We start from the raw sequence: 57,671 nt of genomic DNA, 5'->3' as shown, positions 1-57,671 counted from the left end.
GGCGCTTCTTCACGGAGGTGGATTCAGCAATCCTGCTGCACAACGCATCGACGCAATTTGCCGATGGCGGTGAGTTCGGCATGGGCGCGGAAATCGGCATTGCCACCGGAAAGATGCATGCGCGCGGACCTGTCGGCGTCGAACAACTGACGTCTTTCAAATACCGGGTGCGCGGCAGCGGACAGATACGGCCCTGATGTGACAGCAGACCGGATCGACGCGCCCTATCTGCGAATGCCCCATGCCGAGCGTGGAATGGTCGTCGGCCTTTTCGGCGGATCCTTCAATCCGCCGCACCCGGGACATGTGCTCGTTGCCGAGATTGCCATCCGTCGGCTTGGCCTTGATCAGCTGTGGTGGATGGTGACGCCGGGCAACCCGCTTAAAAACACCAACCACCTCGCCCCCTTGGCAGAACGCATTGCCCTCAGCGAGAAGATCGCCGTCGATCCGCGCATCAAGGTGACCGGCTTCGAGCAGGCGCTCAACATGCGCTATACGGCGGATACGCTGGCCCGCGTCAAGGCACTGAACAGCCACGTGCATTTCATCTGGATCATGGGCGCCGATAGCCTGAACACGTTCCACAAATGGCAGAAGTGGCAGACCATCGCCAAAACCTTCCCGATTGCCGTGATCGATCGTCCGGGTTCGACGCTGTCGCACCTGTCGGCCAAGATGGCGAAGACGTTTCACTACGCCCGCGTCGATGAAGACGACGCAAGGGTGCTGTGGAAGAAGCGTGCACCGGCCTGGACATTCATCCACGGTCCGCGTTCGACGCTGAGCTCGACCGCACTGCGCGAAGAGCAGCAGAAAACCTGAATTTCCGAAATTTGAAATCCTCCAAAATGAAAAGCCCGACGGGGGAGGAGATCCGTCGGGCCTATCAAAACTGATCGACAACCGGGAGGAGGAGTGTCATCGATCCAAAATCGAATGGCGCTGGGAGGAGGAGTGCGCTGTTCGATGAGTTAAATCTAGCACAGCTGTCGAGAAGTAAAATCGTTGATATCGCAACGCAGCCATGCATTTTACACATGACAGAAAAGTGCAAATGCACAAAATTAAATCTTTCGTAAGCTTTCGCGCGAGATCACACCGACCACCTACGCTGTTGACGACGCCCTGCCCCCAAAAGACGCTGGGGCGCCATGTTGCAGCCCGATGGATGTCACAGGGGCCTACAGAGCCATGCGAAATCGACCAAGTCAGTAGGGAATAGCAATCGGCGAAATCTCTGAAATCATTGTCGATTAATCGTGTTGACGAAACCGACGCTGGTCAAATCGCGCGAAGCGATATATTCCTGAAAATACTTCGCCAATTTGGAGATTGCCATGCCGACCCGCCGTTCCTGGATGAAACTTGCCGCTGTAGCCATTGTCGCCGGCTGGCTCGGATTGACCACCGGCGTCTCTCCCTCGGCAGCGGCGGAAAAAATAACCGTGTTCGCTGCCGCCAGCATGAAGAACGCCCTCGACAGCGCAAACGCCGCTTACACCGCCCAGAGCGGCAAGCAGATCACCGTGTCCTATGCCGCGAGTTCGGCGCTGGCAAAGCAGATCGAGAGCGGCGCACCTGCAGATATCTTCATTTCGGCCGACACCGACTGGATGGCATACCTCGGCAACAAGAACCTGCTGAAGCCGGATACGCAGGTAAACCTATTGGGCAACCAGATCGTGCTCGTTGCCCCCCGCGACAAAGCGAAGCCGGTTGATATCAAGGCCGGCATGGATTTCTCCGCCCTCCTCGGCGACGGTCGCCTGGCGATGGGCCAGGTCGATTCCGTGCCAGCCGGTAAATACGGCAAGGCAGCCCTCGAAAAACTGGGGATCTGGCCGTCGGTCGAAAGCAAGGTTGCCGGTGCCGAAAGCGTGCGCGCTGCGCTGGCGCTGGTATCGCGCGGCGAAGCCCCCTACGGAATTGTCTATCAGACGGATGCCGCCTCCGACCCGGGCGTCGCCATCGTCGGCACTTTTCCAGCAGACAGCCACCCGCCCATCATCTATCCGCTCGCCATCACTGCCAGCAGCAGGAACAAGGATGTCGATGCCTATTACGACTTCCTCAAGTCGTCCAAGGCGGAGCCTTTCTTCGAGCACGAAGGTTTCACCATCCTGAACTGAACATCGCCTGCCTGCTGCATGACCGGCGGACCAACAGGGAAAGAGAGCGGTTTTGGAGGGATGGCATTTAAGCAGTGACGAGTGGACGGCGATTCTGCTTAGCCTGCGCGTCGCTAGCGTGGCCATGCTGGTGAGCCTGCCATTCGGGGTCGCCGCAGCGCTGCTTCTCGCTCGCGGCCGGTTCTTTGGAAAATCGCTGCTGAACGGCATCATCCATATGCCGCTGATCCTGCCGCCGGTCGTCACCGGTTTTCTGCTGCTGATCCTGTTCGGTCGCCGCGGCGTCATCGGCGCCTTCCTCGACAACCATTTCGGCATCGTCTTTTCTTTTAGATGGACCGGTGCCGCGCTCGCCTGCGGAATCATGGGGTTCCCCCTGATGGTACGCAGCATCCGGCTGTCGCTGGAAGCCGTCGACCGCAAGCTGGAGGAGGCTGCAGGAACGCTGGGTGCCAGTCCTGTGTGGATATTCCTCACCGTCACCTTGCCGCTCACGCTCCCCGGTATCATTGCCGGCATGATCCTCTCATTTGCCAAGGCGATGGGGGAATTCGGCGCCACCATCACCTTCGTCTCCAACATTCCTGGCGAAACCCAGACGCTTTCGTCGGCAATCTATACCTTCACTCAGCTCCCCGGCGGCGATGCGGGCGCGCTGAGGCTCACCGTCGTCGCGGTGCTGATTTCCATGACCGCACTGCTGGCGTCCGAGTTTCTTGCCCGTTGGGTCGGCCGCAGGGTGGACGTCTGATGACGCTGACGGTGAACATCCGCCACAGGCTCGGCGCTTTTGCGCTGGACGCTGCCTTTACCGCAGAGGGCGGGGTTACGGCCCTGTTCGGCCGCTCCGGCTCTGGGAAGACCTCGCTCATCCGCAGCATTGCCGGGCTGATCCACCCCGACCACGGCCACGTTGCGCTCGATGGCAGGGTGCTGACGGACACGGACCAAAATATCTTCGTGCCCCGCCATCGCCGCCGTTTCGGCTACGTCTTTCAGGAGGCACGGCTGTTTCCGCATCTGTCGGTTCGCCACAACCTCGGCTATGGCCGCTGGTTCGCGCCGAAAACGACCGACCGCGACGATTTCGACAGCGTCGTCGATCTACTCGGGCTCGGCCCGCTTCTGGAGCGCCGACCCGGCAAGCTGTCGGGCGGCGAAAAGCAGCGGGTGGCAATCGGCCGTGCCCTGCTCTCCAACCCGCGCCTGTTGCTGATGGACGAGCCGCTGGCGGCACTCGACGAGGAGCGCAAGGCAGAGATCCTGCCCTATCTTGAACGGCTGCGCGACGAGACGAAAATCCCGATCGTCTATGTCAGCCACGCGATTGCAGAGGTCGCGAGGCTCGCAAGTCGCGTCGTCCTTTTGCGCGACGGCCATGTGGAAGCGGTCGGCAGCGCCGTCGAGGTTTTGAGCCTGCCATCGACGGCGGAGGGCGCCGAGCGCCGCGAGGCCGGCGTGCTGCTGGAAGGCCGCATCGACAGCATCTCGCAGACCCATCTCCTATCGACCGTCGCCCTGAAGACCGCGAAACTGCAGGTGCCGGGGACAGGATTTCCGGTCGGCAGGATGGTGCGGATCCACGTCCCCGCCCGCGATGTGATGCTGGCGACCGTGCGCCCGGAAGGCCTCAGCGCGCTCAATATTCTCGAAGGAACGATCACCTGGATCGGCGTGGTCGCCAACGGTGCGCTCGAAGTCCGCCTCAACTGTGGCGGCGACCCGATCCTGTCGCGGATTACCCAGCTGTCAGGCGAAAGACTGCGCTTGGCAGTGGGCATGACCGTTTTTGCAGTCATCAAGACAGTCGCCCTGCAAAACGGATGACCGGTGTTATCACGCTTCCGGCAACCCCTGCGGACGGTAGTGCTCCTGCAGCCACAGCAGATCGTCGGCGAGAACGAGGGCGACCGCCCGCTCCATCGCCCGGAACCGCTCGAGCAGCGCCTCGCCGAAGGGTGTCAGCACCGCACCGCCACCCTTCTGGCCGCCCCGCTGCGATTCGACCGAGGGCACGTCGAACATGCGGTTGAGGTCGCTGACCAGAAGCCATGCGCGGCGGTAGGACATATCCATGGCTCGCCCCGCCGCCGAAATCGAGCCCGTCCTGCGGATGTGCTCAAGCAGCTCCACCTTGCCCCGGCCAAGCCGATCCTGTCCCGTGAAACGGATGCGCAGGATGGCGTCTATCGTGTCGTTGGAATGTCTGGTCATGGCCCGCAGCTTTTGAGCGTTGTTTCCCTATACGCGCAGCACTCTTGGCTGTATACGGCCGTACCCGAGGCATCGATATGGGCCAATGGGAAGGCCGACGGGCAAAAATTCGCAGATCGGTGCCGAAAACGCATCGCTGGCCGAGAAACTGAGCCCCGACCGCCGATGCCGAGCTGCACGCGTCTTGAAACCTTAGTGCTTTGATGCCTATCTTGAGAACTGATTTGAACGACAGTTCGAATCAATCGCGTGCATGTTCTGTTACTCCTGAAAGGAAAAGCACTGACAACAGTACACGCCAAGGGACGAACGCTAGCCGTTGCCCCGAAGAGCCCGGAACGTGGCGTTGATGCCGCCGCCCGCGCCCTGCAAGCCGTCCTCAACAGCCTTGAGGACTCCAAAGCTGAAGACATCGTCACCATCAACATTGCGGGCAAATCCGCGCTGGGCGACTACATGGTTGTGGTCTCCGGGCGCTCAAACCGCCATGTCCTGGCGATCTCCGATCACCTCACGTCCGATATCAAGGGCGAAGGTCTCGGCAACCCGCGCGTCGAAGGTCTCGACGCAGGCGACTGGGTTCTGATCGACACTGGTGACATCATCGTCCACGTCTTCCGTCCGGAAATCCGCGAGTTCTACAACATCGAAAAGATGTGGGCCGCGCCGGATCTCGACGAGGGCACGATACACTAGCAGATCCGGTTTCCCCGGCTGCTGCGCAGGTTTGACTGGCCGCAACGGCATCTGTCGCGCGGCTAAGAAATATGTGCGGCCGTGCTGGCCATCGTCTCTGGAGTGAACATGCGGATTGGATTGTTTGCCGTTGGCCGGCTGAAGACCGGCCCGGAGAAGGATCTCGCGGCCCGCTATTTCGACCGGTTCGCCAAGACGGGCCCAGCCATCGGGCTGGATTTCTCGCGCGTCACCGAAGTCGCGGAAAGTCGTGCCTCGAACGGCGAAACGCGCAAGCGCGAGGAGGCGGCCATGCTGCTGAAATCGCTGCCGGACGCCAGTATCCTCATGCTGCTCGACGAGCGCGGCAAAGCGATGGACAGCGAGGCATTTGCTGCGCTCCTTGGCCAGTACCGGGACCAGGGCAAGCGCGACCTGACGATCGCCATCGGCGGCGCGGATGGCCTCGATCCTTCGCTCTACGACAGGGCAGACAGCACGATCTGTCTCGGCAAGATGACCTGGCCACACCAGCTTGTGCGGATTCTTATTGCCGAACAGCTCTACAGGGCGGTCACCATTCTCTCCGGCCACCCCTACCATCGCGTCTGAAAGTGGCGGATCGCTCACACAGCCGTGTTTTGATTTCGTCACCGAACTGGCGATATGTCTTGGCCATCGGCGGCAAATCAGCTTACGCCTTGCGCGATAGAGAAATCCTAAGCCATCCGCGATGAAACGATCCGCCGCCCCTCTGCCGCGTCTGCTCCCGCCGCCTCTCGCGGCAGGTACCCGTGCGGCCTTTTTGTGTGCAGCCGTAATGCTCGCGGCAGCTCCGGTGATCCAGGGATATCAGGCGCGCGCCGAGGATGGCGCTGCCGATCCGACGTCGTCGCGGTTGCCACCGGACCAGCAAACCGCCCCCGATACAGCCACCGCAAACCCGCCGGCGCCCGATCCGGCAGCCGACCTTGCCGAAAAACGCGACCAGACACGAGCCGAACTCGATAGCCTGTCGAAGACGATCACCCTCTCTGCCGAAAAGCAGAAGCAGCTTCAGGAAAGTGTAGCGGCGCTCGACAAGAGCAATGCCAGCCTGCGCCAGGCGCTGATCGATTCGGCATCGCGCCGCAAGACGATGGATCGCAAGATCGAAGACAGCGAAAGGGCGCTGACCGATCTGAAGGTCAAGGAGGGCGGCGTCCGTCGCTCGCTTCACGAACGGCGCGGTCTCCTGGCCGAGGTTTTGGCAGCGCTGGAGCGCATGGGCCGCGACCCGCCTCCGGCCCTGCTCGTCAGCCCCGACGACGCCCTCAATTCGGTGCGAAGCGCCATCCTGCTCGGCGCCGTGGTGCCCGGCATGCGCAAAGCGACTGAAAAGCTGCTTGCAGACCTCGGCGAACTGTCGACGCTGGAAGCCTCCACGGCCAAGGAAAAGGCAAACCTTTCCGCAACGCTCACGTCCAGTCTGGAGGAAGAGCGGCGTATGGATCTGCTGATCGCCGAGAACGACCGGCAGAGCAGGGAAAGCGCCGCTCAGATAGAGGACGAGCGCAAGCGTGCCGAGCAACTGGCAGGTAAGGCAACCAGCCTGGAAGGCCTTGTAGCCTCTCTCGAAAGCCAGATCGGCTCGGTGCGCAGCGCGGCAACGGCTGCCCGCGAGGAAGAACAACGCCGGCAAATGATGACCGACGAGCAGCGTGCCGAAGCCAAGGCCCTGGCCGAAAGCGGGGTGCCCGATAAAAACCGCATTGCCCCCGCATATCGATTTTCAGACCTAAAGCAGAAGCTCGAGCTGCCTGTGGCCGGTGATATTCTTCGGCACTTTGGAGACGACGACGGAACGGGACACACGGCCGCTGGCATGACGCTCGCAACCGGCCCCGGCGCGCTCGTCACGGCGCCCGCCGATGGCCTGGTGGTGTATGCCGGCGCTTTCCGCAGCTACGGCCAGATGATCATCCTCGATACCGGCGACGGCTTCCACATGGTTCTGTCCGGAATGGACGCCATCAAGACGCGCCAGGGAAAATTTGTTTTCGCCGGAGAACCGGTTGCGGTGATGGGCGAGAAAAGAGTGGCAAGTGCGACAGCATTGGCGCTGGAAACAAACAAGCCAACGCTTTACATTGAATTGAGAAAAGACGGAAAACCGGTTGATTCCCAACCCTGGTGGACCGCAAAGGATACTGGAAAGGCACGCAATGATTCGTAGGGCTTCTCTTGTCGTCATCGGCGCATTGATGGGTGCGACCGCCATGGGCGTCATTTACTCAGCGGGAGTCCCGGCGGAAGCTGCGAGCGGTTCCACGTATAAGGAATTGTCGGTATTCGGCGATGTCTTCGAGAGGGTTCGGGCGCAATACGTTACGCCTCCCCAGGAAGACAAGCTCATCGAGGCGGCCATCAATGGCATGCTTGCCTCGCTCGATCCGCATTCGAGCTACATGAATGCCAAGGATGCCCAGGACATGCGCACCCAGACCAAGGGTGAGTTTGGCGGTCTCGGCATCGAGGTAACGATGGAGAAGGACCAGATCAAGGTCGGCTCCACGATCGAGAATACCCCCGCCGACAAGGCCGGCGTCAAGGCTGGCGACTTCATCACCGCAATCGACGGATCGCCTGTAAAGGGCCTGAAACTCGAAGATGCCGTGCTGAAGATGCGCGGCGAGGTCAAGACGCCGATCAAGCTGACACTGCAGCGCGTCGGTGTCGATAAGCCGATCGAACTGACGATTGTCCGCGACATCATCCCGGTCGCCGCCGTCCGCTCGCATGTCGAAAACGATGTCGGCTACATCCGGATCCTGCAGTTTACCGAGAAGACCACACCGGATCTCGAAGCTGCCATCCAGAAGATCAAGCAGACCGTGCCAGCCGACAAGCTCAAGGGCTATGTCCTCGACCTGCGCCTCAACCCGGGCGGCTTGCTCGACCAGGCGATCAACGTCTGCGACGACGTCCTGGAGCGTGGCGAAGTGGTCTCGACCCGCGGCCGTAACCCGGACGAAACCCGCCGCTACAACGCCGGTCCGGGCGATCTGACAGACGGCAAGCCGATCATCGTGCTGATCAATGGCGGCTCCGCCTCCGCATCGGAAATCGTTGCAGGCGCCCTGCAAGACCTGCGCCGTGCCACGATCCTCGGCACGCGCTCCTTCGGCAAGGGGTCGGTCCAGACGATCATCCCGCTCGGTGAGAACGGTGCCTTGCGCCTGACCACGGCGCTCTATTACACGCCATCGGGCCGCTCGATCCAGGGCACCGGCATCACGCCTGACATCAAGGTCGACGAGCCGCTGCCGGACGATCTCAAGGGCAAGATGGTCTCCGAAGGCGAATCCACCCTGCGCGGTCACATCAAGGGCCAGTCTGAAACCGACGAAGGATCGGGCTCGGAAGCCTATGTGCCACCGGAGGTCAAGGACGACGTTCAGCTGAACTACGCGCTCGACCTGCTACGTGGCGTCAAGAAAGACCCCGCCTTCCCGCCAAATCCGGACAAGGCTGTAGTCGCCAAGTAAGACGTCGTATAGTAGGACGTCGCCAAGACAGAAAATGGCGCCGGGCTGGAAACAGACCCGGCGCCTTCACGACGCGGAACGACGATTTCCGATGTGGGGCGGACAAGGAAATTGGGAACGGACCTACACGCACCGCTGGGACAGAACCGCCCGCCTCGCCGCAATAGGCGCCTGCCGCCGGTGGGCCGTATGCTGGCAGCCCTCTGCCTGATCGCAATCGCCGGCTTCTCCCTCTACACCGCGCTGATCCGCGATCCCTTCCAAAAATCTCCCCCCGTCGAAACCGCCGCCAAGGCACCGCCACCGGCTGAAACCGGGGATACGCCGTCGGAGGATGCGGCAGCCGTGTCGACGGGCATGCCGCAGGCAGACCCGCAATCCGGCGCCAACGTCGAGCGCAACCTCACCGGCGACGGTTCTGTTGTGACAACCTACACGCCAAAGCCGCGGGACGGCTCAGGGCCGGTCCTCGTCAGGGCCAACCAGATCGGCCAGGATCCCCGCATGGCGGCAACGCCCAATGATGCGTTGCTGGAAAACTCACCGTTCGGCCGGCTCCCCATCACCTCTCCCGCCGGCCTGCGGCCGATGGATCAATATGCGCGGCCCTGGTCCGGCGCCCACGGCACGCGCATCGCCATCGTCGTTGGCGGCCTCGGCCTCAGCCAGACCGGTACGCAGCGGGCCATAAAGCAGCTGCCGGAGGAAGTAACCCTTGCCTTTGCGGCCAGCGGCAACAGCCTGCAGCGCTGGATGCAGGACGCCCGTCGCAGCGGCCACGAAATCCTGCTGCAGGTACCGCTGGAGCCCTTCGATTATCCGGCCAACAACCCCGGTGCCGATACGTTGTTGACATCGCAGCCAGCGGCGAAAAACGTCGAAAACCTGCACAAGGCGATGGCTGAAATCACCAATTACACCGGCATCATGAATTATCTCGGCGGCCGCTTTCTGTCGAACCCGACCGCTTTGGAACCGGTTCTGCGCGATGTCGGCAAACGCGGCCTGCTATTCCTTGACGATGGCTCATCTGCGCAATCGAAATCCGGCACGATCGCCAAGGCGCTCGCCGTGCCGCATGCCTTTGCCGACGTACAGCTGGACAGCGAACTGAATGGCGACGCGATCACCCGGAAACTGGACGAGCTTGAGCGTATCGCCCGCCGCAACGGCTCGGCAATCGGCGTCGCATCCGCATTCGACGAAAGTGTCGACGCAATTTCCGCCTGGAGCGAGAATGCCGCAACGCGTGGCATCGAGATCGTCTCCGTCTCGGCGCTCGCCAACGATCCTAAACATCCCTGACCGGAGGATATGATGAGCAAGAACCCCAATCCCGTAAAAGCCGAGGACCTGCCTTATCGCCCCTGCGTCGGGGTGATGATCCTCAGCGCCGAGGGCCTCGTCTGGGCCGGCCGGCGCATTCCCATCGGCAATTCCGAATATGATGGCTCGGAAAATCTCTGGCAGATGCCGCAAGGCGGCATCGACGAGGGCGAGGATCCGCTGGAAGCGGCCTATCGCGAACTCTACGAGGAGACAGGGATGAAAACCGTCACCCTGCTTGCCGAAGCCAGCGACTGGATCAACTACGATCTGCCACCCGAACTGATCGGCATCGGCCTGAGGGGGAAGTTTCGCGGCCAGACACAGCGCTGGTTTGCCTTTCGCTTCGATGGCGACGAAAGCGAGATCGCCATCAACCCGCCACCCGGCGGCCACGAGCCGGAATTCGACCAGTGGGAATGGAAGCCTATGGAGGAATTGCCGGAACTGATCGTCACCTTCAAGCGCGGCGTCTACGAGCGCGTCGTTGCCGAATTCCGCCATCTGGCCACCCTTGGCAAGAGCAGCGACTGATCGTCGTTGCCAGAAGCGCAATCGGGATAGCTCTGTCCCTAAACGTCAAACCCCGGCAAAAGCCGGGGTCTGGTAGATGCAAAAGTTAATAAGACCTCAGTACTGGTCTTCGTCCTCGTCCTTCGGGGCGCGCAGCGACTTGAGCTTGGCAAAGACGGCATCGGCGTCGATGGTCTTTTCTTTTTCTTCGCGCTCGTAGGAGAATGGCAGCTTTTCGGTTTCCTGCGACGGCTGCAGGGTTGCGCCGAGTTCGGCAGCTGTCGGCAGCGGACGGCCCTTGGCAGCCTTCTCGACTTCCATGTCGAGGTCGATCTGGCTGCAGAGACCGAGCGTCACCGGATCCATTGGCGCAAGGTTGGTCGAATTCCAGTGGGTGCGGTCACGGATCTGCTCGATCGTCGACTTGGTGGTGCCGACCAGGCGCGAGATCTGCGCGTCCTTCAGTTCCGGATGATTGCGCACCAGCCAGAGGATCGCATTGGGGCGGTCCTGGCGCTTCGACACCGGCGTATAACGCGGGCCGCGACGCTTGGATTCCGGAACGCGCACTTTCGGTTCGGAAAGCTTCAGCTTGTAATCCGGCTTGCCTTCGGCGCGGGCGATTTCCTCGCGCGACAGCTGGCCGGTGGAAATCGGGTCGAGGCCCTTGATGCCCTGCGAGGCTTCGCCATCGGCAATGGCTTTGACTTCCAGCGGGTGAAGCTTGCAAAACTGCGCGATCTGTTCGAACGACAAGGCGGTGTTGTCGACAAGCCAGATGGCCGTAGCTTTCGGCATAAGCAGTTGTTGAGCCATGGGTATAGTCCTTCTGTCCGTCCGCGCCGGGGTCGCGGTCCGTGGGTGTTTTCACCACTGATGTCCGGGAAATGACGCCCTGTATATCCTCAGTGCCGCATAATTGCAATTCTTTGCGGATGAAATGCTCTTTGTCCAATGGACGCCGTATCTTAAGGTGCTATCTGTGAGGACAAAGACCGCAGTTTTTGTGAAAAAACGCGGGCCTAGCCGGACATTTCGAGGAGGAATCATGTCTGAAAAAATTTATCCGGTCACAAAGCCGGCCAGGCAGAATGCGCTGATCACCAAGGAAAAATACGAAACCTGGTACGCAGACAGCATCGCCGATCCCGACGCCTTCTGGGGCGAGCACGGCAAGCGCATCGATTGGTTCAAGCCCTACACCAAGGTCAAGAACACATCGTTCACCGGCAAGGTGTCGATCAAGTGGTTCGAGGACGGGCTGACCAACGTCGCCTATAACTGCATCGATCGCCATCTCGAAAAGCGCGGCAACCAGGTTGCCTTCATCTGGGAGGGCGACAATCCTTACATCGACAAGAAGATCACCTATAACGAACTCTACGATCGGGTTTGCCGGCTTGCCAACGTGCTGAAGAAGCATGGCGTCAAGAAGGGCGACCGGGTCACCATCTACATGCCGATGATACCGGAAACGGCCTATGCGATGCTCGCCTGCGCCCGCATAGGCGCTGTGCACTCCGTCGTCTTCGGCGGCTTTTCGCCGGACGCGCTGGCAGGCAGAATCGTCGATTGCCAATCGACGTTCATCATCACTTCCGACGAGGGCGTACGCGCCGGCAAGCCAGTGCCGCTGAAGGATAACACCGATACCGCGATTCATATCGCTGCCCGCCAGCAGGTCATGGTCGACAAGGTGCTGGTCGTGCGCCGCACCGGCGGCAAGACCGGCTGGGCGCCCGGTCGCGACCTCTGGTATCACCAGGAAATGGCTACGGTGACGGCGGACTGCCCGCCGGCGAAAATGAAGGCCGAGGACCCGCTGTTCATCCTCTACACCTCCGGCTCGACCGGCAAGCCGAAGGGTGTGCTTCATACCACGGGCGGCTACCTCGTCTATGCGGCCATGACGCACGAATACACCTTCGATTACCATGACGGCGATATTTACTGGTGCACCGCCGATGTTGGCTGGGTCACAGGCCATTCCTATATCGTCTACGGCCCACTCGCCAACGGCGCGACATCTGTCATGTTCGAGGGCGTGCCCAATTTCCCAGACCAGGGCCGTTTCTGGGAGATCGTCGACAAGCACAAGGTCAACATTTTCTACACTGCGCCAACCGCAATCCGCTCGCTGATGGGGGCAGGCGACGAGTTCGTTACTCGCGCCTCACGCGCCAGCCTGAGGCTGCTCGGCACAGTCGGCGAACCCATCAACCCGGAAGCCTGGAACTGGTATTACAATGTCGTCGGCGATGGCAGATGTCCGGTGGTCGACACCTGGTGGCAGACCGAGACCGGCGGACACATGATCACGCCGCTGCCCGGCGCTACGGACCTGAAACCGGGCTCGGCCACCAAGCCGTTCTTCGGCGTCATTCCCGAGCTGGTCGATGCCGAGGGCAGGGTGCTCGAGGGCGCCGCAGACGGCAATCTCTGCATCGCCGACAGCTGGCCCGGCCAGATGCGCACGCTCTACGGCGACCACAAGCGTTTCATCGAGGCCTATTTCTCGACCTACAAAGGCAAATATTTCACCGGCGACGGCTGCCGGCGCGACGCCGATGGCTACTACTGGATCACCGGACGCGTCGACGACGTACTCAACGTCTCCGGCCACCGGCTTGGAACGGCGGAGGTCGAATCGGCGCTGGTGTCGCACAACCTTATCTCGGAAGCCGCTGTCGTCGGTTACCCGCATGCAATCAAGGGGCAGGGGATCTACTGCTACGTGACGCTGATGTCCGGCCACGAAGGCACCGATGCGCTGAGGGCCGAACTCATCAAGCATGTGCGGACCGAGATCGGTCCGATCGCGACGCCAGACAAGATCCAGTTCTCGCCGGGACTTCCGAAAACGCGCTCGGGAAAGATCATGCGCCGTATCCTGCGCAAGATCGCCGAGGACGATTTCGCGGCGCTGGGAGATACCTCCACCCTTGCCGATCCCGCCGTCGTCGACGACCTCATCGCCAACCGCCAGAACAAGGCAGAGGCAGCCTGACGACAGTGGTCTTACCTGTTGCGCTTCCGGACGCTGGCGGAACCAATCCTGTGCCGGTTCGTTAGCTGATTGGAAGTTCAAAGGAGAAGTCACATGGGTAGCACATCAGACAAGGCCTCGGGTCTCGCCAATGAAGCCGTCGGCAACTTCAAGCAGGGCGTTGGCAAGCTTGTCGGCAACGAAAAGCTTCAGGCTGAAGGTAAACTTCAGGAAATCAAGGGCGAAGGCCAGCAGGCACTTGGCGACGCCAAGAACACCGTCAAGGACGGCGCTGCGGCAGCTTCGGACTACGCCAACAAGAAGCTCTGATCTTTTCCGAGACACCGCATTTGAAAGGACGGGGATCGCATCTCCGTCCTTTTTGCATTCGGGGCGGAAGTGGCATGACCGCCGATGCATGAACGAAGCAGGCTTCCTTTTACAAACCTGCATATATGTCAACCTTTGATGCAACCTTTTTTGCACTGGCGCATTGTATAGGCAGGAAAACAAGGAAGATCACAATGACCGATTATGATGTAAACCAGCTCAAGTCCTCTTGCTTCACAGCCATCGTATTCATGAGCGTTGCTGCTGTTGCTCTCGGCCTGATGTTCCACCTCGTCAACGCCTGATTACGGAAGTCGCTATACTCGGCGGCTGACAACGTTTACTTCGCCACCAATACTGGCGATTAGCATTCCATAGGTCGGCGCGGCTCACCGCTGCGATTTGACGATAGAAATGCAAGAAGACACACAATTACATTATTTATGCGACCCGCCGCGATAACGAGTGTGCAACTATTGCACTTCGATGCAGGAAATCCGTTGCGTCAGCATCTCATGCGGCTTGGTGGGCATTGACCCTGGTTCACGGCTGAACTCTTGACTCTTTCGCAAAACATTTTATTACCTGCGACGGAATAGGAAGACGGTCCATGGTTCGTTCAGAACAGATCCGCGACTGCGACCGCCTGGCAGCCCCTGCCGGGTCGCATAGCCGTTTTCCGACATATTCCAACACCAAGGCCAAAACCACGACGAAAACCGTCTGACGTTTCCTGGCCTGCCGCTCTCTCCCCGGCTCGGCTGGGGACAGGGAACCGCGGATCGCGGCTCCCCCTCACCGGATAGCGGAGAGATGAGAAAGAGAGCATAAAATGGGTTTCAAAGTCGCAATCGCAGGCGCTACCGGCAATGTCGGTCGTGAAATGCTCAACATCCTCTCCGAACGCGGCTTTCCCGCCGACGAAGTCGTGGCGCTGGCCTCGGCCCGCAGCCAGGGAACGGAAGTGTCGTTCGGCGACCGGACGCTGAAGGTCCAGAACCTCGAAAACTACAATTTTGCCGATACCGACATCTGCCTGATGTCGGCCGGCGGCGAAATCTCCAAGAAGTGGTCGCCGAAGATCGGTGCGCAGGGCTGCGTCGTCATCGATAACTCGTCGGCCTGGCGCTACGACCAGGACGTGCCGCTGATCGTGCCGGAAGTGAATGCCGACGCTATCGACATGTTCACCCGCCGCAACATCATTGCCAATCCGAATTGCTCGACGGCACAACTGGTCGTCGCCCTGAAGCCGCTGCATGATTTTGCCAAGATCAAGCGCATCGTCGTATCGACCTACCAGTCGGTATCGGGCGCCGGCAAGGATGGCATGGACGAACTGTTCAACCAGACACGCGCTGTCTTCGTTGCCGATCCGATGGCCAACAAGAAGTTTCCCAAGCGCATCGCCTTCAACGTCATCCCGCACATCGATGTGTTCATGGAAGACGGTTATACAAAGGAAGAGTGGAAGGTGCTGGCCGAAACCAAGAAGATCCTCGATCCGAAGATAAGGGTGACCTGCACAGCCGTGCGCGTTCCCGTATTCATCGGCCACTCGGAATCGGTCAATATCGAGTTCGAGAACGAGATCAGTGCCGACCAGGCCCGCGACATCCTGCGCGAAGCGCCCGGCTGCATCGTCATCGACAAGCACGAGGACGGCGGCTACATGACGCCATACGAATCGGCCGGCGAGGACGCGACCTATATCTCGCGCATCCGCGAGGACGCGACAGTCGAGAATGGCCTCAACATCTGGGTTGTCTCCGACAACCTTCGCAAGGGTGCCGCCCTGAACGCTATCCAGATCGCCGAGCTGCTGATCAATCGCGGGCTCATCAAGCCTCGCAAGCAGGCCGCCTGAGAGGACTACTTTTTATAAAGGTCTAGCCTATATAACCCTGCGGTTCGCATGCGAACGGCGGGGTTTTTCACGGATACCGGAGGTCGGGCGGCAGCGTCCACGCCCGAGGGATGGTTTTGGACGGATCAAAAGGACATCGGACGTTGGCGGGGCCGACGCGGATGTCGAAACACAGGGACGAGGAATGCGCATGAAGAAGTCTGGTTGGGCGGCGCTCGCAGCCGTGCTCATGATAACGGCGCCGGTGGCAGCCGAGGCTGCGCAGTGCGGCAACACGGCAGCCGGATTTCCGGCCTGGGTCGGTGAGTTCAAGCAGGAAGCGGCAGCCAAGGGCATCAGCCCCCAGGTTCTCGACCGCGCCTTTGCCGATGTCCACTACAACCAGCCGACGATCCGTGCCGACCGTGGCCAGAAGAGCTTCAAGCTGTCGTTCGAAGAGTTCATGAAGAAGCGCGGCGGCCAGACGGTCATCAATCGTGGCCGCGGCATGAAGCAGGCGAACGCCGCATTGTTTGCCAACATCGAGCGCAAATACGGGGTGCCGGCCGGCCCCCTGATCGCAATCTGGGGCATGGAAACTGGCTTTGGCAGCTATATGGGCAATGAGCACACGATGTCCGCCGTCTCGACGCTGTCCTACGATTGCCGCCGCAGCGACTATTTCACCGATCAGCTTTATGCAGCGCTGAAACTGGTTGGCGAAGGCTATCTCAGCCCGTCGGCACGTGGCGCAGCCCATGGCGAAATCGGCCAGACGCAATTCCTGCCACGCAATGTCGTCAATTTCGGCGTTGACGGCGACGGCAACGGCCGGATCGACATGGTCGGCTCGAAAGCCGATGCACTCGCATCGACTGCCAACTTCCTGCGCGGCCACGGCTGGCGTCCAGGCGAAGGCTACCAGCCAGGCGAACCGAATTTCAATGCCATTGCCGGCTGGAATGCTGCCGTCGTCTATCAGCAGTCGATCGCCTATATCGGCAAGCAGATCGACGGAAAGTAAGTTTCACATTTCGTGTGAATGGTGGGCTCCGGGAAACCGGGGCCCTTTTTCGTTTCGTTTCCGCGCTTTACGGAAATGCAGGGTGTTCCGTCGCTTTGACGGAGTTCGACAAACATGCGCGCGACGGCGTTAGGCCGGGCTGCGGCGGCGTCTCTCGACGATGCCTGAGGTGGCGACGTAGTTCCGGCCGCTGGCCTTGGCTGCGTAGAGCGCCATGTCGGCTTTCTTGATCAGGTCCTCGAAATGATCGCCGTGCGCCGAATAGGTCCGGGCAGCGCAGCCAAAGCTGGCGGTGACATCGACGACGCCGCCGTCGGGCAGCGGGATGCGGGCGTCCTGCACCGCGCGCCGCACCCGCTCGGCAACCGATGCAGCTTCATCCTTGCTGGTGTCGGGCAGCAGGGCTAGAAACTCTTCGCCGCCGTGGCGCACCAGCAGGTCGACGCCGCGAAAATTACGCTTGGCGATGGCCGCTACCTGCCGCAGCACATCGTCTCCCACATCGTGGCCATGCTGGTCGTTGATCTTCTTGAAATGATCGAGATCGAAAAGCACGACAGCAACCGGTCGGGCGCGATCCTTGCCAAGCAAGGCCTCTGCAGCAGCCTCGAAACCACGGCGATTGTAGAGACCTGTCAGCAGGTCCGTCTGCGAGGCGCTGCGCAGTTCGGTCACCAGTTCCTCACGCTCGCGGGTCAGCCGGTCGAGGAGGCGCATCCCCTTGACCGCGAGACCCCCGACGATGGCCGCCAACAGCGACAGGATGATCGCCAGACCTACCACTGCCAGCAGATGATAGTGGGCCCGCCGCGATAGTTCGTCGCCGGTATCCTGGAGATTTTGCGTCACGGAGAGGATGTTCTGCCGCAGGAACGCCAGCCGTCCCTCCTCGGCCACCGTCCAGAGGTTGCGCAGCTCCGGCGTCGGTCGCAGGACGCCGGAGAGGATCGCCTGCGAATAAACATCGGCGCGCTTTTCGCCCGGCTGGTTGAGGAAGTCGATGATGCCGCGAATGACCGGCGAAGAGGTGTGAAAGCGCAACCGGTCCGTACCCAGGCGCCGTGTTACGTCGCCTTGCAGCAGCTGCTCGCGCGACATGGCGGAAAAACCGATCTGCTCGAGGTAATGGCTGCCGATATTGTTGACCACGAGCTCGCCGTGATAGGTCAGAAGGATGCTCATCAGCTCATTCGACTTGCGCAGCAGCAACGGATCGTGAATCAGGGCCGAGAGGCTGTCGCCAAGGCCCAGCTGGCGAAGTGCTGCCTGCCGGTAGATATAGCCGACATTGGCCTGGCGGCCGTAGCGCCCGTCGTCGATAGCCGACCGGAGGCCGACGATCCGGCTGTAACCGAAGCGCAGCCGTGACAGCTGGCCATTGATGCCGCCGGAAAATTTGTCCGCTGACGGCAGTCGCGCAAAGAAGTGCCTGCGAGCGCTATCGACGGCGTCCCTGGTGCTTCGCATTGCTGCAGCGGTATCGGGGTTACGATCGAGCAGGTAGGCCTGCGTTGCCACCATTTCGGCCGGAATTTCCGTCGAGGCAATGGCGCCGCCGTGCGCCAGCATTTCGGCTATCAGCCGGTCTGCCTCCAGCGTCCGGTACTGCTCGAAGGACGACGCGATCAGCAGAAGTCCGGCCGCCATCATGAACGCAAACGGCAGTAGGATCGCAGCAAGGACTGTTTTCTTGATGGTCTGGAATTGCATGGATGCGCCTTTACGGGTCCATCCATTTCCTGCCAGCGGATGCACTCATAGCGATATTAACAGATATCGCTTGAAAAGTGACCACGTAAATAGGGGGGTATCAAGCGCCGGGACGGATGAAGTCGCCGGTTTCGCCGTCCATGACCCACAATTCACCCGTCGAGATGTCGAACCATGCGCCGTGAAGCTGCAACTGGCCCTCTTTTTCGAGTTCGCGGATATCCGGGAAGCTGCGCAGATTAGCGATCGAATTGCGAATGGAAACGCGCTCGAGTGCCGTCTGGCGCTCGCCCTGGGTCATCATGTCGTTGTTCTGGATCTGCTCGGCCGCAGTGGAAACCAGCGACATCCAGCGACCGATGAAGTCGCCGGGAGACAGCGGCTCGGAGCTCGGGTCGAGGGCAGCGCGGATACCGCCGCAGCGACCGTGGCCCATGACGACGATGTTCTTGATCTTCAGCGCCTGTACGGCAAACTCGAGTGCTGCCGATGTCGCATGGAAATTGCCATCCGGCTCATAGGGCGGCACGATGTTGGCGACGTTGCGGATGACGAACATCTCGCCGGGACCGGCATCGAAAATTGTTTCCGGGGCTGCCCGCGAATCGGAACAGGCAATCACCATTGTCGAGGGGCTTTGGCCCTGCTCCGCAAGGCTGCGATAGCGCTCGCGCTCGTCAACGTAGCGCCCGCCCATGAAGCTGTTGTAGCCGTCGATCAGGAAAGAAGGAAAAGTGTGCATGCATCCCGATTAGCGCGGCGAGACGCCGAGATCAACAGTCGAGATGTTAAAAATTTGTGTCGCCGCCGCTAGCGCTTGCGACGGTGGGCCGGATGCATGAGGTGGCGCATCTGCACCATGGCCATCGGTGTCGACAGGCTGGCCGCGTCGGCCGCCAGCGTCAGTTCGTCACTGCCGCGCTTCACGGCACGCGCGAGCACCTCGTAGACGCTGGCTGTTGCCAGCTGGAGCGCCCGCTCCTCGTCCATGCCAGACATCAGACGCGACAGGAACAGCGCCGCCAGCAGGTCTCCAAGACCGTTCGGGGCGTTGTCGATTGCCCGGTGTTCGGCCAGCAGCGCGTTGCGGCCGCTCAGATAGAGATTACCGGTGCCGCCGGCCATCATCGGCACCGCCGAAGTCACCAGCATGCGCGACGGCCCAAGCGCCAGGGCCGCTTCCATCACGGCATTGTTGTCGTCAAGCGGCGCGCCGGAAAGCCAGGCAAGCTCGTAGCGGTTCGGCGTTGCCAGCGAGGCGAGGGGCAAGAGATGGTCTCGGATGGCTTCCGCCGTCGGCTGCGGCACATAGAGCCCGCCGAGATCGCCGATGACGGGATCGCAGGCATAGAACAGGTCCGGCATCTTTTCGCGCATTGCCGCAATCAGCCGGGCGACCGAATGTGCCTGGGCGGCATTGGCGAAGTAGCCGGACAGCACGGCCTTGATCTCCGGAAGCCAGGGTGCCGCCAGCAGGTCGTCGATAGCGAGGTCGAAATCAGCTTCGGGAAATGTCAGCCGCGTCGATCTGCCGTGGCCGGGATGCCAGGGCAAAACAATGGTCGGCAGCGCCCAGACGGGATGCCCCAGCGTCTCCAGCGCAAAGACGGCAGCACGATTACCCACCGAGCCCCGCACCACGTGGCTGGAAATGACAAGGACCGCGCCCTCTGCTGTGTCCGACATGGTGATGACTTTCAGTGATGCTGGCCGTGTTTACGGAATGTTTGATGAGGCGTTCGCGGTTGCCTGTCAACGAAGATCGACGTTGCCTGGCAGACCGCACCAAAATCACGGTCGCGCCGGCCACTTGGGAGGTCCGGGCCTGCGCCGCCTGGAACGTTACAAGTAGCGCGGCACCCTGGCCTCCAAAAGTGCGATGAGCCTTTGGTCCATGAAGGTGTAGTCGTCCGGAATGTCGAGGCAGATGATCCGCTTGCCTTTCAGCACCGATCGGTATCGGCGCTGTATCTTGGATCGATGGATTTTCTCCATCGCGAAGATGATGTCTGCCCATTCGACCAACTCCGTCGACAGAGGATTTTCGGCATCGTTGTTTGTGCCAGCCGACATAACCTCGATGTCACGCCTGGCGGCAAACACCTGCTCGGCCGTCGGACTGCGAAGCTTGTTTTGACTGCAGACGAAGAGGATGTTTCGCATGTCGAGATCTCTGTGCAATTAAATCGAACGCGGTGACCGAAGCGCCGGTGAAGTCAAAACGCGGTTCGATCTTACTACCCCGTCATAATCTTTTGCGGTTGCATCTCTATCGCTTCTGAAGTCTGCTTGGGAGCAGGATGCGTCGGGAGAGTGCAATCATGGCCAGAATGAACCCCAAGCGGGAAAAGCTGATCGAGGCGGCGGTCAAGGCGGCCGAAGCGTCGGGCAAGACCTACCTCGATCCGAAAATCCTGTTCGGGCAGGCCAGCAATGACGACATGGCCCGCTACAGCGCCGAAATGCTGGCACTGACCGCCATTCACACCGCAGACGAACTCGGCCGCTGGTCCGGCGAGGCCCGTATCAGCGTTGCGCCGATAGAGGGAGTCGTACCCGGGGGCGTTGCTGTCTCGGTGCTGTCGATCACCGACCGCAACATGCCGTTTCTCTACGAATCGGTGATGGGCGAAGTCACCAGCACCTACCGCGACGTGGCGATGGCCGTGCACCCGATCCTGTCGCTGCAGCCGGACGGCACGCCCGCTCTAAAGGCGGCGCAGGCCGGCGATCCCGGCCAGCGCGTCAGCCATATCCAGCTACACTTGGCGCCGTTGACGGCGGAGCAGGCAGATGCCCTCATCGTCCGCGTCAGGACGGTGCTGGAGCAGACACATCTCTCGGTGGGCGACTGGCAGCCGATGCTGGCGCGGCTCGACACTGTCATCGACGAACTCAGCGCACATGTCGCTGGGCGCCGTGCGGCAGAGCGAGACGAGGCACTGGCCTTCCTGTCCTGGCTTCGGGACGACAATTTCACCTTCCTCGGCATGCGTGACTACGTCTATTCCGGCAAGGGCAAGCAAGCGACCGTCGAGCGGGACCGTGGCACGGGCCTCGGCATTCTCGCCAATCCGGACGTCCGCGTGCTGCGCCAGGGGAGCGATGCCGTGACCACGACGCCAGAAATCCTGGCGTTCCTCGATGGCCCGGATTTCCTCATCGTCACCAAGGCCAACGTCAAGTCGCTGGTACATCGCCGCGCCTACATGGATTATGTCGGCGTCAAACGTTTCGACGAGAAGGGCAATGTCGTCGGCGAACTGCGCATCGTCGGGTTGTTCACCTCGATTGCCTACACCGCCGAACTGTCGGACATTCCGCTGCTGCGGGCCAAGGCCCAGAAGGTCACGGACCATTTCGGCTTCGATCCGACCAGCCACTCCGGCCGCATGCTGCAGAACACGCTGGAATCCTATCCCCGCGACGATCTCTTCCAGATCGACACGAGCCTGCTCGCCACCTTCTGCGAGCAGATCAACGACCTCGCCGACCGGCCTCGGGTGAGGGTCCTGCCGCGCATCGACCATTTCGACCGCTTCGTGTCCGTCATCGTCTATGTGCCGCGTGAAGAGTACGATTCGGTCGTGCGCGAAAAGATCGGCGCCTATCTGCGGACTGTCTATGACGGCCGCGTTTCGGCCTATTATCCGGCCTTTCCGGAAGGCGGCGTGGCGCGCGTGCATTTCATCATCGGCCGCACCATCGGTCGCACGCCGCATATCGCGCAAGCCGTGCTGGAAGATGCCGTCCGGGCCATCGCTGCCCGCTGGATCGACCGGCTGGAGGCGCTGGCCGGCCCGGCCGCGCCCGACCTCACCGTCAGCCAGGCGTTCCAGGAGGCTTTTTCCCCGGAAGAGACCGTGGCCGACCTGCCGGCCATCATGGCCTGCGCCGGCGATGCGCCGATCCGCATCGGCTTCTACAGGCGCTCCTTCGGCGACACCGACGTGCTGTCGCTAAAAATCTTCCACGGCGAGGGCAACCTTGCCCTGTCGCGTCGCGTACCGCTGCTTGAAAACCTGGGCTTCAATGTGCTCAGCGAACGCACCTTCGACATCCACGTCGAGGGGTCCGGGATCAGCGGCGATGTGGTGTTGCACGACATGGAGCTGGAGGCGCGCGACGGCGTCGCCTTCGATCTCAAGCGCCATGGCGCAGCCCTCGAGGAGGCCTTTCTCGCGGCTTTCGAAGGCAGCATCGACAATGATGTTTTCAACCGGCTTATCGTCTCGGCCGACCTCACCGCGCGGACCGCCAATATCCTGCGCGCCTACGCCCGCTATCTGCGCCAAGCCGGCATCGCCTATTCGCAAGACTATATCGCCACGACACTCGACAAATATCCGGCCATTGCTGCCAGCATCGTCCGCCTGTTCCACGATTCGCTAAACCCGGCGCTGGAGGAAAAGCCGCGCCTGAAACGGCTAGCAACCCTGCATGCGGCGATCGAAACCGACCTCGCCTCCGTGCCGAGCCTCGATGACGACCGCATTTTGCGGCGCTATGTCAACGCCGTCGATGCGACGCTGCGCACCAACTATTTCCAGCGCAATGCCGACGGTTCGCCAAAGGCGATGTTCGCGATCAAGCTTGACCCGAAGCAGCTCGACGGATTGCCGGAACCCCGGCCGTTCCGCGAGATCTTCGTCTACGGCGTCGAGGTGGAGGGCGTGCATCTGCGCTTCGGCAAGGTGGCCCGCGGCGGCCTGCGCTGGTCCGACCGGGCGGAAGACTACCGCACCGAGGTGCTCGGGCTCGTCAAGGCGCAGCAGGTGAAGAACGCCGTTATCGTGCCGGTCGGTGCCAAGGGCGGCTTCTATCCGAAACAACTGCCGGCCGGCGGCAACCGCGATGCCATCTTCAATGCCGGCCGGGAGGCCTACAAGACCTACATCCGTACGCTGCTTTCGATCACCGACAATATCTCCGGCGCCGATATCATTCCGCCTCCGGATACATTGCGGCTGGACGGCGACGATCCCTATTTCGTCGTTGCAGCCGACAAGGGAACCGCGACATTCTCCGATACCGCCAACGGTCTGGCGCAGGAGGCCGGTTTCTGGCTCGACGACGCCTTTGCCTCGGGCGGATCAGCCGGCTACGACCACAAGAAGATGGGGATCACCGCGCGCGGCGCCTGGGAGACCGTCAAGCGGCATTTCCGCGAACTCGATATCGACATCCAGACGACGCCGTTCAGCGTCGTCGGCGTCGGCGACATGTCGGGCGACGTGTTCGGCAACGGCATGCTGCTGTCGCCGAAAATCCGGCTGATCGCCGCCTTCGACCACCGCGATATCGTCATCGACCCCGATCCCGACATGGCCGCGACGCTCGCCGAGCGCCAGCGCCTGTTCGACCTGCCGCGCTCCAGCTGGCAGGATTTCGACAAGAGCCTGCTGTCTGCGGGCGGCATGATCATTCCGCGTTCGGCGAAGTCTGTGACGCTCACCAGGGAAGCCGCGGCTGCCATCGGGCTCGACAGGACGGTTGCCACGCCGTTCGAAATCATTACCGCCATCCTCAAATGCCAGGCCGACCTGCTATGGTTCGGCGGTATCGGCACCTATGTGAAATCGCCGACCGAAACCGACGCCGATGTCGGCGACCGTGCCAACGATCCGATCCGCATCAATGCCGACGAGGTCCGCGCGCGGGTGATCGGCGAGGGCGCCAATCTCGGCGTCACGCAAAAGGGCCGCATTGCCTATTGCCTGAAGGGCGGCCGATGCAATTCCGACGCCATCGACAATTCTGCGGGCGTCAACACGTCCGACGTAGAGGTCAACATCAAAATCGCCCTTGCCTCCGCCATGCAGGACGGTCGCCTGACACGCGCCAGGCGTGACCAACTCCTCGCATCGATGACCTCAGAGGTCGCAGCCCTAGTGTTGCGTAACAACTATCTGCAATCGCTGGCTATTTCGCTGACGGAGCGTAAGGGAACCGGCAACGGCCTGGAGCTCGGCCGCTTCATCAGCGTGCTTGAATCCGCCCGCAAGCTCAGCCGCAAGGTCGAGACGCTGCCGGATGAGGCGACCTTCGCCGAGCGCTACGCCAACGACCGGCCTCTCACCCGACCGGAAATCGGCGTGCTGCTCTCTTACGCCAAGATCGTGCTGTTCGATGCACTGCTCGAGAGCGCCCTGCCGGACGATCCCTATTTTGCCGCAACGCTGACCGGCTATTTCCCGCAGAAAATGCATCGCGGCCATGCAGCCGATATCGCCGGACACCGGCTTCGGCGCGAGATTGTCGCTACCAGTCTTGCCAACGAGGCGATCAATCGCGGCGGTCCGGCTTTTGTCGTGTCGATGATGGATGCAACGGCGGCCGCCGCTTCCGAGGTCGTCAAGGCAGCCGTGCTCGCCCGCGACGGGTTCGATCTCGACCGGCTGTGGGATGGCGTCGACGGGCTCGACGGCAAGATCGGCGGCGAAGTGCAGAACCGGCTCTACGGCGACATCGGGCAGATCTACACCGTACTGACCCGGCTGCTGTTGAAGACAAGCATGGTCAAGTCAGAGATCGGCGAGACCGTTGGCCGGCTGCAGGCGGCAGCGAAAAAGCTGCGGCCCTTACTGTCGAGCCGGATCCCGGCCGAATTTGCCGCCGAGATCGATGCCCGGCGCAACGATTACGCAGCGGCCGGCGTGCCCGAAGGCCTTGCCGGCGAGATTGCCGCACTCGGTACGTTCCTGCTGGTACCCGATGTCATGCAAATTGCCGAACAGACGGGCGAGGCGCTAGCGCGCGCCGCAGAAACCTACTTCGAGGTGTCGCAGACCTTCCGGGTCAGCCGCCTGCTGGTTTCCGGCAGCCGCATTGTCACCGGCGATCACTACGAAAACCTGGCGCTCGCCCGCAGCCTCGACCGCATCGCCACGGCGCGTCGCGACATCGTCATCTCGGCGCTCAATGCCCACCCCCAGGACCGCCAGCCGCTTGCCGCCTGGCACGCCAGCGACCGCATCCGCATCAACCGCATCGCCGAGGAACTGGCGGGCCTTAGCGAAGGCGGCGAGGCAAATCTCGCCCGCATCACCGTCGCCGCCGGCCTGCTCGGCGACCTCGCCCACGATTTGCCGAGGTGATTGCCACGACTTCCCTCATCTCTGTGCTCGTCACAGAGATCCAGTCACGGCGCGGCTGCGCCGTGCGATGACCTTGGCGGCAAGGGAAGTTTGCCCAATGCGCCCATGAATTCGGAGGCGTCGGATTACTCAAACGAGCACGTTTGCGAGCGCCTAAACCGGCCTCAGGTTGCTTGCGCGGGGCCTTTCGGGATGACAAGGTCCGGCGGGAGGCTGGCGGAATAGCAGGGAACAGACTGTGGCGATTGCAGAGCGTGACGATGCCCAGGCGGCGAAAGTTCCGGCGCGCGGTATCTGGGGGTGGATGCTGTTCGACTGGGCGGCGCAGCCTTTTTTCACGGTGGTCATCACCTTCATCTTCGGCCCGTATTTCGTCGCGCGACTGACGACCGATCCGGTCGGCGCCCAGGCGATGTGGAGCAACATGGCCACGATCAGCTCGATCGTCATTGCCGTGCTCTCGCCCATTCTCGGATCGATTGCCGACCAGTCCGGCGCCCGCAAACCATGGATCGCCTTTTTTGCGGTCATCCAGATTATCAGCATGTTCTGCCTGTGGTGGGCAGCACCTGGCTCGCCGATCATCTATCCGTTCATCTTCATCATCCTCGCCTCCATTGCAGCCGAGTTCTCCATCGTCTTCAACGATTCGATGATGCCGCGACTTGTCAGCAAGGACGATGTCGGAAAACTGTCGAACACCGCCTGGGGTCTCGGCTATCTCGGCGGCATGATCGTGCTGATCACAGTCGTCGCACTACTCGCGGGTAATCCGGAGACAGGGCGCACCATCCTCGGGCTGAAGCCGCTGTTCGGCCTCGACGCCGTGCTCGGCCAGGATGCGCGCATCACCGGCCCGATTGCGGCCGTGTGGTACCTGATCTTCATCCTGCCGATGTTCCTGTTCACGCCCGATGCGCCGCGCGGGCTTCCGATGCGCTCCGCCGTCGGACTGGGGATAGGCGAACTGGCAAGGACGCTGAAGTCGCTACGCCATCGGCCGGGCATCAGCCGCTTCCTGATCGCGCGCATGATATACCAGGATGGCGTCAACGGCGTCGTTATCCTCGGCGGGACCTTTGCCGCCGGCATGTTCGGGTGGCCGACCATCGAAATCGGCATTTTCGGCATCATCCTCAACGTCGTCGCCATCTTCGGATGCCTTGTGGCCGGCCGGCTCGATGCGCGGCTGGGGTCGAAGACCATGGTCGTCATCGGGCTGGTCATGCTGCTGATCGCCACTATCGGCTTCATCTCCACCGGCCCCGGCTTTACGCTGTTCGGCCTGCTCAAGCTGTCGACAGTCGATTCGGGCGGGCTGTTCGGCACAGCGGCGGAAAAGGCCTACGTGATGTACGGGCTGCTGATCGGGCTCGCCTTCGGCCCGGTGCAGGCCTCGTCTCGCTCCTACCTGGCGCGCAGTGTCAGCCTCGAGGAATCCGGCCGCTATTTCGGCATCTACGCGCTGTCAGGTCGCGCCACCAGTTTCATGGCGACCCTGATGTTTTCCATCGTCACCAGCTTTTCCGGCTCGGCCCGGCTCGGCATGGCGACGCTGATCCTTTTTCTGGCCGGCGGTCTGCTGTTGCTGCTACCCACCCCATATCCAGCCGACGCACGGGAATAAGAAATCCCGGCGCAGCGAAAGCTGGCCGGGATATACAATTTTGCAGATCGGATATCCGCTACCTGCAGATATCGCTCAATGGCGGAAATGGCGGACGCCGGTGAACACCATCGCGACATCATGAGCGTCGGCAGCAGCGATGACCTCGGCATCCCGCATGGAACCGCCCGGCTGGATGACGGCGGTGGCGCCGGCGGAGATTGCCGACAGCAGGCCGTCTGCGAACGGCAGGAAAGCTTCGGAGGCGACGGCGGAACCACGTGTCATCGGCTCCGCGAGACCCAGTGCCCTTGCCGCGTCCTCGGCCTTGATGCCGGCGATGCGCGCCGAATCGACGCGGCTCATCTGGCCGGCACCGATGCCGGCGGTCTGGCCGTTCTTGGCATAGACGACGGCATTCGACTTGACGTGCTTGGCGACCCGGAAGGCAAAGCGCATGTCTTCGAGTTCCTGCGCAGTCGGCGCCCGCTTGGTCACCACCTTCAGTTCGAGATCGTCGACCATGACGTTGTCGCGGCTCTGCACCAGCAGCCCGCCCGAGACGGTCTTGGCGGTGATGCCACGGGCGCGGGGATCCGGCAGGGCGCCGACCGACAGCAGACGCAGGTTCGGCTTGGCGGCGATGATCGCCCTCGCCTCGTCGCTGACTGCGGGGGCGATGATCACTTCGGTAAAGAGTTTGACGATCTCATGCGCGGTCTCGGCATCGAGAAGGCCGTTGAGCGCGATGATGCCGCCGAACGCCGATGTGCTGTCGCAGGCGAGCGCCCGGCGATAGGCTTCGGCCAGCGTCGGCCCGGTGGCCACCCCGCAAGGATTGGCATGCTTGATGATGGCGCAGGCAGGTCCCTGTTCGGGCGGAAACTCCGCAACAAGCTCGTAGGCGGCATCGGTATCGTTGATGTTATTGTAGGAGAGCTGCTTGCCCTGCAACAGCATCGCGGTCGCAACGCCCGGGCGGTTGTCGCCGGTGACGTAGAAGCCGGCCGTCTGGTGTGGATTTTCACCGTAGCGCATTTCCTCGCGCAGCACGCCGCCGATCGTCCGGTGGTGCGGCGTGGCGATGTTGAGGGCGTCAGCGAACCAGTTGGCAATCATCGTGTCGTAAGCGGCCGTGCGGGCATAGGCCTTGGCGGCCATCTGCTGGCGGAAGGCATAATGGGTATGCCCGGCGTCGGTGGCAAGCTGTTCGAGCAATGCCGGATAGTCGGCCGGGTCGGTGACGATGGTGACATAGGCGTGGTTCTTGGCCGATGCGCGGATCATGGCGGGGCCGCCGATATCGATGTTTTCCACGGTCGTCGGATAGTCGCCGCCGGCAGCGCGGACCTCCTCGAATGGATAGAGGTTGACGATCACCAGATCGATCGCCTCGATGCCGTGCTCCTTCATGGCAGCCTGGTGCTCGGCATCGTCGCGGATGGCGAGCAACCCGCCATGCACGCGCGGATGCAGCGTCTTGACGCGGCCATCCATGATTTCCGGAAATTCTGTGATTTCGGAGACGTCGATGACGGCAATCCCAGCATTGGCGATCGCCTTGTGGGTGCCGCCAGTCGACAGCAGGCGGACGCCCTTGTCGTGCAGCGCCTGGGCCAGCTCGACGATGCCCGCCTTGTCGGAGACCGACAGCAGCGCGGTCTTGACCTTCACCTTGTCGGGAGCTGGAATTTTCTTGGAAACAACGGCCATGACGTTCTCCGGTCCTGTCTTCGCAACGCGTCCGGCTGGGGACGCTCGGGATGATGGCGTCGCGTTAGCACAGGCGGCCGGACGATTAAACCGTCGCCGTCTCAGCGGCGGGATAAAAACCAGCGGATCTCGGTTTTTTCCGCGAGCGAAAACGCGATCTCAAGCAGTTCCGAGGCGCGTACGCCGGAGGAATCGGCGAAAAAGACGTCCTCTCCGATCAGCACTTCGTTGCCGGGCGAGGAGAATGTCCAGCTTTCGCCGTCCGGTGCCGTCAGGGTCACCTGATCCGGCTGCGTTTGGCCGATAGTGATCGACGGGTGGATGTGGAAGCGGGCCGAAGCGTGGTGCTCGGCGCCGGCTTTCTTCCTGGATGCCTTTTTCGTGTCCGGCGCAAAGAAACGGTCGTGCCCGGTGATGATGGTGCCGGCATGGTTTAGCGCCACTTCGCGCTCGTGCATCAGCCCGAATGCGGCAAGATAGCCGTCATGGGCCGCCTTGACGCTATCGCGGCCATCGCCGGTGTCGAGCCGCTCGACCGAGACTTCGCTGACGCCGCCGGTCATGACGGGGCCGAGCACCTTCGAGCGGGAAAACGTCAACGACGATGTGTCGTCCAGCGTCACGGTCGAATGCGCCGCAGTCGCGCGCGCCATCTGGACATATCGGGGCCCGGCAAATTTCGGTGAACCGGCATTGATGATAATCCGGTGCCGCCCGGACGACATCTCGAACGACAGGCAGCCGGCATGGGCAGTGCGCGACAGGTCGACCGAGAGGGGACCGCCGGTATCCATGATCACCAGCGTCTGGCCGGCGGACAGCCGCTGGTAGTGGGCATGGGGCAGCGCCTTGAACGTCTGTCCCGATGTCTCGTCGTAGCGCAGCACCGACATCAGCTCGTTGGCAAAGGTCGAGGTGGCGCCGTTGAACAGCGCGAGATCGCCGTCCTGGTGGCGAAAGAAGCGCAGCGCCGGATACATGCGGTCGATGCCGGCGATCAGTCGCGCGGGGGCGTCATGGCCGAGATTGATGTAGGTCTGGCGCAGCGGCAGGAGGTCCAGCAGCAGTTCCAGCGCAGCGCGCGGATTGCGCGAGATGTGGGAACCGTCGGCGAGGATCTGCCGCTCGATCTCCCGATCCAGCGCCTGGCCCGCCCGCTTGATAGTCGCAGCCCGCGCCGGCATCGTCACGGACGACATGGCAAGCGCAATGCGGACGCGGAAGCGCACCTCGCCATCTGGCGCAGTCGCTGCCACATGGCGGAGATAGCGCACGTGGTGGGTGAGCGAACGCATGAACCGGCGGTAGAAGCTGCTGTCGGTGCCCTGCAGCACCACAGGAGAGTGGGACAGCCAGGCAATCAGCCGCTGGGCGGCGATATCCGGATCCCAGGCAATACCTTCGGTCTTGCGGCCGTGAAGGCCGATCCACTCGTTGACCATTGCGCGGGCCAGTGTGCTGCCCTGGCCGCTCTTGTCGGCGCGCATATGGCGCAGCCAGCTGAAACAGTGCAGCCGGGCGGCAAAGGTTTCGGACGGCAATTCCTGCGAGAACGGCGAGCGACCGTTGGTTTCCAACACGCGTCCGGCCAGCGGAATCCGGCCGTCGATCATTTCTTCCGCCACAAAGGCATCGATGCTGCGCAAGTCGGTCGGCGCGACGATCAGCCGTTCCGGCACACGCACGGTGTGCCGGGTGAGGCGCAGGCGTGTCAACGCTGCGCGACGCGATATTCGCCGCCATGCCTCTCGCGCGTACAAATTCACAAAACGCCCGCCAAAACCTCTAAATTATAGATAACGATTGTCCGCCTCCAGCGTTAAGAGAGCGTTAGCAGGCGCCCTTGCTATCCGGGTAATGATCCAGATTGAAGCAGATAGGGCGCAAAACCCGCATGGCCATCAGCTGCGGCGGCGAAGAACGCTGGCGAAAAATCCATCCAGTCCCGGAAGAAAGCCCTCAGGCAGGGCCAGCATCGCCGGTGTCGTGCGGAAATCGCCATCGGGTGAAATCGCTGTCTCCAGGCCGGGCCAATCCGCAGGCTGGATGGCGATGCGCTCGACATCCGGGCTATCGGCGAGAATGCGGGCGATAATGTCCTCGCCTTCGGACGGATCGAGCGAGCAATTGGAAAACACCACCGTGCCACCGGGTTTCACCAGGGTCAGCGCATGGCGCAGCAGGCGCTCCTGAAGCGCTGCCAGTTTGGCGATATCGTCCCGGCCCTTGGTCCAAAGTACGTCCGGATGACGGCGCGTGGTGCCGGTCGAGGAACACGGCGCGTCGAGAAGTGCCGCATCGAAAAGATCGTCGGGCGCAAATTTCGCCATGTCGGCGACCAGCGTTTCCGCTTCGAGGCCGAGGCGGGCAAGGTTTGCCGACAGGCGCCGCAGCCGGCTCTCCGACTGGTCGAGCGCCGTGACCTTGCCGCCAGCCATGACCAGCTGCGCCGTCTTGCCACCCGGTGCGGCGCAGAGATCGACGACGCGCTTGCCGGCAAGCGAGCCAAACAGCTTTGCCGGAATGCTGGCTGCCGCGTCCTGAACCCACCATTCGCCATCGGCAAAGCCTTCAAGACCCGGAATAGTCCCGTCGAAAGCGGCGAGCCGGACGCTGCCGGTCGGAAGAACCATGCCGTTCAGCCGCTCGGCCCATCCCTCCGGGTCGGATTTGACCGTCAGGTCGATCGCAGCCGGTTGCAACTGCGTGTCCGAAATCGCCAGCGCCTCAGCGCGGCCGTAGGCCTGCTCCAGCCGCGACAGAAACCAGGCGGGCATGGCCGGTATCGATGCCGTGCGGGCGAGAATATCGTCTTTCTCGCGCCCCGTGCGCCTGAGCACGGCATTGACCAGCTTGGCAAAGCGGCGGTTGCGCGGGTCCTGGTTCGCCTGCTCGACCGCAAGGTCCACGGCGGAATGATCGGGAATATCGAGATAGAGCATCTGCGCGGCAGCGACGACCAGCACGTGATGCAGGGCGCGGGCCCCCTCCGGCAGAGGCGCGTCGATCAGCGACGCGATGGCGGCCTCGATGCGCGGCAGGTGGCGAAGAGCCGAGTTCAGGATGGCGCGCACCAGGGCGCGGTCATTATCCTCGAGCACGCGATAGGCCGGATTACCGTGGTCGCCATCGAGCATGCCGTCGAGCGGTGTCTTGCGATCGACGACGGCAGCGAGAATCTTCGAGGCTGCAGCCCGTGCTGCAAGACCCGGTTTCACCGGACCGCTATCGGCAGGCCGGCGAGTACGACGTTCGCCTTCATTGGTGTTGGCTTGCGGGCGGGGAGGCCGGCGGCCAGCGGATTTACTGTCGTCTGACGTCAAGACCAGGGTCCTTTGGGTGGTTGTGGACCACCGCGACTGGACCCCGTATCCGGCACCGAGCGCGATTTGCGCACCGCATTAGCAGGCCGGACCGGCTGCGTCGAGCCGTGCCCATGCAGTGGATTGCCATTGGAGGGCATATCCATGGACATCGCCTGCAGCGCGGCAATGCGGCTTTCGGTGTTCGGATGGGTAGAAAACAGATTGTCCATCGGCCGCCCGGAGAGCGGGTTGATGATGAACATATGTGCCGTTGCCGGATGACGCTCGGCATCCTCGTTGGGAACATGGGCCGCAGCACCGGCGATCTTGCCAAGCGCCGAGGCAAGCCACAGGGGATTGCCGCAGATTTCCGCGCCGCGCCGGTCTGCGGCATATTCGCGCGTCCGGCTGATTGCCATTTGCACCAGCATGGCCGCCAGCGGCGCGACGATCATGGCGACAAGGGCACCGATACCACCGAGCGGACTATTGCTGTCGCGCCGGCCGCCGAAAAAGAAAGCGAAATTGCCGAGCATCGAGATGGCGCCGGCGAGCGTCGCTGTTATCGTCATGGTCAGCGTATCGCGGTTCTGGACGTGCGCCAGTTCATGCGCCATGACGCCGGCCACTTCTTGCGGCGTGAGCGCGTTCAGCAGGCCGGTAGAGGCGGCGACGGCGGCATTCTCGGGATTGCGGCCGGTGGCGAAGGCATTCGGCTGCGGGCTGTCGTAGAGATAGACGCGCGGCATGGGCAGGCCGGCATTGGCGGCGAGATCGCGGATCATGCCGAAAAACTCCGGCGCGCTGCGCTCGTCGACAGCCTGGGCATTATAGGTCGACAGCACCATGTTGCCTGAATTCCAGTAGGAAAAGAAATTCATGCCGGCCGCAACGACGAAGGCGACCATCATGCCCGACCGACCGCCGATCAGAAAGCCGACGCCCATGAACAGCGCCGTCATGAAGGCCAGAAGCATCGCCGTTCGCATCATGTTCATCGTCGTCTCCGCCAATTGACCCGTGTCGCGCTTTTCATTCCGGCAGCGACGCCCTATAATCTGGCTATTCGCCCGCCCAATTCAATATTTGCTGGAGAGCCTCATGCAGGCAGCCGATAACGACAACAGCGAAACCGTCGAGACTTCCGACGAAGTCGCTACACCGCGCAAGCCGCTCTCTCCGGCAGCCAAGCGCGCCCTCGCCGAAGCAGAAGAACGTCGCCGGCTGCAGGCGCAGACCGAACTTCCGCCCGAAATCGGCGGTCGCGGCGGCGCAGAGCCCTCCCGGTTCGGCGACTGGGAGATCAATGGCCGGGCCATAGACTTCTAATCGGTAAATATTCCTATTGACTTCCCCATGATTCAGGAAATAATTCCTCAATCATGGTTCGATCCTGTTTGACTCTGTTGGTCTGTCTCACCCTCTCGCTACCCTCTAGCGCGACGGCCAACACGGTGCATGAGACAATTGCCGGTCCCGTCTCCGCCGAGATCCTGCAGGTCATCGATGGCGACACAATTCTGGTCGATGCATCGCCCTGGCCGCAGCAGACGATCGAGGTCTATGTCAGGCTGCGCGGCATCGATGCGCCGGAACTGCATTCGACATGCGCTTCGGTGCGCGAGGAGGCTGAGCGGGCGCAGGCTGCGCTGGAGGAAATATTGCCGGCCACAGGCGAGATCCAACTGACGCGAATTTCCGGCGACAAATATTTCGGCCGCATCCTCGCCGACGTCACCACCGCCGACGGGCGCAACCCGGCCGACACGCTTCTCTCATCCGGCCACGCCATCCCCTACCACGGCGGCCACAAACCCACCGAGCGATGCCAGCAGTAGACTCCAGGCGGCAAGTCTTTCAGTCCACCCACGCCTGATGGCACGCTGAGCAGGATATTGAAAACTCAAGTCTTTCGAGGTGTCCAACTCCGTGAAGATGGATCAATTGCTGCCACGTATTTTAAGGTCCAACTCGCCTGGGATGCCCCCCAAACCCTCATTCCTGTGCCCGTCACAGGAATCCAGTCACGGCGCGTCTGCGACGTGGGAGGACTCTCTGTTGGTAGAGAAGTGTTTATCGCCCAAAGACTTGGGCGGCTGGATTCCTGTGACAGGCACAGGAATGAGGGACGTCGGGGTGGCTTTTTTGGTTTTGTGATCTTTCTGACCACACACACACACTCTCTCCTCTCTAGCACTCTCTCCTCTCGCTTTACTCCATCGCCCCTGCGCGCAGCACCTCATGGGGATAAACCGTTGGGATTTCCGTTTGGAAACAATGCCGGCATCATAATTTCATCCCCGTCCTTTCATCCCGATCTATAATTACCCCGTTCCGCCATTGGATACACCGGTCTGCGTTGCCGGCGAGGTGGGGTCGGGTCTTGGAGGGGTTGCTGTCTACGCAGGCACGTCTTCAAGGGTCCGCAGAAAGTGGATCCCTTCGGGCCCCTAGGCTCGGCGTGCCTGTGTGGCATAACTCCGGCAGCTTTTCCCCTCAAAGGGACCGGGTCGGAAACAGAGGATCCGGAGTTGCGGATAAAAACTGTCGAACGGGGCACATCGCGTGTCACTTCACTAAAAAATCATCAGGCACACGATGTGCCCCGGCCATCAGAATTTCATGACACGGACCGAACAGGCCGCGTGAACGGGGAGGCGTGTGCGCGACGGACGCCGGATGGGAATACGGGAACACCAAAACATGGAGATCTGCATGTCGACGCCCACCATAGACCACCGTGCCGTCTTTCTCCAGCAACGCGCCGTCAGGCACGAGTTGCTCAGCCGCAGTGCTGCATCCTATTTCTGCAATCGGGCCTCCCCCTGCGTCGTCCACCTTTGCCGCCTCAGGAAATGCCACCGGGACCGCGTTTGCAGCGGGCCGATGCGAACGTCAGCCGTCCTCCTCGACAGACTGAACGAACTCCACAGACTTGGCCTGCCCAGCAGCGCCTGCACCGTTCTCCCCGCCTGTCTTTCAGCTGCCGACAAGGACCTTCTGCAGATATTCGAAGAGTGGCGCGACTGGTGGACGCCAAGGCTCAAGAACTTGCCCGAGATGACTTGGCCGCAACTCTCAAAAGTCCTGCGCTACTCCATGAGGCGGGATTGCGACGAGGGCGATCTGTCCGAAGATGGCGACAACGATCTGTAACATCGCCGACACAGGCGGCAACGGCAGGCTGCAATGGCGTGTTTCACTACGGAGTTTTTTCTGGCACACTCTAAAGATGCGCGTCGTGTTGGAGGACGTCCCGAGATCCGGGAGGCGTGCATGACAGTCAGCATCCCGTGGGAGGAAAGAATTTATGGCTAACGTCGCAATGACCGGTCGGCCGAAGGCGGCCGCCATGACTGCCGAGGAACGGAAGGTTATCTTCGCCTCGTCGCTTGGCACCGTGTTCGAATGGTACGACTTCTACCTCTACGGCTCTCTTGTCGTCTATATTGGCGCGAGCTTCTTCGGCCAGTATCCGGAAACAACCCGCAACATCTTCGCACTGCTGGCCTTTGCCGCCGGCTTCCTGGTGCGCCCCTTCGGCGCGCTGGTGTTCGGCCGGCTCGGCGATCTCGTCGGCCGCAAATATACCTTCCTCATCACCATCCTGATCATGGGCCTGTCGACCTTCTTGGTCGGCCTCTTGCCCGGGGCGGCCTCGATCGGAATTCTGGCACCGATCATCCTGATTGCGCTCCGCCTGCTGCAGGGCCTGGCGCTCGGCGGCGAATATGGCGGCGCTGCTACCTATGTTGCCGAACATGCTCCGCCCGGACGTCGCGGCTTCTACACCGCCTGGATCCAGACGACCGCAACGCTCGGCCTGTTCCTGTCGCTGATCGTAATCCTGTCCGTCCAGGCCTTCCTCGGCAAGGAAGCCTTTGCCGCCTGGGGATGGCGCGTGCCGTTCCTGGTCTCCTTCGTGCTGCTCGGCGTATCCGTCTGGATCCGCCTCAAAATGAACGAATCGCCGGCCTTCCAGAAGATGAAGGCCGAAGGGAAGGGCTCCAAGGCGCCATTGACGGAGGCTTTCGGCACCTGGAAAAACGCCAGGATCGCCTTGATCGCGCTGTTCGGCGCAACCATGGGGCAGGCTGTCGTCTGGTATTGCGGCCAGTTCTACGCGCTGTTCTTCCTGCAGAATGTACTCAAGGTCGAGTTCCAAGCTGCCAATATCATGGTCGCAGTGGCGCTGTTCATCGGCACGGGCTTCTTCCTGCTGTTCGGCTGGCTGTCGGATCGCATCGGCCGCAAGCCGATCATCATGGCCGGGCTACTGCTGGCGATGCTGACCTATTTCCCGCTGTTCAAGGCAATGACCTGGACGGCCAACCCGGCGCTTGCACAAGCCCAGTCGACCGTACGGGCAACCGTTACCGCCGACCCGGCCGATTGCCGCTTCCAGTTCAACCCGACCGGCGTGGCGAAGTTCACCAGTTCCTGCGATGTGGCAACGGCGTTCCTCACCAAGAACTCCGTGCCCTACGATGTCGTCGCAGCCCCTCCGGGCACGCCAGCAACCGTGACGATCGGCAGCCAGACAGTGCCTAGCTATGATGTCGTTACCGCCGGCGACAAGGCCAAGGGCCTGAATGCGGCATTCGAGAAAGGCATCAACACCGCCCTGCACGATGGCGGCTATCCTCTCGTCCGTGGCGCGGCAAAAGTACCGGACAGCAAGCTCGACGCTTTCATCGCCGCCAACCCGGAGGTCGGCATCGATGCTGCAGCAGTACGTGCGGGCGACAAGACGGTCGTGCCGGCGGACAAGCTGGTGGCCGACAAGATGCTCACCAAGGAAGAGGCCGCCGGCGTGACCGAGATGCCGGTCTACACCATCGCCAAGGCAGGCGCCTTCGCCATGGTCGCCGACCCCGCAGCGGTTAACTGGCTCGGAACTATCCTCGTCCTGACGGTGCTGGTGATCTATGTCACCATGGTCTACGGCCCGATAGCCGCCCTGCTGGTTGAGCTTTTCCCGACCCGCATCCGCTACACCGGTATGTCGCTGCCCTATCACATCGGCAACGGCTGGTTCGGCGGCCTGCTGCCGGCCATGGCCTTCGCGATGAGTGCGGCCAAGGGCGATATCTACTATGGCCTCTGGTACCCGATCGTCTTTGCCGGGATCACGCTGGTCATCGGCATAATCTTCCTGCCGGAAACCAAGGACCGCGATATCAACACGATGGATTGAACCGGATCGCAATCCGGCCGGCGTCGGTGGCGTCGGCCGCTATCCGTCGGCAAGCGGCCGACGCCGCATCAAGCGCCGCACACGCGGCACCGGAAAGCCGTTCGGCGAAAGCGCGAACAGCAGGCCGAAGCGAGAAAACATCACCGCCGTCGCAAAGGCGAACCAGGCGCCCAAGGCCAGCCCCGCCGCCACGTCGCTCGGATAGTGCACGCCGAGAATGACCCGCGTCGCCCCGATCCACAGCGCAACCCCCACAAAGACCAGCCTGAACCGTGGAAACAAAAGGGCGAGGGCAACGCAGAACGCACCGATCTGGGTGGAGTGGGCGGAAGGGAAGCTTTGGAACAGGAAATGACCGTCGAACGGCTTGAAGCCGAGAATGCCATACTGGTCGTAGATCAGCGGCCTCGCCCGGCCGATCACAGTCTTCAGCACGTGCACCACCGCGCTTGCCGAGAGTACCGAGATCAGGAGATAGGCTGCCATCCGCGAGAAATAGGCAACGCGGTACCGGCGCCGGAGGTCCGCCAGCCGCCGCGCCAGAAGCACGCCAACGACGAAAATGACGACGATGGCGCCGAGCATCCGCAACATCTGCCCGACATTGGTGATGTCGCCGGCAAAGGCCACCAGTGCCGCCGGCAGATCCCGTGCCGTCTTGCCGAGCGGCGCATCGAGCACAAAGAAGGCAAGGGCGACGATATTGATGACGCTGAGCGTATAGCCGAGCCAGGGGAGGGAGCGATGCTGCGCGCGACGGGCAGCATAGCGAGTCGCCAGCAGACGCCACACTCCGCGACGGGTTTTGTCAGGCAGGGAAGGGGCATTCTCGGTGTCGTGTTGCATCGACCAGACATAGGCATGCCGGAGGGCAGATCAAGGCGATCGCCGCGCCCGGAATTACCGGACGCGGCAAAAATGTTTCACGTGAAATCAGGCACTCAGCGTCTTGAACTCGGCAAGGATCGCATCGCCCATCTCGACAGTGCCGACCGGGGTCATGCCGTCCGAGACGATGTCGCCGGTACGGATGCCGCGCTCAAGCACGTTGGCGATCGATTTCTCAAGCGCATCGGCCTCGGAAATCATCGCAAACGAGTAGCGCATGCACATGGCGAAGGACGCGATCATGGCGATCGGGTTGGCAACGCCCTTGCCAGCGATATCGGGCGCCGAACCGTGGACCGGCTCATAGAGTGCCTTGCGCTTGCCGGTCTTGCCATCGGGCGCACCGAGCGACGCAGACGGCAGCATGCCAAGCGAGCCGGTCAGCATGGCGGCCACGTCGGACAGCATGTCGCCGAACAGGTTGTCGGTGACGATGACATCGAACTGTTTCGGCGCCCGGACCAGCTGCATGCCGCCGGCATCGGCGAGCATATGCTCGAGCTTGACGTCGGAATATTTTTCCTTGTGGGTCGCCGTCACAACCTGGTTCCACAGCACGCCGGACTTCATGACGTTGCGCTTTTCCATCGAGCAGACGCGATTGTTGCGGGTACGGGCCATCTCGAAGGCAACGCCGGCAATACGCTCGATCTCGTAGGTATCGTAGATCTGCGTATCGATACCGCGCTTCTGGCCGTTGCCGAGATCGATGATCTCCTTGGGCTCGCCGAAATAGACGCCACCGGTCAGTTCGCGGATGATCAGGATGTCGAGGCCTTCGACCAGCTCCGGCTTCAGCGACGAGGCGGAGGAGAGTGCCGGATAGCAGATCGCCGGGCGCAGGTTGGCGAACAGCTGCAGGTCTTTGCGCAGCCGCAGCAGGCCGGCCTCGGGACGCGCTTCATAGGGAACGTCGTCCCACTTCGGACCGCCGACCGCGCCGAATAGCACGGCATCGGCCGCCATCGCCTTGGCCATGTCGCCTTCGGAGATCGCCACGCCATGCGCATCGTAGGCACAGCCGCCGACGAGGCCTTCCTCGGTGACGAAACCGGCCTGGTGGGCCTCGTTGAGATAGGCAATGATCTTGCGGACCTCGGCCATGGCTTCCGGTCCGATGCCGTCACCCGGCAGCAGGAAGAGATTGCGCACTGTCATGAAAAGCCCTCTGCTTTGACAATCGGTTGCGGGTTCTTAGACCCGCAGACCCCGCTTTTCAAGCGAGGTAGGGGCCGAAACGGTACGCTTCATGCCACCGTTTCGGCATCTCGTCATGTTTCGCAACAACGCTGCGACCGGCGGCATTTCCGCCTGGGTCGCAGCGGCAGGGTATTTTTACTGGGCGAGACCGAGTTGCTCGAGATGCGTCGCAGAAGCGCGGATATTCGTCTTGTCGCGCAACTCGATGATCAGGCGCGGGTTGCTGGTCAGCTTGGCGAGCGCCGCAAACACCGAATGCCAGCGGATGATGCCCTCGCCGAGACCCCAATGGCGGTCGGCATAGCCATCGACGTCCTGCAGATGCACATGCTTCAGCTGGTTGCCGGCCGCGTGGATGAAATAGTCGACCGGCGGTGCACCGTAGCTCCCATGCGCACACTCGGCATGGCCAGTGTCGATGGACACGGCGACGGCTGGCGAATTGAAGCTTTCGGCAAGGGCGACACGGGTCTGCGGATCGATGTCGTCGCAATTCTCGATAACGAATGTCAGTCCGATGTCTTCGGCCCGCTTGACGGCGGCGGCCATCGTCAGATGGGCATATTCGGTCATCCGCTCCCGCTCGCCTGGGAAGTGAGGGAAATTATTGTGGTGCCAGGCGGTGTAGGGGCTGTGAATGACCATATGGGTCGCACTGAGCGCAGTCGCCACATCGAGCGCCTGGCTCAGCCGTTTGGCAACCACGGCACGGATCTCCTCGTCTTGCGACGAGATGGTGAAGCCGAAGAACGGCCCGTGGATGCCGACCCGGCCTGTATGGCCGTCGAGCAGCCGCTTGGCGCGCTCGACCAGCGGCCTCCAGTCGCCGCCGAGCACCCTGGCGTCGACGAAATTTTGCAGTTCGAGGTCGCGCTGCTTGTCGAGCATCCAGTCGCGGTGGATTTCGAGGTCGTCCAGCGAGAGGGCGGCACCGAGAACGGGAAGGGTCATGGAAGTCTCCTGTTTGAATCCGTGGCGCGAACGATCAGATTGCGGATGGTCACAATGGACCACGCTGTCGTCGGCCGTATTGACAATGCGGGCAATCGGCCGCCCCGCTTTCGGGGCGGGTTGGCTTTTTCAAGGCAACGGGGCAGGCCGGATTTACTGGGCCAGACCGAGCGATTCGAGATAGGCGGCCGAGGCCGGAATCTTCGACTTGTCCTTGATCTCGATGATCAGACGCGGGTTGCTGGTAAGCTTGGCAAGGGCGGCAAAGACGGAATGCCAGCGGATAGTGCCTTCGCCGAGCGACCAGTGGCGGTCGGCATAACCATCGGCATCCTGAAGATGGACATGCTGCAGGCGGTTGCCGGCGGCATGGACGTAATAATCGACCGGAGGACCGCCCGTCGAGCCGTGGGCGTAATGGGCATGGCCGGTATCGATCGACACGGCGACCGCCGGCGAGGCGAAGCTGTCGACCAGCACGTTGCGGATTTCAGGATCGATATCCTCGATGTTCTCCATCACCATGGTGAGGCCGATATCCTCGGCCCGCTTGACGGCATCGCCCATGGTCTTTTGGGTGTACTCAATAATGCTTTCGCGCGCCCCCGGATTGTTGTCGAGATTGTTGTAGTTCCAGGTCGTGTACGGGCTGTGGACAACCATGTGGGTTGCGCCGATCGCCGCAGAGACATCGAGCGCCTGCCGCATGCGCTCTGCGACCACGGCACGTACGCCAGGGTCCTTGGAGGCAATCGTAAAGCCCCAGAACGGCCCGTGTATGCCGACGCGGCCGGTGTGGCCATCCAGCAGCGTCTTGGTGCGCTCGACGAGCGGCTTCCAGTCACCGCCGAGCACTTCAGCGTCGACAAAGCTTTGCAATTCGAGGTCACGCTGCTTTTCGAGGAGCCAGTGTCGGTGGATTTCGAGTTCTTCCAGCGTCATGGCGGCGCCGAGGATGGGAAGGGTCATGGAGGTCTCCGGTTCCAGTCATGTGCGCTGCCGCATGACTGGCAACGCGGCCCCTCTCATGATCCTCATTCTTGTCAGCCATATTACAATTTGCGGGCAGGCTTCGATACGCTATCCGCGGCCAAGGCCGCAAATCGCTGTGCATCAACGCCTGCAGAAAAATTTGACGCGGACCTAACGGGCCCCGAAAATTGCCGAACCGACCCGCACACTGGTGGCACCGAAGGCGACGGCGACCTCGTAGTCGCCGGACATGCCCATAGAAAGCTTCTCGACCCCGCAGGCTGCGGCGAGCTTCGCCAGGAGGGCGAAGTGCGGACCGGGATTTTCATCCGCCGGCGGAATGCACATCAGCCCCTCGACCGTAAGCCCCAGTTCGTCGCGGCAGAGGGACACGAAGGCGCCGGTGTCGTCAGGACTGATCCCCGCCTTTTGCGGCTCAAGCCCGGTGTTGACCTGCACGTAGAAACGCGTCGACTTGCCCTGCTGCTTCATTTCGGCGGCCAGCGCACGGGCAATCTTCTCGCGGTCGACGGTCTCGATGACGTCGAAAAGCGCCACAGCATCGGCCGCCTTGTTCGATTGCAGCGGGCCGATCAGATGCAGCTCGATGTCGGGTGTCTCTGCCTTCATCGCCGGCCACTTGCCCTGGCTTTCCTGCACCCGGTTTTCGCCGAATAGCCGCTGACCGGCGGCGATAACAGGACGGATGACGTCGGCATCGAAGGTCTTGGAGACCACAACCAGCTGCGCCGAACCCTCAGGCCTGCCGGCCTTTTGCTCGGCCTTTGCGATCCTGTTGCGCACATCGTCCAATCGCTCTTGAAGTTCCATCGCTCGACCTCGACATAGGAGTGGAATTGCCCGTCCTGAGTAGACAGCCCGCCCGCCCTTGCCAAGAGCAACCCCTTGAAATTCGGCGCTCTCGAACGCCGGATGACGATGCTGTTGGCCACCAAACTTGACGCTTGGTTGGTTTCATGATGAAGGTCACGCCAACTCCCCATTACATCCGGAAATACAGGTCACATGGCTACCGAACGTTATAATCCGCGCGACTCCGAGCCCCGCTGGCAGCAAAAGTGGAATGACGCCAACGTCTTCCTCACTGACAACAACGATCCGCGCGAAAAGTACTACGTCCTCGAGATGTTCCCCTATCCATCGGGCCGTATCCATATGGGCCACGTGCGCAACTATGCGATGGGCGACGTGGTGGCCCGCTACAAGCGTGCGCGTGGCTATAACGTTCTGCATCCCATGGGCTGGGACGCCTTCGGCATGCCGGCCGAAAATGCTGCCCGCGACAACAAAGTGCATCCGAAGGAGTGGACCTACCAGAACATCGCCTCGATGAAGGCGCAGCTGAAGGCCATGGGGCTGTCGCTGGACTGGAGCCGCGAATTCGCCACCTGCGATGTCGAATACTATCACCGCCAGCAGATGCTGTTCCTCGACATGATGGAAAAGGAGCTAGTCTACCGCAAGAAGTCGAAGGTCAACTGGGACCCGGTCGATAACACCGTGCTGGCCAACGAGCAGGTGATCGACGGCCGCGGATGGCGCTCGGGCGCGCTGGTCGAACAGCGCGAGCTGACGCAATGGTTCTTCAAGATCACCGACTTCAGCCAAGACCTGCTGGACGCGCTCGACACGCTGGATCACTGGCCGGAAAAGGTCCGGTTGATGCAGAAAAACTGGATCGGGCGCTCGGAAGGCCTGACCATCCGCTGGGAGATCGTGCCCGGCGAGGTGCCAACGGAAGAGCGGGAGATCGCCGTCTACACGACACGCCCGGATACCCTGTTCGGCGCCTCGTTCCTCGCAATCGCTGCCGACCATCCGCTGGCGAAGGAAGCCGCAAGCCGGGACGCCGCCGTCGAAGCATTCTGCGAAGAGTGCCGCCGCGCCGGCACCTCCGTTGCAGCACTCGAGACGGCCGAGAAAAAGGGCATGGATACCGGCATTCGAGTCCGGCATCCGCTCGATCCGAGCTGGGAACTGCCGGTCTACATCGCCAATTTCGTGTTAATGGACTATGGCACGGGCGCCATCTTCGGTTGCCCCTCGGGCGATCAGCGCGACCTCGATTTTGCCCGTAAGTATGATTTGCCGGCCATCCCGGTCGTCATGCCGGCAGATGGCGACGCCAAGAGCTTCACCGTCGGCGACGTTGCCTATGACGGCGACGGCGTCATGATCAACTCGCAGTTTCTCGACGGCATGACCACGACCGAAGCTTTCGACGTCGTGGCAAAACGTCTGTCGACGACGAATATCGGCAATGCGCCACAGGCCGAGCGCAAGGTCAATTTCCGCCTCCGCGACTGGGGCATTTCGCGCCAGCGCTATTGGGGTTGCCCCATCCCGGTCATCCATTGCGACGATTGCGGTGTCGTTCCGGTGCCGAAACAAGACCTGCCGGTCAAGCTGCCTGACGACGTTACCTTCGATCTGCCTGGCAACCCGCTGGATCGCCATCCGACCTGGCGGCATGTCGCATGTCCACAGTGCGGCAAGTATGCCCGGCGCGAAACCGACACCATGGACACCTTCGTTGATTCCAGCTGGTATTTCACGCGCTTCACGGCACCTTGGGAAAACGAGCCGACAGACAAGGCTGCCGCCAACCATTGGCTGCCGGTCGATCAGTATATTGGCGGCGTCGAGCACGCGATCCTGCACCTGCTCTATTCGCGCTTCTTCACGCGTGCCATGCAGAAGACCGGCCATGTCGACGTCAAGGAGCCCTTCAAGGGTCTGTTTACACAAGGCATGGTCGTCCACGAGACCTACAGCCGCGGCGAGGGGGCAGCGCGCGAGTGGGTGCCACCGGTGGATCTGCGCTTCGAGGAGATCGACGGCAAGCGGCGCGCCCTGTTGTTGTCCTCTGGCGAAGAGGTGACGATCGGCGCCATCGAGAAGATGTCCAAGTCGAAGAAAAACGTCGTCGATCCCGATGATATCATCGCCTCATACGGAGCCGACACGGCGCGTTTCTTCGTACTCTCGGACTCGCCGCCGGACCGCGACGTCATATGGTCGGAAGCCGGTGTCGAGGGCGCCCATCGCTTTACCCAGCGCGTCTGGCGCCTGGTGTCGGAGGCCGCTGACCGGCTGAAGTCGGTCGAGCCAAAGGCGGCTCATTCCGGCGATGGACTGGCCGTATCTCAGATAGCCCATAAAACGCTGAAAGCTGTCGGTGCCGATTATGACAAGCTCGCCTTCAACAAGGCCGTGGCGCGTATCTACGAATTCGTCAACTCCCTTGCAGCGCCGCTGGCAAAGGTTGCGGCCGGAGAGGGCGACGAAACCTTCTGCAGCGCCGTTCGCGATGCCGTCGAGATCCTGATCGCCATCGTCGCGCCCATCACGCCGCACCTGTCGGAGGAGTGCGCGACCGCCATCGGATGCCCGACCATGGTGGCGACGTCGCCATGGCCCTACTTCGACGCCGTTCTCGTCGTTGAAAACGAGGTGATGATGCCGGTACAGATCAACGGCAAGAAGCGCGCCGAATTGACAATCGCCCGCGATGCGGATCAAAGTGCCGTCGAGGCCGCCGCCCTTGCCTTGGGCGCGGTGCAAAGCGCGTTGAATGGTCAGGCGCCGAAAAAGATCATCGTCGTTCCACAGAGGATCGTAAACATTGTCGTCTGATTTCATGTCCAAGCTCGCCAGGATCGCCTGCGCGGTCACCGTCATTGCGGTCCCGGCCTTGCTGTCCTCCTGCCAGGTTCGGCCTCTCTACGCCGAAAGCACGGGTGCGACGGCTAAGTTGGCGACCGTCGGCTTCACCGATGCCGTCGCAGCCGATGCTGCCCAGCGCCGCGTTGGCCAGGAGGTCAGGAACCAGCTGATCTTCATCGCCAGCCATGGCGCCGGCGAGCCTGCCAACCCGCAATACATGGTCAGCCTGAACGTCAGCTCCGGCACAGGCGGCGTTCTCTACCTTGCCTCGTCCGATACATCGCAGGCCGGCCGCACGACCGTGACTGCCTCCTATGTCATCAAGCGCATCAGCGACGGCAAGGTCATCAAGGCCGGCAACCGCTCGATGGTGGCGCTGGTGGATTTCCCGACGCAGGAATTTGCCAAACAGCGCGCCATCCGCGATGCGGAAGACCGTGCGGCGCGTGAAGTCGCACAGTTCGTCGGTGCCGACATCGCGGCTGCATTGAGCAATTGATCCAGCCATAAGGACGGCCGCATGACGGAGATAAAATCCCACGAATTCGAGGGATTTTTGCAGACGGCCGCCCGTAAGCATCGGCTGTTTGTCATCTATGGCCCTGACCGGGGTCTCGTCTCCGAGCGAGCGAAGCAAATCGCCGAAAAGACGGGGGTCGATCTGTCTGACCCGTTTTCGCTGGTCAAGCTGGATGTCGGCGACCTCCACAACGACCCAGGTCGTCTGATCGACGAGACCAACGCCATCGGCTTGTTCGGCGGTGCCCGCCTTGTCTGGATACGCGGCGCGGCAAATGAAAAATCGGTCGTCGACGGGCTTCAGGCGATCGCTTCCAATCCACCCGACACGGCCTTCCTGATCGTCGAGGCCGGCGATCTGAAAAAGACCGCGGCTCTGCGCAAGCTTGCCGATGGCAACCGCACAATAATGGCTATTCCCTGCTACGCAGATGACGCCCGGGCCTTGAACACGCTTGTCGATCAAGAACTGGCGCACGAAAACCTGCGAATCACGCCCGCTGCCCGCCACATGCTGCTGGAACTGCTTGGTGGAGACCGGATTGCCTCACGAAACGAGGTCCGCAAGCTCGCCCTCTATTGCCGTGGCCTTGGCACGATCGACGAACAGCATGTCGTCGACATCATCGGCGATGCCAGCGCAGTCTCGGCTGACGACGCGGTCGATGCCATCCTCAAGGGCGACTCCGCCGGATTTCTCCACGCAACCCAGAAGATAATCGCCTCGAAGACGTCGATTTTTCTCGTGCTGCAGGGTTGCCTGCGGCAATTTCAGCTGCTGGATTTCATGAGGGCTGAAATGGATGAAAAACGCCTTCCGGCAGCGCAGGTGCTGCAGACGCACGGGCGGCATCTGCATTTCCGGCGCAAACCAACGATCGAACAGGCATTGCGCGTCTGGACGTCGGACGCGATCGGACGCGAAATGAACAGGCTGCAGGCCGCAATTTTCCAGACACGCCAGCGCCAAAGCCTCGAGGACAGCATCGCGATGCAGACATTGCTGGCCACGACGCTGCAATCTGCCCGCAAGGCTTGAATTAACGGCGCTCCAGGAGCCTGCAGATTTCTTCCAGCTGTTCCAGTGACTTGTAGGAAATCCGCACCTGTCCGCCGCTCCCCTTGTGGGCAATCGTCACATCGAGCCCAAGCGTATCGGTGAGCGTCCGCTCCAGCGCGAGGGTATCCGAATCCTTGTCGTCCTTGCGGGCGCCGGCTGGTCGGGGGTCGTTCTGGGCCTTGATGTCATTCTGGGCGAGGCGCTCCGCATCACGAACCGACATGCCCTTGGCAACGATAGTGCGTGCAAGACCGGCGGCATCTGACGTCGACACCAAGGCGCGCGCATGACCCGCCGACAGCGCGCCGCTCGACAGCATGTCCCTGACAGGCTCCGGCAATTTCAGAAGCCGCAGCGAATTGGCGACGTGACTGCGGCTTTTACCGATAATTTCGCCGAGATCGTTCTGCGTATAACCGTGCTCGGCAATCAGCTGGTCGTAGCCGAGCGCCTCTTCGAGAGGGTTAAGATCGGCCCGCTGGACGTTTTCGACAATGGCGATTTCCAGTGCGGTCTTGTCGTCGACATCGCGGACGATCACCGGGATCTCGATCAGGCCCGAAAGCTGAGCCGCACGCCAACGACGTTCGCCCGCAATGATCTCGTACCTGCCACTAGAGACGGTGCGAACGACGACCGGCTGCACGATGCCGTGCTGGCGTATGGAGGAGGCGAGGTCCTGCAGGTCCGCCTCGTTGAATGTCCGGCGCGGGTTCTTTGGATTACGGCTGATAAACTCGATCGGCACAAGACGATCCGGATTGATGGTCGGCTTTGCGTCGCCCACGGGCGCCGACTGATCCATCTCACCGATGAGGGCTGCCAGACCGCGCCCCAGGCGGCGCTTCGATTGATCATCATTCATAGGTAAATACGCTCGCTTATTCTACTGGACGAAACCTTATGCCGCGATCTTGCGCTGCCGCTCCCGCTGGATCACCTCCGAAGCCAGCTGCAGATAAGCCTGGCTGCCGGCGCATTTCAAATCATAAAGAATGGCAGGCTTGCCATAGGAGGGGGCCTCCGAGACCCGGACATTGCGCGGAATCAACGTGTGATAGACCTTGTCGCCAAGATGCGTCCTGACGTCGTTGACGACCTGCTGCGCCAGATTATTACGGGCGTCGAACATGGTTAACACAATGCCCTGGATATCCAACGTGGGATTGACCGTGCGCCTCACCTGGTCGACAGTCTCGAGTAGCTGGCTCAATCCCTCGAGAGCAAAGAATTCGCACTGCAACGGAACCAGCACGGAATCTGCCGCTGCCATGGCGTTCATTGTCAACAAATTAAACGACGGCGGGCAATCGATTAGAATGTAGGAAAACTGCTTGGCATCTGGCTGCGAAAGCGCCCGCTTGAGGCGGAAAACACGATCGGCTTGCTGCGCAATCTCCATCTCCACGCCGAGCAGATCCATCGTCGACGGAACGATATAGAGATCCGGCACCACTGTCTGCACCGCGGCTTCCACAACGGTATGGGAGCCAATCAACAGATCGTAGGAGGACACCTCGCGGCGGCGGCGGTCGATACCAAGACCCGTGCTCGCGTTACCCTGCGGATCCAGATCGATAATCAGGACGCGCTCACCAATCGCAGCGAGAGCGGTGGCAAGATTGATCGCTGTGGTCGTCTTGCCGACCCCGCCCTTTTGATTGGCGACGGTGATGATACGATTTCGCTGAGCTGACATGGCCGCACCTGGGTTCGATTAAGCTCGGCGTCTGAGGTTCGAAATTTCCAGGATAACGGAATCTGCCTCAAGAACGCTCTCATGCTTTACCAGATCGAACTCCCAGCCACCATGGGCGGCGTCGATCTCCCGTTGGTAATCCCGGCCTTTATGAAGAAAAAGTTTAAGGGATTCGGTTTCCCCCGCCCAAGGCGATGCATATTCAAATAAAAGAGACAGATCTCCCAAAGCCCTTGCCGAGATCGCATCGCATCTTGCAATCGTGTTCTGCGCTTCCTCGATACGCATGCAGTGGACGCTGCCTCGACCACCGCACTCACGCAGACAAGTCCGCAGGAAAGCGGCCTTCTTCTGGTTGCTTTCGATGAGATCGACATGTCCGTCACCGAGCTCTGCCAGGAATATCGATGTAATTATTCCCGGAAAGCCCCCGCCACTGCCTAGGTCAAGCCAATGAATCGGCTTCGGATAGAGCTGAAATATCTGTGCGCTATCGGCAATGTGGCGCTGCCAAAGCTCGTTGCGTGTCGATGGCGCTACCAAATTGATTGTCTTCGCCCACTTCTCGAAAAGCGCACTGAAGATGATCAGCCGCTCAGATGTTTCACGTGAAACACGTAAACCGTTCAATTCCATATGAGGACTCTCCAGCCTTGTAAGATCACGCCACTCTGGTCGATGTCGCTGTGGCATACTTCCTCAAAGCAGCAATGAGCAACAAGAGCGCTGCCGGCGTCATGCCGTCGACTTTGGCAGCTTGCGCAAGATTGGCTGGGACAGCCTGTTTTAATTTATGCGTCAATTCATTCGACAGACCGGAAAGCAATGAAAAATCAAAACCAGATGGAATAACCATGGCTTCTTCACGTCGTACCTTTTCTATATCGGACGCTTGTCGCTCCATATACACCGAGTATGTCGCTTCGATCGCAAGCGCCTCAGCGACAGGCGATTCGAGCGCTGCAAGCTCGGGCCAGATGCGCTGCAGCGATGAGCGATCGTGATCCTGGTGTGACAACAGCTCGTAAGCCGAGCGACGTTGTCCATCCTGATTGAGATGAATACTAAAAGCCACAGCAGCGTTCGGGGTAACAGTGAGCTCCTGAAGCAGCTTCCGTCCAGCTTCCAGACGCCCAAGGTAGCTCGTAAAGCGTGCTGATCTCTCGGCACCTACGCAACCGATTGCCATGGCAGTCGGTGTCAACCGCACGTCGGCATTGTCTGCTCGTAGCGAAAGTCTATATTCTGCGCGGGACGTGAACATCCTGTATGGCTCAGCAACACCGCGTGACGTCAGATCATCGATCATCACGCCAATATACGACTGCGTACGACTGAAATGGACCGCATCCATTCCCGCAGAAAGACGCGCCGCGTTAAGACCAGCTACCAAACCTTGCGCCGCCGCTTCTTCATAACCGGTTGTCCCGTTGATTTGACCAGCGAGAAAAAGTCCCGGTAGCTTGCGCAGCTCCAGCGAAGCACTCAGTTCGCGTGGATCGACATGATCGTATTCAATTGCATAACCCGGCTGTAGAATTGAAACTCGTTCCAGACCCGGAATGGTCCTGATAAAGGCTTGCTGCACTGACTCAGGTAAACTTGTGGAAATACCATTTGGGTAAATGGTATCGTCGTCCAAGCCCTCGGGCTCAAGAAAGATCTGGTGACCGTCGCGTTCGCCGAACTTGACAATCTTATCTTCGATGGACGGACAATAGCGCGGACCTATTCCTTCGATCTGACCCGAATACATGGCAGACTGCTGGAGATTATCCAGAACGATCTTGTGCGTGGCGGCCGTTGTCCGCGTCACACCGCAATCGACTTGTCTGTTGACGATCGTGTCCGTCATGAACGAGAAGGGCACCGGATCTTCATCCGCCCCTTGCCTGCCAACTGCTGTCCAATCGATCGTCTTGCCATCGAGCCTGGCTGGGGTACCAGTCTTCAACCTAGCCAACGAAATGCCAAGCCGCTCCAGCGTGCCCGACAGTCCAACCGAGGGCTCCTCGCCCATACGTCCTGCCGGGATCTTCTGGCCGCCGATATGGATTAATCCTCGAAGGAACGTACCTGTCGTGACCACAACGCTGCCGCAGTGAAGTTCAGTACCGTCACGCAGGGAGATTCCGGTAACCCGCCCATCGCGCTGAAGGATATCGAAAACGTCACCCTCAACAACGTCCAAGTTTTCCAGCGATGCGATCTCAGCCTGCATGGCGAGGCGATAAAGCTTGCGGTCTGCCTGGGTGCGAGGACCGCGTACCGCTGGTCCCTTCTTGCGATTGAGCATTCGGAACTGTATTCCGGCAGCATCTGCAACACGGCCCATCAGTCCATCAAACGCATCGATCTCGCGAACGAGATGCCCTTTACCAAGCCCACCGATGGCAGGATTACAGGACATGACGCCGATGGTGTCCCGGCGATGCGTCACAAGCGCGGTGCGTGCACCAAGGCGGGCGGCCGCAGCTGCGGCTTCGCTACCTGCGTGACCGCCACCCACTACAATTACATCATAACGCGTCGTTTGCATCGTAATCTCCAGCTTAGGCTGTTTTCCGGACTAACGACCGGGAGTCAAGAAGTTTCACGTGAAACACGTTTCCAACGCAGTCACCGAATGTTTCACGTGAATCATTTGCCCACGCAGAACTCAGAGAAAATTACACCGAGCAAATCCTCCACATCCACATGCCCGGTTATCCGTCCCAATGAGCGAGCAGCAGCGCGCAAATGCTCGGCTCTGATATCGAGTCCGTCAGACGAATTTAACGCGCAACTGATGTCTGAAATTGTTTGTTCCAGCAGCACACGATGTCTCCGCCTCGCGGGAACTGCCATCGAAAGACCGGTGGAGCGCTTTCCAAGTTCTGCCGAAAGGCGCTCTTTTAATTCCAACAGTCCAGTCCCATTTTGAACAGAAATACAAATATCGAATTGCTCAGACGGCCCGTGGATATCCGCTTTAGTCCCTACCTGGATGACGTCTGAGTGAACCACAATCTCTGTTTCAGGACTGCCTATCTCCCTGAGCATGAGAACGAGGTCTGCCGCCTCAACTGTCTGAAGCGCACGCCTCACACCTTCTGCTTCTACAATATCTTCCGTCTCGCGAAAGCCGGCGGTATCGAACAAGCGGACCCGAAAGCCGTCTATATCAAGATTAACCTCAAGGACATCGCGCGTCGTGCCGGCGATCTCTGTGACGATAGCAATATCTCGACCGGCCAACGCATTCAGCAAGGTGGACTTACCGCTATTGGGCGGTCCAGCTATCGCAACTCGGAACCCATCGCGGACGATTTCTCCGAACTTTGCACCAGCCAAATGCTCTAAAATCGCATCACGGATAAAGAGCATATCAGCCCAAACCTGGTCTGAAACGGATCCGGGCACGTCACCTTCATCCGAGAAATCGAGCTCGGCCTCAATGAAAGCCCTGCCCCGCGTTATGCGGTTCGCCCAGGCGGCATACAGTTCGGAACGTCCGCCGTTACTCTGTTCTATCGCCAGCCGCCGCTGCATTTCGGTTTCGGCCGCCAAGAGATCTGCGAGACCCTCCGCCTCCAGCAGATCCATCCGTCCATTTTCGAACGCTCGTCGTGAAAATTCGCCATTCTCCGCCAGTCTGCATCCGGAAATAGCTGAGAGCTCGTCTAATATCGCAGCCGCAACTGCAAGGCCCCCATGCACTTGAAATTCCGCACAATCTTCTCCGGTGAACGAATTCGGACCAGGGAAAAGCAGAACAATCCCCTTGTCGATCACCAAACCGTTTCGAGACCGAATCGTTCTCAGTGAGGCAGTGCGAGGCGCAGGCAGTTGCCCTGCAATCTGCGAAGCCACCGCAAATGCGCCACTACCACTGACGCGGATGACGGCGACGCCGGCGGGCAAGCCGCCGCTAGACAACGCATAGATCGTATCTGCAAATTGTGACACGTTGCACCGCATTTGGTACGGAACCGAATCGATCCACCCAGCATAAAGGCCGCACATGGCGGCCCTTAAGTAGCAAACGTTCGGCCGACTGAAATCAGGTATTCATCGAGTCGAAGAAATCCGGATTGTTCTTCGTCTGCTTCAGCTTGTCGATAAGGAATTCGATCGCATCCGTCGTACCCATCGGGGCGAGGATACGGCGAAGAACAAAGATCTTCTGCAGATCCTGACGCGGAACGAGCAGGTCTTCCTTACGCGTACCGGACTTAAGGATATCCATCGCCGGGAAGATGCGCTTGTCGGCGACCTTGCGGTCGAGCACGATTTCCGAGTTGCCAGTACCCTTGAATTCTTCGAAAATGACTTCGTCCATGCGGCTGCCAGTATCGATCAGGGCTGTCGCAATAATCGTCAGCGATCCGCCTTCCTCGATATTTCGCGCAGCACCGAAGAAGCGCTTCGGACGCTGCAGCGCGTTGGCGTCGACACCACCCGTCAGGACCTTGCCAGACGATGGCACGACGGTGTTGTAGGCGCGACCGAGACGGGTAATCGAATCGAGCAGGATGACGACGTCACGACCGTGCTCGACGAGACGCTTCGCCTTCTCGATCACCATTTCAGCGACCTGTACGTGGCGAACCGCGGGCTCGTCAAACGTTGATGACACGACTTCACCGCGCACAGAGCGCTGCATGTCCGTCACTTCTTCAGGCCGTTCGTCAATGAGAAGGACAATCAGATAGCATTCGGGATGATTGGCGGTGATCGAGTGCGCAATGTTCTGGAGCAGGACGGTTTTACCGGTGCGCGGCGGGGCAACGATGAGGCCGCGCTGGCCCTTGCCGATCGGCGCCACGAGATCGATGACGCGGGCAGATAGATCCTTGGTCGTCGGCACGTCCAGTTCCATACGGAAGCGGTCGTTCGGATAAAGCGGCGTCAGGTTGTCGAAGTGAACCTTGTGGCGGATTTTCTCAGGATCGTCGAAGTTTATCGTGTTGACCTTGAGGAGAGCAAAATAGCGCTCGCCTTCCTTAGGTCCACGGATCGGGCCTTCGACGGTGTCGCCGGTCTTCAGCGAGAACCGGCGGATCTGCGAGGGCGAAATGTAGATATCGTCGGGCCCGGGCAGATAGTTCGCATTGGCAGAGCGCAGGAATCCAAATCCGTCCTGGAGGACTTCAACCACGCCTTCGCCAATAATTTCCACGTCCTGGCTGGCCAGCACCTTCAGGATGGCAAACATCAATTCCTGTTTGCGCAGCGTGCTGGCGCTTTCGACCTCGAGCGATTCGGCGAAAGCCAGCAAATCGGTCGGGGATTTGCTTTTCAGTTCTTGCAGCTTCATTTCAGCCATGAAGGGACCATTACTCTATTTTTAGAAAGGGAAAGGCGACGTTTTCGTATTCGGGACCGCGAAGGGGACTCGCGGGCGACAGGATGAATACATGCCACGAAGATGAGATGCGCGAAAATAGCGACTTCCGCAGGAAGCCGCAAGGGGCATGTCGCCGATGGCGAAAATTTAAAATGACGCCTTTTCTAGGCGAAAGGTTTGACCACGACGAGGATGACGATGGCAATCATCAGCAACGTCGGCGCCTCGTTAGCAAAACGCCAATAGCGGGCGGAGCGGGTGTTCTGGTCTTTTGCGAAGGCTTTCACGGCACGACTGAAATACACATGGACACCAGTCAGAAGCACGACAAGACCAATCTTTGCATGCAGCCAACCACCCTGGAACGCAAACCCCGACCAGGCAAGGTATAGCCCGAAGATCCAGGTCAGCATCATTGCAGGATTCATGATCACCTTGAGCAGCCGCTGCTCCATGACCTTGAAGGTTTCCGACTGGGCAGAGCCCGGCGCCGCGTCGGTGTGATAGATGAACAGCCGAGGCATGTAGAGCAGCCCGGCCATCCAGGAGATAACTGCGATGACATGCAACGCCTTGATCCACAGATAGAGATTGTCCGGGTTCCAGTAAAACAACGCCACGGCGAGCAGCACGAAAACGAGGATTGCGGACAGCGCGCGGCTATGTGCCGTCCGTCCCGTCTTTTGATCCGTCTGCTTGTCGATCGTCAAAACTTGAAACTCCGCACCCTGTCAACGAGCACAGCAACATTTTCAGGATCTGCCTGGGGCGTGATTCCATGGCCGAGGTTGAATATGAGGGGTCCGTTGCCAAGCCGCTCCAGTATCCGGTCTATCCCATCTGTCAGCGCATCGCCGCCGGCCACCAGGCGCATAGGGTCAAGGTTACCCTGGATAGGCCCGTCCCGCTGCAGTTCGGCCGCGAAGGAGAGGGGAACGGACCAGTCCAGGCCAATGGCATCGGCGCCGGTCTTGCGGCGATAATCCTTCAGCATGTAGCCTGCATTTTTGGCAAAAGCGATGATCCGCGCCTCAGGACGGCGCGCCTTTACCGAAGCGATAATCCGCGCCACGGGAGCCACGGCAAATGCCTCGAATTCCGCTTCCCCGAGGACGCCCGCCCAGGAATCGAAAATCTGCACCGCGTCGGCACCGGCATCGATTTGCGCCACGAGATAATCGGCAGAGAGCTCGGCGAGCATTGCCAGCAGGTGTTCGAAAGCTTTGCGATGGCGATAGCCGAACAAACGGGCCGGCGCCTGATCAGGTGTCCCGTGCCCGGCGATCATGTACGTCGCCACCGTCCACGGCGCCCCGCAGAAACCGAGTAGCGTCGTTTCGCCCGGCAGTTCTGCCCGCAGCCGCCGCACAGTTTCAAACACAGGCTTCAGGTGCTCGAGCACATCCTTCGGTTCAAGAGCCAGAATGCCGGCCTCGTCGATCGGATCCATCTGCGGTCCGTGGCCTTCCGTAAACCTTACATTCCGCTGCAAGGCGTCAGGGATGACGAGGATATCCGAAAACAATATCGCAGCATCGAAGCCATAGCGCCTTATCGGCTGCAGCGTCACCTCAACTGCGTGATCCGGCGAGTAACAGAGGTCCAGAAAGCTCCCCGCCTGAGCCCTCGTTGCCTTATATTCGGGAAGATATCGACCTGCCTGTCGCATCAGCCATATCGGAGGGGGTGTCAGCGTTTCTCCCGCCAACACTCTCATAATTGCCCTGCGTTCTGCCGTCAAATGCCTCTTCCCTCTAAAAATTATAAAGATCTTCTTAAGGTTTCTATTTCTAAGAGTCGGTGACTATCAAGGATTATCACTTATCCAAGCGAAGTCCCCGTGACTGCCATATCCCGGAATAGTCGGGACGAAAATTGCGGCATCTTGACGAGATATGGGGACAGAATGAATTTCATCAATCATCCCTGGCATTTAGCGTGACCGTAGATTTGCGTATCCTGTGGACAAGGTTAGGATGACAATCGGTCGAAGCTTCTTTATCCCCAGTCTTCACAGCCTCTCTTTTCATCAAGCCGCAAAATCGCAATTGTGGACAACTTGGCAGTTATCCCAGCCCCTCTGCCATGACGATGCCCAATTATATTTTCCTCCCCAGTTATCAACAGACGACGGAAAACAACGTGGAGAACAGAATAAATTTCTTTCATCTGCACCTGATATCTGACTCAACCGGAGAGACTCTCATTTCCGCCGGAAGGGCGGCGTCGGTCCAATTCCAGGCGAGCCAGCCAATCGAGCATGTCTATCCGCTGATCCGCAATCGCCGGCAGCTGCTGCCGGTGCTCGAGGCGATCGATGCTTCTCCGGGTATCGTGCTCTATACTATCGTCGATCACGAACTTGCCGATCTCATCGACGAGCGCTGCAAGGCGATGGGTGTCCCGTGTGTCGCTGTGCTCGAACCGGTACTCAACGTCTTCCAGACCTATCTCGGCGCCGTTTCCCGACGCAGGGTGGGCGCCCAGCATGTGATGAATGCGGATTACTTCGCCCGCATCGAAGCTTTGAATTTCACCATGGATCATGATGACGGCCAGATGCCGGATGATTATAATGATGCCGACGTCGTCATCGTCGGCATCAGTCGAACGTCGAAAACTCCGACCAGCATCTATCTCGCCAATCGCGGCATCAAGACCGCCAATATTCCGATCGTCTACGGCGTACCGCTGCCGCCGAGCCTGGCTGCCGCAACCAAGCCTCTCATCGTCGGCTTGATCGCCACCACCGACCGCATTTCGCAGGTTCGCGAAAATCGCATCCTCGGCACCACGCCCGGCTTCGATCGCGGTCATTATACCGATCGCGCCACGATCTCCGAGGAATTGAAATACGCCCGTGCGCTTTGCGCCAGGCACGGCTGGCCTGTCATCGACGTGACCCGGCGCTCGATCGAAGAAACGGCTGCCGCCATCGTTGCCCTCAAACCGAAGCTGCGCTAAGCGCAAGTCTGCCGAATAGCGCAGGGACACTCCATGACATCGCCACTCATCCTCGCGTCCTCCAGCCCCTTTCGTCGCATGCTGATGGAAAATGCCGGTCTGCGGTTCGAATCCATCGCTGCCAGCATCGACGAACGTGCCCTTGAGGCACCGCTTGAAAAAGCCGGCGCCGGCCCGGACGCCATTGCGCTGGTTCTCGCCAAGGCCAAGGCTGTCGCTGTCAGCGAAAGCCACCATGGTTCGCTGGTCATCGGTTCGGACCAGACGATGTCACTCGGCTCTCGCGTGTTTCACAAGCCGAAGGATAGTGCCGAGGCAGAGGCCCATTTGCTGGCCCTCTCGGGAAAAACCCACCGGTTAAACAGTGCCGTCGCGATCGCAAGGGATGGCGACATCCTCTGGGAGCACCTGTCCCATGCCGAATTGACAATGCGGACGCTCACACCCGCTTTTATCCATCGGCATATCGGCAGGGTCGGCGACAAGGCGCTCGGTAGCGTCGGGGCCTATCAGCTGGAAGGCGAGGGGATACAGTTGTTCTCGCGGATAGACGGCGACTACTTTACGATCCTCGGCCTTCCCATGCTGCCGCTGCTCGCCGAATTGCGGGCCCTGGAGGCAATCGATGGATGATTCACGTGAAACAATCGGCCGGCGTGCCTTCGTCACAGGCTATCCCGTCAGCCATTCCCGCTCGCCGCTCATCCATGGACACTGGCTTAAAACACTGGGCATCGCCGGCAACTATCAGGCTCACGCCGTGTCCCCGGCAGATTTTCCCGGCTTCATCGCATCGCTGAAGGATGGCACCGCTGGCTTTGTCGGTGGCAACGTCACGATCCCGCACAAGGAGCAGGCATTCGCGCTGGCTGATCGGCCGGACGAATTGGCGCAAGAGCTCGGCGCCGCCAACACGCTGTGGCTGGAAAACGGCCAGCTCATGGCCACCAATACCGATGGCCACGGCTTCGTCGCCAATCTCGATGCCCGCCACCCCGGGTGGGACAAGGTGGAAACCGCCGTCGTTCTCGGCGCCGGTGGCGCAAGCCGCGCCATCATCCAGGCGGTCCGCAACCGTGGCATCGGTACGATCCATGTGGTCAACCGCACCCTGGATCGCGCCCGCGAACTTGCCGACAGGTTCGGTCCCAGCGTCCATGCCCATCCGGAAAAGGCTTTGCGCGAGGTCATGCAGTCGGCG

At 60.8% G+C, this 57,671-nt stretch carries 49 protein-coding genes and 1 pseudogene (2 of these 50 running past the window's edge); 27 read left to right on the top strand and 23 right to left on the bottom strand.

What is annotated here, in order from left to right; all coding sequences use genetic code 11:
• The 5 genes from J5278_RS01580 to modC form a co-directional block, all read left to right on the top strand.
• A protein-coding gene (locus J5278_RS01580; RefSeq protein WP_209185406.1) for a glutamate-5-semialdehyde dehydrogenase crosses the window boundary here: on the top strand, positions 1-197 show its end. 1,087 nt of this gene lie to the left of the window's left edge; only the last 197 of its 1,284 coding nucleotides appear in the window; its start codon lies off the left edge, out of view; it ends in the stop codon at positions 195-197.
• Positions 198-234: 37 nt separating this feature from the next.
• Positions 235-825 (top strand): nicotinate-nucleotide adenylyltransferase, encoded by a 591-nt coding sequence (locus J5278_RS01575; protein ID WP_209185479.1) that lies wholly within the window; start codon positions 235-237, stop codon positions 823-825.
• Positions 826-1,340: 515 nt separating this feature from the next.
• The gene (modA, locus tag J5278_RS01570; protein WP_142824518.1) at positions 1,341-2,132 is read left to right on the top strand and encodes a molybdate ABC transporter substrate-binding protein; all 792 of its coding nucleotides are present in this window, start codon (positions 1,341-1,343) and stop codon (positions 2,130-2,132) included.
• 52 nt (positions 2,133-2,184) lie between these two features.
• Entirely contained in the window at positions 2,185-2,883 is a 699-nt protein-coding gene (gene modB / locus J5278_RS01565) for a molybdate ABC transporter permease subunit (protein ID WP_142824517.1), read from the top strand.
• Positions 2,883-3,959 carry a molybdenum ABC transporter ATP-binding protein gene (modC, locus tag J5278_RS01560; protein ID WP_142824516.1) on the top strand — a complete coding sequence of 359 codons (1,077 nt, stop codon included), beginning with the start codon at positions 2,883-2,885 and terminating at the stop codon, positions 3,957-3,959. Before modB ends, modC begins: the two co-directional genes overlap by 1 nt.
• Positions 3,960-3,968: 9 nt before the next feature.
• Here modC and J5278_RS01555 read toward each other — a convergent pair whose 3' ends face one another.
• Positions 3,969-4,346: a winged helix-turn-helix domain-containing protein gene (locus tag J5278_RS01555; protein ID WP_209185407.1), complete on the bottom strand. Its 378-nt coding sequence runs from the start codon at positions 4,344-4,346 to the stop codon at positions 3,969-3,971.
• Between the two features lie 253 nt (positions 4,347-4,599).
• On the opposite strand from J5278_RS01555, the pseudogene rsfS reads away from it, so the two are divergent.
• The 6 genes and pseudogenes from rsfS (at position 4,600) to J5278_RS01525 (ending at position 10,408) form a co-directional block, all read left to right on the top strand.
• A pseudogene (gene rsfS, locus J5278_RS01550) lies at positions 4,600-5,042 on the top strand (ribosome silencing factor).
• A gap of 108 nt (positions 5,043-5,150) precedes the next feature.
• Entirely contained in the window at positions 5,151-5,633 is a 483-nt protein-coding gene (rlmH, locus tag J5278_RS01545; protein ID WP_142824514.1) for a 23S rRNA (pseudouridine(1915)-N(3))-methyltransferase RlmH, read from the top strand.
• Between the two features lie 151 nt (positions 5,634-5,784).
• On the top strand, positions 5,785-7,236 hold the full coding sequence (locus tag J5278_RS01540; RefSeq protein WP_374108287.1) for a murein hydrolase activator EnvC: 1,452 nt from the start codon (positions 5,785-5,787) through the stop codon (positions 7,234-7,236).
• Positions 7,226-8,548 carry a S41 family peptidase gene (locus tag J5278_RS01535; protein ID WP_142828751.1) on the top strand — a complete coding sequence of 441 codons (1,323 nt, stop codon included), beginning with the start codon at positions 7,226-7,228 and terminating at the stop codon, positions 8,546-8,548. The genes J5278_RS01540 and J5278_RS01535 overlap by 11 nt, the downstream gene beginning before the upstream one ends.
• 111 nt (positions 8,549-8,659) lie before the next feature.
• Entirely contained in the window at positions 8,660-9,853 is a 1,194-nt protein-coding gene (locus J5278_RS01530; protein WP_209185408.1) for a divergent polysaccharide deacetylase family protein, read from the top strand.
• Positions 9,854-9,865: 12 nt separating this feature from the next.
• Positions 9,866-10,408: an RNA pyrophosphohydrolase gene (locus J5278_RS01525; protein ID WP_209185409.1), complete on the top strand. Its 543-nt coding sequence runs from the start codon at positions 9,866-9,868 to the stop codon at positions 10,406-10,408.
• Between the two features lie 96 nt (positions 10,409-10,504).
• On the opposite strand, the gene J5278_RS01520 is transcribed toward J5278_RS01525, so the two are convergent.
• The gene (locus J5278_RS01520) at positions 10,505-11,203 is read right to left on the bottom strand and encodes a DUF1013 domain-containing protein (protein WP_209185410.1); all 699 of its coding nucleotides are present in this window, start codon (positions 11,201-11,203) and stop codon (positions 10,505-10,507) included.
• Positions 11,204-11,435: 232 nt separating this feature from the next.
• Between J5278_RS01520 and acs the strand changes: the two genes are divergently transcribed.
• From acs to J5278_RS01500, 4 genes are all read left to right on the top strand, one after another.
• Positions 11,436-13,394 (top strand): acetate--CoA ligase, encoded by a 1,959-nt coding sequence (acs, locus tag J5278_RS01515; RefSeq protein ID WP_209185411.1) that lies wholly within the window; start codon positions 11,436-11,438, stop codon positions 13,392-13,394.
• A gap of 93 nt (positions 13,395-13,487) precedes the next feature.
• On the top strand, positions 13,488-13,703 hold the full coding sequence (locus J5278_RS01510; protein ID WP_209185412.1) for a CsbD family protein: 216 nt from the start codon (positions 13,488-13,490) through the stop codon (positions 13,701-13,703).
• Between the two features lie 832 nt (positions 13,704-14,535).
• A complete protein-coding gene (locus tag J5278_RS01505) occupies positions 14,536-15,570 on the top strand; it encodes an aspartate-semialdehyde dehydrogenase (RefSeq protein WP_111222096.1) in 1,035 nt (344 codons plus the stop codon).
• A 184-nt stretch (positions 15,571-15,754) separates the two neighbouring features.
• Positions 15,755-16,573 carry a lytic transglycosylase domain-containing protein gene (locus J5278_RS01500; protein ID WP_142824507.1) on the top strand — a complete coding sequence of 273 codons (819 nt, stop codon included), beginning with the start codon at positions 15,755-15,757 and terminating at the stop codon, positions 16,571-16,573.
• A 129-nt stretch (positions 16,574-16,702) separates the two neighbouring features.
• On the opposite strand, the gene J5278_RS01495 is transcribed toward J5278_RS01500, so the two are convergent.
• From J5278_RS01495 to J5278_RS01480, 4 genes are all read right to left on the bottom strand, one after another.
• Complete coding sequence (locus J5278_RS01495; RefSeq protein WP_209185413.1) at positions 16,703-18,283, bottom strand: diguanylate cyclase; 1,581 nt, start codon at positions 18,281-18,283, stop codon at positions 16,703-16,705.
• Between the two features lie 100 nt (positions 18,284-18,383).
• The gene (locus tag J5278_RS01490; RefSeq protein ID WP_142824505.1) at positions 18,384-19,025 is read right to left on the bottom strand and encodes a carbonic anhydrase; all 642 of its coding nucleotides are present in this window, start codon (positions 19,023-19,025) and stop codon (positions 18,384-18,386) included.
• A gap of 68 nt (positions 19,026-19,093) precedes the next feature.
• Positions 19,094-19,969 (bottom strand): pyridoxal kinase PdxY, encoded by an 876-nt coding sequence (pdxY, locus tag J5278_RS01485; protein WP_209185414.1) that lies wholly within the window; start codon positions 19,967-19,969, stop codon positions 19,094-19,096.
• A 156-nt stretch (positions 19,970-20,125) separates the two neighbouring features.
• A complete protein-coding gene (locus J5278_RS01480; RefSeq protein WP_209185415.1) occupies positions 20,126-20,446 on the bottom strand; it encodes a low molecular weight protein tyrosine phosphatase family protein in 321 nt (106 codons plus the stop codon).
• A 155-nt stretch (positions 20,447-20,601) separates the two neighbouring features.
• On the opposite strand from J5278_RS01480, the gene J5278_RS01475 reads away from it, so the two are divergent.
• Together J5278_RS01475 and J5278_RS01470 are read left to right on the top strand one after the other, a co-directional pair.
• On the top strand, positions 20,602-25,380 hold the full coding sequence (locus J5278_RS01475) for an NAD-glutamate dehydrogenase (protein ID WP_209185480.1): 4,779 nt from the start codon (positions 20,602-20,604) through the stop codon (positions 25,378-25,380).
• A 238-nt stretch (positions 25,381-25,618) separates the two neighbouring features.
• Entirely contained in the window at positions 25,619-27,007 is a 1,389-nt protein-coding gene (locus J5278_RS01470) for an MFS transporter (protein WP_257623383.1), read from the top strand.
• A gap of 75 nt (positions 27,008-27,082) precedes the next feature.
• Here J5278_RS01470 and purH read toward each other — a convergent pair whose 3' ends face one another.
• The 4 genes from purH to htpX form a co-directional block, all read right to left on the bottom strand.
• The gene (purH, locus tag J5278_RS01465) at positions 27,083-28,699 is read right to left on the bottom strand and encodes a bifunctional phosphoribosylaminoimidazolecarboxamide formyltransferase/IMP cyclohydrolase (protein ID WP_209185416.1); all 1,617 of its coding nucleotides are present in this window, start codon (positions 28,697-28,699) and stop codon (positions 27,083-27,085) included.
• Between the two features lie 101 nt (positions 28,700-28,800).
• Positions 28,801-30,459, bottom strand: a complete 1,659-nt coding sequence (locus tag J5278_RS01460; RefSeq protein WP_247749260.1) for a heparinase II/III family protein — start codon at positions 30,457-30,459, stop codon at positions 28,801-28,803.
• A gap of 141 nt (positions 30,460-30,600) precedes the next feature.
• The gene (locus J5278_RS01455) at positions 30,601-32,022 is read right to left on the bottom strand and encodes an RsmB/NOP family class I SAM-dependent RNA methyltransferase (RefSeq protein ID WP_209185417.1); all 1,422 of its coding nucleotides are present in this window, start codon (positions 32,020-32,022) and stop codon (positions 30,601-30,603) included.
• A complete protein-coding gene (gene htpX / locus J5278_RS01450; RefSeq protein WP_142824500.1) occupies positions 32,019-33,002 on the bottom strand; it encodes a zinc metalloprotease HtpX in 984 nt (327 codons plus the stop codon). Before htpX ends, J5278_RS01455 begins: the two co-directional genes overlap by 4 nt.
• A 103-nt stretch (positions 33,003-33,105) precedes the next feature.
• Between htpX and J5278_RS01445 the strand changes: the two genes are divergently transcribed.
• The 4 genes from J5278_RS01445 to J5278_RS01430 all read left to right on the top strand — a co-directional run bounded on the left by J5278_RS01445 (position 33,106) and on the right by J5278_RS01430 (position 37,201).
• On the top strand, positions 33,106-33,333 hold the full coding sequence (locus J5278_RS01445) for a DUF1674 domain-containing protein (RefSeq protein WP_209185419.1): 228 nt from the start codon (positions 33,106-33,108) through the stop codon (positions 33,331-33,333).
• 125 nt (positions 33,334-33,458) lie between these two features.
• Positions 33,459-33,842, top strand: coding sequence for a thermonuclease family protein (locus J5278_RS01440; protein ID WP_257623382.1), 384 nt, complete (start codon positions 33,459-33,461; stop codon positions 33,840-33,842).
• Between the two features lie 877 nt (positions 33,843-34,719).
• Positions 34,720-35,160, top strand: a complete 441-nt coding sequence (locus tag J5278_RS01435) for a hypothetical protein (protein ID WP_209185421.1) — start codon at positions 34,720-34,722, stop codon at positions 35,158-35,160.
• 154 nt (positions 35,161-35,314) lie between these two features.
• Complete coding sequence (locus J5278_RS01430; RefSeq protein WP_209185422.1) at positions 35,315-37,201, top strand: MFS transporter; 1,887 nt, start codon at positions 35,315-35,317, stop codon at positions 37,199-37,201.
• Between the two features lie 39 nt (positions 37,202-37,240).
• On the opposite strand, the gene J5278_RS01425 is transcribed toward J5278_RS01430, so the two are convergent.
• From J5278_RS01425 to J5278_RS01405, 5 genes are all read right to left on the bottom strand, one after another.
• On the bottom strand, positions 37,241-38,047 hold the full coding sequence (locus J5278_RS01425) for a phosphatase PAP2 family protein (protein WP_209185423.1): 807 nt from the start codon (positions 38,045-38,047) through the stop codon (positions 37,241-37,243).
• A gap of 87 nt (positions 38,048-38,134) precedes the next feature.
• Positions 38,135-39,247 carry a 3-isopropylmalate dehydrogenase gene (gene leuB / locus J5278_RS01420; protein WP_209185424.1) on the bottom strand — a complete coding sequence of 371 codons (1,113 nt, stop codon included), beginning with the start codon at positions 39,245-39,247 and terminating at the stop codon, positions 38,135-38,137.
• A gap of 177 nt (positions 39,248-39,424) precedes the next feature.
• Complete coding sequence (locus J5278_RS01415) at positions 39,425-40,240, bottom strand: sugar phosphate isomerase/epimerase (protein ID WP_209185425.1); 816 nt, start codon at positions 40,238-40,240, stop codon at positions 39,425-39,427.
• A gap of 153 nt (positions 40,241-40,393) precedes the next feature.
• Positions 40,394-41,209, bottom strand: coding sequence for a sugar phosphate isomerase/epimerase (locus J5278_RS01410; protein ID WP_111222112.1), 816 nt, complete (start codon positions 41,207-41,209; stop codon positions 40,394-40,396).
• A 174-nt stretch (positions 41,210-41,383) separates the two neighbouring features.
• Positions 41,384-42,043 (bottom strand): YggS family pyridoxal phosphate-dependent enzyme, encoded by a 660-nt coding sequence (locus J5278_RS01405; protein ID WP_142828737.1) that lies wholly within the window; start codon positions 42,041-42,043, stop codon positions 41,384-41,386.
• A 195-nt stretch (positions 42,044-42,238) separates the two neighbouring features.
• Between J5278_RS01405 and leuS the strand changes: the two genes are divergently transcribed.
• From leuS to holA, 3 genes are read left to right on the top strand one after another with little or no spacing between them, the layout of a single operon-like run.
• Complete coding sequence (leuS, locus tag J5278_RS01400) at positions 42,239-44,869, top strand: leucine--tRNA ligase (RefSeq protein ID WP_209187659.1); 2,631 nt, start codon at positions 42,239-42,241, stop codon at positions 44,867-44,869.
• The gene (locus tag J5278_RS01395) at positions 44,859-45,398 is read left to right on the top strand and encodes an LPS assembly lipoprotein LptE (RefSeq protein WP_142828733.1); all 540 of its coding nucleotides are present in this window, start codon (positions 44,859-44,861) and stop codon (positions 45,396-45,398) included. Before leuS ends, J5278_RS01395 begins: the two co-directional genes overlap by 11 nt.
• A gap of 21 nt (positions 45,399-45,419) precedes the next feature.
• Positions 45,420-46,457 (top strand): DNA polymerase III subunit delta, encoded by a 1,038-nt coding sequence (gene holA, locus J5278_RS01390; RefSeq protein ID WP_209185428.1) that lies wholly within the window; start codon positions 45,420-45,422, stop codon positions 46,455-46,457.
• A gap of 1 nt (position 46,458) precedes the next feature.
• Here holA and J5278_RS01385 read toward each other — a convergent pair whose 3' ends face one another.
• The 8 genes from J5278_RS01385 to hemE form a co-directional block, all read right to left on the bottom strand.
• On the bottom strand, positions 46,459-47,343 hold the full coding sequence (locus tag J5278_RS01385; RefSeq protein WP_142828729.1) for a ParB/RepB/Spo0J family partition protein: 885 nt from the start codon (positions 47,341-47,343) through the stop codon (positions 46,459-46,461).
• 36 nt (positions 47,344-47,379) lie between these two features.
• A complete protein-coding gene (locus J5278_RS01380) occupies positions 47,380-48,177 on the bottom strand; it encodes a ParA family protein (RefSeq protein ID WP_111222118.1) in 798 nt (265 codons plus the stop codon).
• A gap of 18 nt (positions 48,178-48,195) precedes the next feature.
• The gene (rsmG, locus tag J5278_RS01375) at positions 48,196-48,813 is read right to left on the bottom strand and encodes a 16S rRNA (guanine(527)-N(7))-methyltransferase RsmG (RefSeq protein ID WP_209185429.1); all 618 of its coding nucleotides are present in this window, start codon (positions 48,811-48,813) and stop codon (positions 48,196-48,198) included.
• A 25-nt stretch (positions 48,814-48,838) separates the two neighbouring features.
• Entirely contained in the window at positions 48,839-50,716 is a 1,878-nt protein-coding gene (gene mnmG / locus J5278_RS01370) for a tRNA uridine-5-carboxymethylaminomethyl(34) synthesis enzyme MnmG (RefSeq protein ID WP_209185430.1), read from the bottom strand.
• Positions 50,717-50,817: 101 nt separating this feature from the next.
• Positions 50,818-52,137, bottom strand: coding sequence for a tRNA uridine-5-carboxymethylaminomethyl(34) synthesis GTPase MnmE (mnmE, locus tag J5278_RS01365; RefSeq protein ID WP_209185483.1), 1,320 nt, complete (start codon positions 52,135-52,137; stop codon positions 50,818-50,820).
• A gap of 82 nt (positions 52,138-52,219) precedes the next feature.
• A complete protein-coding gene (rho, locus tag J5278_RS01360; protein WP_111222121.1) occupies positions 52,220-53,485 on the bottom strand; it encodes a transcription termination factor Rho in 1,266 nt (421 codons plus the stop codon).
• Positions 53,486-53,670: 185 nt separating this feature from the next.
• Positions 53,671-54,216, bottom strand: a complete 546-nt coding sequence (gene hemJ, locus J5278_RS01355; RefSeq protein WP_247749238.1) for a protoporphyrinogen oxidase HemJ — start codon at positions 54,214-54,216, stop codon at positions 53,671-53,673.
• Positions 54,213-55,223, bottom strand: a complete 1,011-nt coding sequence (gene hemE, locus J5278_RS01350; RefSeq protein ID WP_374108249.1) for a uroporphyrinogen decarboxylase — start codon at positions 55,221-55,223, stop codon at positions 54,213-54,215. Before hemE ends, hemJ begins: the two co-directional genes overlap by 4 nt.
• 425 nt (positions 55,224-55,648) lie before the next feature.
• On the opposite strand from hemE, the gene J5278_RS01345 reads away from it, so the two are divergent.
• The 3 genes in view from J5278_RS01345 to J5278_RS01335 are tightly spaced (at most 33 nt apart) and all read left to right on the top strand, a layout consistent with a single transcriptional unit that may run on beyond the window.
• Positions 55,649-56,470, top strand: a complete 822-nt coding sequence (locus tag J5278_RS01345) for a pyruvate, water dikinase regulatory protein (RefSeq protein WP_142828717.1) — start codon at positions 55,649-55,651, stop codon at positions 56,468-56,470.
• 33 nt (positions 56,471-56,503) lie between these two features.
• Positions 56,504-57,103, top strand: a complete 600-nt coding sequence (locus J5278_RS01340; protein WP_209185432.1) for a Maf-like protein — start codon at positions 56,504-56,506, stop codon at positions 57,101-57,103.
• Positions 57,096-57,671, top strand: partial view of a shikimate dehydrogenase gene (locus tag J5278_RS01335; protein ID WP_209185433.1) — the 5' portion only. The gene runs 288 nt beyond the window's last position; 576 of the gene's 864 nt are visible here — the first part of the coding sequence; its start codon is at positions 57,096-57,098; the stop codon falls past the right edge of the window. Before J5278_RS01340 ends, J5278_RS01335 begins: the two co-directional genes overlap by 8 nt.

Origin of the sequence: Rhizobium sp. B21/90 (assembly GCF_019355815.1) — a bacterium.
Classification (GTDB): Bacteria; Pseudomonadota; Alphaproteobacteria; order Rhizobiales; family Rhizobiaceae; genus Rhizobium; species Rhizobium rhododendri.
Note: the sequence above shows the minus strand (reverse complement) of the source record. Positions and strands in the feature narration are given on the sequence as shown.

Excerpts from the sequence above, each read along its gene's own strand:
- J5278_RS01510 (WP_209185412.1), top strand. The coding sequence starts at position 13,488 with ATGGGTAGCACATCAGACAAGGCCTCGGGTCTCGCCAATGAAGCCGTC.
- J5278_RS01520 (WP_209185410.1), bottom strand. The coding sequence starts at position 11,203 with ATGGCTCAACAACTGCTTATGCCGAAAGCTACGGCCATCTGGCTTGTC.
- J5278_RS01385 (WP_142828729.1), bottom strand. The coding sequence starts at position 47,343 with ATGAATGATGATCAATCGAAGCGCCGCCTGGGGCGCGGTCTGGCAGCC.
- mnmG (WP_209185430.1), bottom strand. The coding sequence starts at position 50,716 with ATGCAAACGACGCGTTATGATGTAATTGTAGTGGGTGGCGGTCACGCA.
- J5278_RS01435 (WP_209185421.1), top strand. The coding sequence starts at position 34,720 with ATGTCGACGCCCACCATAGACCACCGTGCCGTCTTTCTCCAGCAACGC.
- J5278_RS01445 (WP_209185419.1), top strand. The coding sequence starts at position 33,106 with ATGCAGGCAGCCGATAACGACAACAGCGAAACCGTCGAGACTTCCGAC.
- htpX (WP_142824500.1), bottom strand. The coding sequence starts at position 33,002 with ATGAACATGATGCGAACGGCGATGCTTCTGGCCTTCATGACGGCGCTG.
- leuS (WP_209187659.1), top strand. The coding sequence starts at position 42,239 with ATGGCTACCGAACGTTATAATCCGCGCGACTCCGAGCCCCGCTGGCAG.
- J5278_RS01490 (WP_142824505.1), bottom strand. The coding sequence starts at position 19,025 with ATGCACACTTTTCCTTCTTTCCTGATCGACGGCTACAACAGCTTCATG.
- J5278_RS01425 (WP_209185423.1), bottom strand. The coding sequence starts at position 38,047 with ATGCAACACGACACCGAGAATGCCCCTTCCCTGCCTGACAAAACCCGT.
- J5278_RS01525 (WP_209185409.1), top strand. The coding sequence starts at position 9,866 with ATGAGCAAGAACCCCAATCCCGTAAAAGCCGAGGACCTGCCTTATCGC.
- J5278_RS01535 (WP_142828751.1), top strand. The coding sequence starts at position 7,226 with ATGATTCGTAGGGCTTCTCTTGTCGTCATCGGCGCATTGATGGGTGCG.
- J5278_RS01415 (WP_209185425.1), bottom strand. The coding sequence starts at position 40,240 with ATGACCCTTCCCGTTCTCGGTGCCGCCCTCTCGCTGGACGACCTCGAA.
- modA (WP_142824518.1), top strand. The coding sequence starts at position 1,341 with ATGCCGACCCGCCGTTCCTGGATGAAACTTGCCGCTGTAGCCATTGTC.
- purH (WP_209185416.1), bottom strand. The coding sequence starts at position 28,699 with ATGGCCGTTGTTTCCAAGAAAATTCCAGCTCCCGACAAGGTGAAGGTC.
- J5278_RS01500 (WP_142824507.1), top strand. The coding sequence starts at position 15,755 with ATGCGCATGAAGAAGTCTGGTTGGGCGGCGCTCGCAGCCGTGCTCATG.
- mnmE (WP_209185483.1), bottom strand. The coding sequence starts at position 52,137 with ATGCGGTGCAACGTGTCACAATTTGCAGATACGATCTATGCGTTGTCT.
- J5278_RS01480 (WP_209185415.1), bottom strand. The coding sequence starts at position 20,446 with ATGCGAAACATCCTCTTCGTCTGCAGTCAAAACAAGCTTCGCAGTCCG.
- J5278_RS01505 (WP_111222096.1), top strand. The coding sequence starts at position 14,536 with ATGGGTTTCAAAGTCGCAATCGCAGGCGCTACCGGCAATGTCGGTCGT.
- holA (WP_209185428.1), top strand. The coding sequence starts at position 45,420 with ATGACGGAGATAAAATCCCACGAATTCGAGGGATTTTTGCAGACGGCC.
- J5278_RS01340 (WP_209185432.1), top strand. The coding sequence starts at position 56,504 with ATGACATCGCCACTCATCCTCGCGTCCTCCAGCCCCTTTCGTCGCATG.
- rsmG (WP_209185429.1), bottom strand. The coding sequence starts at position 48,813 with ATGGAATTGAACGGTTTACGTGTTTCACGTGAAACATCTGAGCGGCTG.
- J5278_RS01555 (WP_209185407.1), bottom strand. The coding sequence starts at position 4,346 with ATGACCAGACATTCCAACGACACGATAGACGCCATCCTGCGCATCCGT.
- modC (WP_142824516.1), top strand. The coding sequence starts at position 2,883 with ATGACGCTGACGGTGAACATCCGCCACAGGCTCGGCGCTTTTGCGCTG.
- J5278_RS01495 (WP_209185413.1), bottom strand. The coding sequence starts at position 18,283 with ATGCAATTCCAGACCATCAAGAAAACAGTCCTTGCTGCGATCCTACTG.
- leuB (WP_209185424.1), bottom strand. The coding sequence starts at position 39,247 with ATGACAGTGCGCAATCTCTTCCTGCTGCCGGGTGACGGCATCGGACCG.
- rho (WP_111222121.1), bottom strand. The coding sequence starts at position 53,485 with ATGGCTGAAATGAAGCTGCAAGAACTGAAAAGCAAATCCCCGACCGAT.
- acs (WP_209185411.1), top strand. The coding sequence starts at position 11,436 with ATGTCTGAAAAAATTTATCCGGTCACAAAGCCGGCCAGGCAGAATGCG.
- J5278_RS01380 (WP_111222118.1), bottom strand. The coding sequence starts at position 48,177 with ATGTCAGCTCAGCGAAATCGTATCATCACCGTCGCCAATCAAAAGGGC.
- hemE (WP_374108249.1), bottom strand. The coding sequence starts at position 55,223 with ATGAGAGTGTTGGCGGGAGAAACGCTGACACCCCCTCCGATATGGCTG.
- J5278_RS01430 (WP_209185422.1), top strand. The coding sequence starts at position 35,315 with ATGGCTAACGTCGCAATGACCGGTCGGCCGAAGGCGGCCGCCATGACT.
- J5278_RS01410 (WP_111222112.1), bottom strand. The coding sequence starts at position 41,209 with ATGACCCTTCCCATCCTCGGCGCCGCCATGACGCTGGAAGAACTCGAA.
- pdxY (WP_209185414.1), bottom strand. The coding sequence starts at position 19,969 with ATGTCGGACACAGCAGAGGGCGCGGTCCTTGTCATTTCCAGCCACGTG.
- rlmH (WP_142824514.1), top strand. The coding sequence starts at position 5,151 with ATGCGGATTGGATTGTTTGCCGTTGGCCGGCTGAAGACCGGCCCGGAG.
- J5278_RS01405 (WP_142828737.1), bottom strand. The coding sequence starts at position 42,043 with ATGGAACTTCAAGAGCGATTGGACGATGTGCGCAACAGGATCGCAAAG.
- J5278_RS01575 (WP_209185479.1), top strand. The coding sequence starts at position 235 with ATGCCCCATGCCGAGCGTGGAATGGTCGTCGGCCTTTTCGGCGGATCC.